The sequence below is a fragment of the Kitasatospora sp. NPDC058162 genome (genome assembly GCF_042884005.1).
Taxonomy (GTDB): Bacteria; Actinomycetota; Actinomycetes; order Streptomycetales; family Streptomycetaceae; genus Kitasatospora.
The window spans coordinates 1-57,671 of the sequence record NZ_JBHVUS010000011.1 but is presented as its reverse complement, the minus strand read 5'-3'; the positions used below and the strand labels follow the sequence as shown (position 1 = coordinate 57,671).

Below are 57,671 nucleotides of genomic sequence, written 5' to 3'. Positions count from 1 at the left end.
CTGCGCGCCGACGAGGTCGACGCGGTGGAGGCGCACGGCACGGGCACCAAGCTGGGCGACCCGATCGAGGCCCAGGCGCTGCTGGCCACCTACGGCCAGGACCGGTCGGAGGACCGGCCGTTGTGGCTGGGCTCGGTGAAGTCCAACATCGGGCACACCCAGGCGGCCGCCGGCCTCGCCGGGGTGATCAAGATGGTCCTCGCCCTGCGCAACGACCGGCTGCCCGCGACGCTGCACGTGGACGAGCCCACGCCGCACGTCGACTGGACGGAGGGCCGGGTCCGGCTGCTGACCGAGCCGGTGCAGTGGCCGGCCGGGGAGCGTCCGCGCCGGGCGGGCGTGTCCTCGTTCGGGATCAGCGGAACGAACGCGCACGTCATCATCGAGGAGGCCCCCGCGCCGGCCGCGACCCCCGCGACCCCCGCGGCCCCCGTGGCACCGCCGGCCGTGCTGCCGTGGGTGCTGTCCGGGCGGACCCCGGAGGCGCTGCGGGCGCAGGCCGGACGGCTGCGCGACTTCCTGCTCGAGCGGCCGGAGGCGGACCCGGTGGACATCGGGTTCTCGCTGGCCACGGCCCGTACGGTCTTCGACCACCGGACCGTCGTGCTGGGCGGGGACCGGGACGGCCTGCTGGCGGGCCTCGCCGTGGCCGCCGCGGGCGTGCCGACCAGGGACGTCCTGACCGGCACCGCGGCCGCGGGCCGCAAGCCGGTGTTCGTCTTCCCCGGCGAGTCCGACGGCGAGTCCGACGGCGAGTCCGACGGTGGGTCCGGGAGCGGGTCCGGGTGGCTCGGCTCCGCCGCCGCCCTGCTGGACGAGGCGCCGGTCTTCGCGGCCCGGATCGCCGACTGCGAGCGAGCCCTCGCCCCGTACGTGGACTGGAAGCTGACCGAGGTGCTGCGCGAAGGGCCGGACGGCCGCTCGCTCGAGCGGCCCGAGGTCCGGCGGCCGGTGCTCTGGGCGGTGCTGGTGTCGCTGGCCGCGCTGTGGCGCTCGGCGGGCGTGGACCCGGCCGGTGTCGCAGGGCACGCGGTGGGCGAGCTCGCCGCCGCGCACGTGGCGGGCGTGCTGTCGCTGGAGGACACGGCCAGGCTCGCGGCGCTGACCGGCCGTTCGACGGCCGGGGAGGCCGCGGACCTTCGGGAATCCGCCGCCGTCCGCCCGCGGGCCGGTGCGGTGCCGCTGTTCTCCACCCGGGCCGCGGCCTGGGTCGAGGGCACCGAGCTGGCCGCCGACCACTGGGCCGCCGACCCGCAGGACGCCCTGCCGGCCCAGGAGTTGGCGGACGCCCTGATCGACGCCGGGTACACCGCGTTCGTCGAGGTCAGCCCCGACCAGGTGCTCACCGCGGCGCTCTCCCGGGCCCTGGAAGACCGGGGCCTGCGAGCCGAGGCCGCCGTCACCGGGACGCTCCGGCGCGGCGACGGCGGGCTGCGGTCCTGGACGGCCGCCCTGGCCGCCCTCCACGTCCACGGGGTCCCCGTGGACTGGGCCGCCGTCCTGGGCGGCGGGAGCCGCGTGGACCTGCCCACGTACGCCTTCCAGCGGGACCACTACTGGCCGCAGCCGCCGGCCCGCCGGCCCGAGGCCGAGCCGGCCGCGGCCGCCACCGCCTCACCGGGCGAGGAGCGGCTCTGGGCCGCCCTGGAGGGCGGGGACCTGGGCGCCCTCGCCGAGGTGCTGGGCCTGGCCGAGCCGTTGCGGGAGGACATGCCGCTCGGCACGGTGCTGGCACAGCTGTCGACGTGGCGCCGACGGGAGCGCGAACACGCCCCGCAGGACGGCCCGCAGGGCGAGGAGGCCGCCGGCCCCGGGCCCCGGCACCTCGACTGGCTGCGGCAGTTGGCCGCCCTCCCGGAGGCCGGGCGGCAGGAGCTGCTGGTCGACCTGGTCCGCGCGGAGATCGCCGCGATGCTCGGCTATCCGACGGCCGATCCGGTGCGCCCGAACGGCGACGTGTTCGAGCTCGGGATGAACTCGATGACGGCCGTTCAACTGCGGGAAAGCATCGGCGAGCTGACCGGCCTTAGTCTGCCGGAGGGCTTCGTCTATGACCTCTACCGACCGGAAGCGATCGCGGAGTTCCTGCTCGGCGAGCTGACGGCGGCGCTCCGGGAAGGCGCCGTGGGCCAATGAGCGGGCCGATGAGCGGACCGGTGAGAGGTTCCTGGGAATCCGGAACCGCGCGAGCGTCCGACAGGTTTCTCGAAATTCAGTTCCGCGGGCCGAACCGCAGGAATACCAGCCATCCGATTCCGAAGACGGGATGAGAAAGTGCCGAACGAGAACGCCTGGAGCGTCATAACCGCCCCCACGTCGAAGTCCCTGATCCTCGGCGTCGACTTCCCGGCGGCCGGCCGCCGGGAGGCCGGGTTCGAGGACCTTGCGGCGAAGATGGGCCCGGCCTGGGCCGGTCACGGCTTCCTGCAGACCACGCCCCCGCCCGTGCGCCTGGCCGACCGGCCGGCCGGTGACTACTACACCGACTTCTGGCTGCGGGACGGCGACTGGGACTCCTACGAGGTGGTGGCCGTGCTCGGCTACTGCGTCGGCGGCGTCTACGCGGGGGAGATCGCCGAGCGCCTGGGGCAGCGGCAGGGCAAGGCGCCCAAGGTGATCCTCTTCGACCCGCAGGTCACCGACCTGCAGCTGCTGGAGTCGGAGATCCACAAGATGATCGGGCTGGCCGGCCCGGTCTTCACCGCCGACGAGGCGGAGCACGCCCGCAAGCGGGCCGCCGAGATCGTCGGGGTCCCGTCGATCGGCCTGCTCGACGCCGCCGTCGAGATCGTGGGCCTCTACCGCGAGATGGCCTCCATCGCCTTCCAGCGGATCGGGCTCGCCGAGGCCCGCCGGGACGAGGTCGTCCGGCTCTTCGAGTCGTACATGACCTGGCTCTCCGCCGCCTCCCAGATCGACCCGGCCCGGACTTGGGGGGACTCGCTCTCCGTCACCTCGTCCGACTACGCCGAACTGGAGCGCAGCGGCGCCGCGACGGTCGTCAACGCCACCAAGTCGCTGGGCCGGCGGATCGAGCTGGAGATCGGCCACGTCGACCTCCTGCGCGACCCCTCCGCCGTTCGCACCCTGCTCGACAGCGCCGAATTCTGAGTGAGATGAAGACCTCGAGCAAAGAGAAGGCCCTCTGGCTGCTGGAGCAGCTGGTCCCGGGGACCGGGGTCAACAACCTGGGGCTCGGCCTCCAGGTGAGCGGCCGGCTCCGGCCGGACGCGCTGAGGGCGGCCCTGGCCATCGTGGTCGGGCGGTTCGAGGTGCTGCGGACCGTGTACCGCGCGACCGGGGCGGACCTCGTCAAGGAGGTCCTCCCGGCGGGCGGGTTCGCGGTGGGCATCGAGCCGTTCGAGCTGTCGGGCGGCTCCCTGGAGGGCGACCTGACGGCGTTCACCGACCGGCCCTTCCGGCTCGACGGGCAGCCCCTGGTCAGGGTCGGACTCGCCGCCCACCCGGACGGCGACGTCCTCTGCGTGGCGGTGCACCACCTGGTGTTCGACATGGTCTCCGTCGCCCTCTTCCTCCAGGCGTTCATCCCGGTCTACGACGCGATCGCGGCGGGCCGCCCGGTGCCGGCGCAGGCCGTCGCGCCGGCCCCGGCGCTCGCCGAGCCCGAGCCCAGGCCGGCCGACCTGGCCTACTGGCGGGAGACCCTGGAGGGCTTCCGGCCCGAGGGGCTCGACCTGTGGTGCGGCACCCCGCGCGGCCGACAGCCCGAGCTGGCCGGGGCGACCGCGAGCCGGGCGCTCTCCGCCGAGGCGCAGCAGGCGGCGGCGCAGCTGCAGCGCACGCTGCGCGCACCCCTCGGCGCGGTGATGCTGGCCGCGTACGCCGCCCTGCTCGCCTCGCACGGCGCCGGACCGGACCTCGTCATCGGCTCCCCGGTCAACGTCCGCGGGGCGAACACCGCCGCCATCGGCTACCACGTCAACACGGTGCCGATCCGGATCCGGGTGGACCTCGCCGAGGGCTTCCGGGTCCTCGCGCGCCAGGCCCGCGACGCGTTCCTCGGGGCGATGGCGCACGCCGAGACCCCGGTCGACGAGCTGACCGGGGAGCTCCCCGGGATCGGCACGTCCTGGCGGACCCAGCTCTTCCGGCACCTGTTCAACTTCCTGCCCGAGGCACCGGCCGTCGAACTGTCGGTGGACGGCATGGCGGCCCGGGTGGTGCCGGTCGAGAACCCCCACAGCAAGTTCGACCTGGAGCTGGTCGGCTCGCCGTCCCGGGCGGAGGTCGTGTTCCGGTACTCCGAGACGCTGGCCCGCGCCGACGTCGAGGCGATGCTGGAGCGCTTCGACGCCCTGCTGGTCGCGGCGGCGCAGGACCCGGACCGGCCGCTCGCCGACACGGCGGGCTGGAGCGAGGCCGACCGCCTGGCCGTCGACGGCGCCGCCGGGACGGCCGTTCCGGCGGGGCACCCGACCGTTCCCGAGGCGTTCCGCGCCTGGGCACGGCGGACCCCCGACGCCCCGGCCGTCACCGACGGCGGACACACCGTCAGCTACCGGCAGGTGGACGAGGCCGCGGCCGCCGTCCGCACGCTGCTGGCCGACGGCGGCGTCCGGGCCGGCGACACGGTGGCGGTCGCCGTCCCCCGGGCCGAGACCGCCGCAGCGGTCCTCGGCGTCTGGCGGGCGGGCGCCGTCTGCCTGCCGCTCGACCCCGGGCACGAGCCGTCCTGGCTGACCCGGCAGCTCACCCACCCGCGGGTGAAGGCCGTCCTCACCGGGACCGGCGTGCGCCTGCCCGCCGACGGCGACCTGCCCCCCGTCCTGCCGCTCGCCGACGCGCCCGCGCCCGGCGGCGCGGAGCAGGACGGGCCGGACGAGGCCGGTGGAGCGCTCGGCGCCGCCTGCGTGATCCACACCTACGGGGACGCCGGGCAGCCGGTCGCCACCGTGTTCGGCCACGCGGGCCTCGGCGACGCGGTCGGCCACTTCACGGCCGAACTCGGCACCGGGCCCGGCACCGGCGTGCCGGCCCTGGCCGCGCCCGCCACCGTCGGCGCGCTCCTGGACGTCTTCCTGGCGCTGGCCTCGGGCGGCTGCTCGGTGGTCGTGCCCGACGCGGCCCGGACCGACGCCGTCGCGCTGCGCGACGCGCTCGCCCCCCACCGGGCGACCGTCGCCGTCGTCCCGCCCGGCACCCCGGCCCGCGTCCTCGCCGAGCTGGCCGAGCTGGCCGAGCCGGCCGACCCGGCCGGGCGGCCGTCCGGCCTGACCGTCCTGGCCGGGGACGGCGAACTGTCCGCCGAGACGGCCGGACGGCTCCTCGCGGCCGGCTGCCGACTGCACCGAGGCCACCACACCCCCGGGACCGTCGGCTGGGCGCTGACCGGCCCGGTGGACGGCGGGGTGGACGGCCCGGTGGACGACCCCGACGGGCCGCCCCGGGGACGGCCGGTCGCCGGCACCCGGGCCTTCGTCACCGCACCCGACGGGCGCGAGCTGCCGGTGGGCCTGCGCGGCGAACTCCGCCTCGCCGGAACCGGACCGGCCCTCGCCGACCCCGACGACTCAGCCGACCCCGACGACCCGGCGTTCCCGACCGACCCCCGGCACGGGCGCCACCACCGCACCGGGGAACTCGCCCGCCGCCGGCCCGACGGAACGCTCGAATGGCTCGGCCGGACCGACCGCAGGGTCGCCACCGGGGACGGCGAGGTCGACCTCGACCGCCTCCGGGCCACCGTGCTCGGCCTCCCCGGCGTGACCGCGGCCGCGGCCGTGGCCGTGCCCGGGCCCGACGGCGGGCACGCCGTCGTCGCCTTCGCCGAGACGCCCGCGGCCGCGGACCCGGACGGCCCCGCCGCACCCGGCGTCCCCGCCCCGGTCGTCCGCCTGGCCGCGCTGCCCAGGACCCCCGACGGCCGACCCGACCCCGAGGCCCTCCAGGCACTCGCCCGGAAGGCCCTCGACCAGGGCACCGGGCCGCAGCAGGAGGAGACGGACGACCCGCTCGTCCGCGACCTCGTCGGGATCTTCAGCCAACTGCTGCCCGTCGAGGCGACGGCCGGGACGCACTTCTTCGACACGGGCGGCCACTCGCTGCTCGCGGCCGTCCTGGCCCAGAAGGTCGAGGAACTCACCGGCACGTCCCTCGAACTCGGCGACGTGTTCAAGCACCCGACGCCCACCGCCCTCGCCGCGCTGCTGCGCGGGTGACGGGCGGCGACGGCACGCCGCGTCGCCACGACCGGGCCGGCCGTCAGGAACCGACTCACGAAACCGTAGGGAAGAATCCATGACCGCAATTGAGGAGCACCGCCTCGCCATCATCGGCGCGGGCGTGATGGGTACCAACATCTCGGCGCTCGCCCTCGGCCACGGCGTCTCCGTGGTCCTGGTCGACGTCGACGAGACCGTGCTGGAGACGGCGCGGCAGACCATCCGGCAGAAGCTGCGGCACGCCCAGCTGATGGGCGTCCTGCCGGCCGACCGCCCGCAGGGCACGCTGACCACCAGCGTCGCCCTCGAGGACATCGCCGAGGCCACCACCGTCATCGAGGCCGTCACCGAGGTCGACAAGGTCAAGAAGGAGGTCCTCTCCGCGGCCTCCCGCCTGGTGCTGCCCGGCACGACCCTGATCTCCAACACCTCGTGCATCCCGATCGACGAGATGGCCGAGTGGATCGTGCGCCCCGAGGACCTCGTGGGCGTCCACTTCATGAACCCCTCCTACATGATCAAGATGGTCGAGGTCATCCGCGGCCCGCGCACCGAGCCCGCCGTCCTGGAGCAGGCCGTCGAGCTGCTCGCCGTCCTCGGCCGCGAGGCCCTGGTCATCGAGGACTCGGCCGGCTTCGTGATCAACCGCCTGCTGCACCCGCTGATCAACACCGCGGCCATGCTCGTCCAGGAGGGCGTCGCCTCCGTCGAGGTCGTCGACGGCCTGCTGGAGGGCTGCCTCGGACACTCCACCGGCCCGCTGCGCACCGGCGACCTGATCGGCCTGGAGAACCTCGTCGACTCGCTCAACGTGCTCCACGAGCGCCGCGGCGACGACATCTACCGCCCCTGCGACCTGCTGCTCGAAAAGGTGCGGGACGGCCACCTCGGCCGGAAGACCGGCCGGGGCTTCTACGACTACGGAAAGGTCGCGTCATGACCGCGGACAACACCACCCTGACCACCGAGACCCTCCAGAAGGAGATCCTCGGCTTCCTCACCGAGCGCATCAAGACCGAGGTCCAGACCGACCAGGACCTCTTCGCGTCCGGCGTCGTCTCCTCCATGTTCGCGATGCAGCTCGTCGTCCACCTCGAGGACGCCTACGACATCGCCATTGTCGGCGGCGACCTCAAGCTCGACAACTTCCGCACCGTCGTCGGCATGGCCGACCTCGTGCTGCGCCTGAAGGGCGACCCGGAAGCGGCCGGCGATGCCTGACCGACTCGCCGACGAGCGCGCCCTCATCGGCGGGCTCGTCGGCGCCCGCGCGGCCGACTGGGACGTCACGGGCGAACTGCCCGTCGACCTGCTGCGCACCCTGGGGGCCAAGGGCCTGCTGTGCGCACAGGTCCCGGCGTCCCACGGCGGCCTCGGGCTGAGCAGCCGTGACAACGGCGAACTGACCGCCTACGTCGGGAGCCTGTGCAGCTCTCTGCGGTCCATCATGACCTCCCAGGGCATCGTCGCCTGGACCGTCCAGCGCTTCGGCGACCGGGACCAGCGGCGCGCCTTCCTCGCCGAACTGACCGGGGGCAAGCTCACCGCGGTCGGCTTCAGCGAGCCCGGCGCCGGCAGCGACCTGGCCGCCATGCAGACCAGGATCAAGGCCGACGGGGACGGTTTCGTCATCGACGGCGAGAAGAAGTGGGTCACCGGCACCCGCTACGCCGACTTCGTCCTGATCATCGGCCGCCACGGCGACGGCGAGGGCGCCGCCGCCGCGGTCGTCCCCGTGGACGCGCCGGGCGTGCACATCGAGCTGGTGCCGCACCCGATGGGCTGCCGGGCCGCCGGCCACGCCAACATCCGCCTCGACAACGTCCGGCTGCCGGCCACCCACGTGCTCGGCGGCGGCGGGCAGCCGCTGTCGATGCTGTTCACGACCGCGCTCTCGTACGGGCGGGTGTCGATCGCCTGGGGCTGCGTCGGCATCCTCCAGGCCTGCCTGAGCGCCGCCACCGCGCACGCCGGGAAGCGGTACCAGGGCGGCGTGGCGCTCGCCGAGCACCAGCTCGTCCGCCGGCACCTCGCGGAGCTGTTCATCGCCGAGCAGACCGCGCTGCGCGCGTGCGAGCACGCCAGCGGGCAATGGGACGCCGCCGCACCGGACATGGGCGTGGCAGCCGTCCTCGCCAAGCACGTCAGCGCGGGCAACGCCGCCCGGAGCGCCGCCACCGCGGTCCAGCTCCTCGGGTCGGCCGGCGCCGCGGACGGGCACGTGGTGGCCCGCGCGTTCCGGGACGCGAAGCTCATGGAGCTCATCGAAGGCAGCAACGAGATCTGCCAGTTGATCCTGGCGGACCACGCCCTCTCGCTTTCCGACTGACGTCCGGACGACCCGAGTCCGAACGACCGAAGTCCGACCGAAGTCCGACCGAAGCTGGTAGGAGAAACCCCGTGGCTGAGAAGCCAACCCTCGTGAAGTGCCTGGTCTGGGACCTGGACAACACCGTCTGGGACGGTACCTTGCTGGAGGACTCGAACGTCGAGCTGTTCCCCGGGATCCTCGACACCATCGTCGAGCTCGATTCCAGGGGAGTCCTGCACTCGGTGTCGAGCAAGAACGACCACGACCTCGCCTGGAAGCGCCTCGAAGAGCTGGGCCTGGCCGAGTACTTCGTGCACCCGCAGATCGGGTGGGGCCGCAAGTCCGACGCGGTCAAGCTGATCGCCGAGCGGCTGAACTTCGCCGAGAAGACCATCGCGTTCATCGACGACCTGCCCACCGAGCGCGCCGAGGTGACCTTCCACGCGCCCGAGGTCCGCTGCTACCCGGCCGACCTGGCGGGCGAGCTGACCGGCCTGCCCGAGTTCAGCCCCGAGACCGTCACCGTCGACTCCCGGCGCCGCCGCGAGATGTACCAGGCGAGCTTCCGCCGGGACGCCGAGAAGGACAACTTCAACGGTCCCGACGAGGACTTCCTCCGCACCCTCGACCTCGTCATGGAGATCAAGCGGGCCGACCAGGAGGACATCTCCCGGGTCGAGGAACTGACCCTGCGCACCAGCCAGATGAACGCGACCGGCGTCCACTACTCCGACGCCGCGCTGCGCGCCCTGCTGGTCGACCAGGACCACGAGGTCCTCACCGTCAACCTCGCCGACCGGTTCGGTCCGCACGGCGCCGTGGGCGTGCTCCTGCTGGAGCGCCACGCGGAGCTGTGGCACCTGAAGCTCCTCGCGACCTCGTGCCGCGTGGTGACCTTCGGTGCCGGCGCGGTCCTCCTCAACTGGCTGATCGACCAGGCGGCCCAGGCCGGCGTGCACCTCGTCGCCGACTTCAAGCGGACCGAGCGCAACCGCATGATGGACATCGCCTACCGGTTCGCCGGCTTCGCCGACGACCCGTGCGCCTGCGTGGCCGTCCTCGGCGAGCCCGGTGCCGAGGGCGTCAACCGCCTGCACCTGGTCGCCGACCGCCGCGAGGGCCCGACCACGATGCGGCTCACCTCGCCCGACCTGACCACGCCCGACCTGACCACGGCCGGGGAGGACGCCGTCGCCTGACGGTGAGGAACGCGGGGTCCCCCCGTCGTCCGGAAAGGCGCGCCGATCAACCGGCGCGCCTTTCTCGGTTGAACACGTGGTTCTCCGGACGGGCCGACTCATATCCTGACCGCCGGGGCTCCGGCGGTCTTTTGTTCCTTTCTCCTTGTACAGCCCTTCTCTTCAGCCCTTCTCAGCCCTTCCGATCAGCCTTTTCGCATTGCTGTTCCTCCTTGGCTGAAAGACCTCCGACCAGGTATCGAACTCCCGACCTCCCGAATGCCGAGGGAATTGTGAACGAGACTGATGGGCCGGCCCTGACGGAATTCGCCGCAGCCGGTACGGAGCCGTTGGCGATCGTCGGCATGAGCTGCCGATACCCCGGCGGAGTCCGTTCGCCCGAGGACCTGTGGGAACTGCTGGCCGAGCGGCGGGACGCCCTCTCCGACTTCCCCGCGGACCGGAACTGGAACCTCGACTCCCTGTACGACGCGGACCCGGAGACCGCCGGGAAGACCTACCTCACCCGGGGCGGCTTCCTCGACGACGCGGCCGGCTTCGACGCGTCCTTCTTCGGCATCCCGCCGCGCGAGGCGCTGGCGATGGACCCGCAGCAGCGCCTGCTGCTGGAGACCTCCTGGGAGGCCCTGGAACGGGCCGGCATCACCCCGTCCGCGATCCGGGGCACCCGGACCGGCGTCTTCGTGGGCGCCGAGCCGAGGGAGTACGGCCCCCGGCTGCAGGAAGCGCCGGAAGGCGTGAAGGGGTACCTGCTCACCGGCACGACGACCAGCGTGATGTCCGGCCGGATCTCGTACCTGCTCGGACTGCACGGCCCGTCGCTCACCGTCGACACCTCCGCCTCCAGCTCCCTGGTCGCCATCCACCTCGCCGTGCAGGCGCTGCGCTCCGGCGAGTGCTCGCTGGCGCTCGCCGGCGGCGTGTCCGTGATGTCCACCCCCGGGAACTTCGTCGCCTTCAGCGGGCTCCGGGGGCTGTCCGCCGACGGCGTGTGCCGACCGTTCTCGGCCGACGCCAACGGGACCGTGTGGTCGGAGGGCGTCGGCCTGGTCGTCCTGGAGCGGCTGTCCGACGCCGTGCGCAACGGCCACACCGTCCTGGCCGTGCTGCGCGGCTCGGCGATCAACTCCGACGGCCCCAGCGACGGCCTGACCGCCCCCAACGGCCGGGCCCAGCAGGCGGTCATCCGCCGCGCGCTGGCGAACGCGAACCTCTCGGCCGCCGACGTGGACGCCGTGGAGGCCCACGGCACCGGCACCCGGCTCGGCGACCCGATCGAGGCCCAGTCGCTGCTGGCGACGTACGGCCAGGAGCGGTCGGCCGATCGGCCGCTGCTGCTGGGGTCGCTGAAGTCGAACATCGGGCACACCCAGGCGGCCGCCGGTGTGGCCGGTGTGATCAAGATGGTGCTGGCGCTGCGGCACGGTGAGCTGCCCGCGATGCTGCACGCGGACGAGCCGTCGCCGCGGGTGGACTGGGCCTCGGGCGAGGTGCGGCTGCTGGCCGAGCCGGTGCCGTGGCCGTCGGGGGAGCGTCCGCGGCGTGCGGGTGTGTCGGCGTTCGGCATCAGCGGGACCAACGTCCACGTGATCGTGGAGGAGGCGCCGGCGGTCGAGGCCGCCGAGGTCGCCGAGGTCACTGAGCCGACGGCGGCGGCGCCGGTGGTGACCGGGGCCGGTGCGTGGGTGGTCTCGGGTCGTACCGCCGAGGGGCTGACGGCCCAGGCCGGCCGGCTGGGGGAGTGGGTCGCCGCGCGGCCGGAGCTGGAACCGCGGGACGTCGCACGCTCGCTGGTCGCGACGCGTTCGGTGTTCGAGCACCGGGCCGTGGTGGTCGGCGGCGAGCGGGCCGAACTGCTGGGCGCCGTCGAGAGCCTGGCCGCCGGTGTGCCGGCGGCGTCGGTGGTCTCGGGCGTGGCGCGGGCGAATGCCCGGGTGGGTCTGATCTTTGCGGGCCAGGGGTCGCAGTGGACCGGGATGGGCCGGGGGCTGTACGAGGGCAGCCCGGCCTTCGCCGAGGTCTTCGACCGGGCGTGCGGGCTCCTCGAAGGGGAGTTGGGGATTCCCGTCCGCGACGTCGTGCTCGGCGTCGAGGGTGTGGACGCTGATCTCGCGGACCAGACGCTGTACGCGCAGACGGGTCTGTTCGCGTTCGAGGTCGGTGTGGCCGCTCTGCTCCGGGCTGCGGGTGTGGTGCCGGATGCGGTGGTGGGTCATTCGGTGGGTGAGGTCGCGGCCGCGTATGTGGCCGGGGTGCTGTCGCTGCCGGATGCGGCGCGTCTGGTGGCGGCGCGGGCCCGGTTGATGCAGGCGCTGCCGAGTGGTGGTGCGATGGCGGCGGTCAATGCGCCGGAGGCGGAGGTCGTTGCGACGCTCGCCGAGGGTGCTGTGATCGCGGCGGTCAACGGTCCGGAGTCGGTCGTGGTTTCCGGTGAGGTCGAGGCCGTGGACCGGGTGGTGGAGCTGTGGCGGGAGCGGGGTCGTCGGGTGCGGAGGCTGCGGGTCTCGCACGCGTTCCACTCGCCGGCGATGGATCCGGTGATCGGCGAACTGACCGCTGTCGCGGCTGGGTTGGAGTACGGCCGTCCGCAGGTGATGTGGGCGGGCGCGCTGACCGGTGAGCTGGTGACGGAGTGCGAGGCGGGTTACTGGCCGGCGCAGACGCGTCAGGCCGTGCGCTTCGCCGATGCCGTCGCCGCGCTCGCCAAGCAGGGCGTCACGGTGTTCATCGAGGTCGGCCCCGACGGCTCCCTGTCGTCCCTGGGCTCGGACATCGTCGCGGGCACCGGGAACGAGGATGCCGTCTTCGTCCCGCTCCAGCGGCGCGACGAGCAGGGCGTCACCGGTCTGGTGACCGGCCTGGCCCGCGCGTACGTCAACGGCGTGCAGGTGAACTGGGGTTCGCTGCTGCCCTCCGGCAGGACGGTGGATCTTCCCACCTACGCCTTCCGGCACAAGCGCTTCTGGCTCGACAGCGGAACGTCCTCCCAGGTGACGGAACTGCCGCAGTCCATCGACGACCCGGCCGAGGCACCCCCGCTGGCCTCCGCCACCGGGCTGCTGGGGCAGCTCCTGGGCCGACCGGAGTTCGAACAGGAGCAGCTGCTCCTCGACCTGGTCAGGGCGCACGCCGCCGCCGTCCTCGGGCACGACTCCCCGCAGGCGCTCGACCTCGCGCACACCTTCAAGGAACTCGGCTTCGACTCGGTGACCGGCGTCGAGCTGCGCAACCGGCTGAGCGCCGAGGCGGCCACCCGGCTGCCCACCACCCTGATCTTCGACTACCCGACCCCCCTGGCCCTGTCCCAGTTCCTCCGGGCGGAGGCACTGGGACACGCGGACGAGCACACCGGACCGGGACGCTCGGCGGCCGGCGCCGACGAGCCGATCGCGATCGTGGCGATGAGCTGCCGCCTCCCCGGCGACGTCAGCGCCCCCGAGCAGCTGTGGGACCTGCTGGCCGCCGGCGGCGACGCCGTCGGCGACCTTCCCACCGACCGGGGCTGGGACCTGTCCCAGCTCTTCGACCCGGCCGCGGACCGGGCCGGCACCTTCTACACGCGCGGCGGCGGATTCATCACGGGAGCAGCCGAGTTCGACGCCGGCTTCTTCGGCATCAGCCCGCGTGAGGCGCTGGCGATGGACCCGCAGCAGCGGCTGCTCCTCGAACTCTCCTGGGAGGCCTTCGAACGGGCCGGCATCGACCCGCAGCACCTGCGCGGATCGGCGACCGGCGTCTTCGTGGGCGCGTCCTCGTCCGGATACGGCGCCAACGCGCCCGAGGAACTCGAAGGCCACCTGCAGTCCGGCATCGCCCCGAGCGTGATCTCGGGCCGGGTGTCCTACACGCTCGGGCTCGAAGGACCGGCCCTGACGGTCGACACCGCGTGCTCGTCCTCGCTGGTCGCCCTGCACCTCGCCGGTCAGGCCCTGCGGTCGGGCGAGTGCTCACTGGCGTTGGCGGGCGGTGTCACCGTGCACGCCACCACGTCCTGGCTCGCCTGGTTCAGCCGCCAGCAGGGCCTCGCGGCGGACGGCCGCTGCAAGGCGTACTCGGAGCAGGCCGACGGCATGGGCATGGCCGAAGGCGCCGGCATCGTCGTGCTGGAGCGGCTCTCGGACGCCCGGCGCAACGGGCACCAGGTGCTCGCCGTGCTGCGCGGCTCGGCGATCAACCAGGACGGTGCGTCCAACGGTCTGACCGCGCCCAACGGCCCCTCGCAGCAGCGGGTGATCCGTGCCGCCCTGGCCAACTCGGGCCTGTCCGCGGGTGATGTGGACGTGGTCGAGGGCCACGGGACGGGCACCCCGCTGGGCGACCCGATCGAGGCGCAGGCGCTGCTGGCGACCTACGGCCAGGGGCGGTCGGCCGACCGGCCGCTGCTGCTGGGGTCGCTGAAGTCGAACATCGGACACACCCAGTGGTCCTCGGGCGTCGCGGGCGTCATCAAGATGGTGCTGGCACTCCAGCACGGGCAGCTGCCGAGGACGCTGCACGCCGAGGAGCCGTCCTCGCACGTGGACTGGGACGCCGGCGCGGTGCGGCTGGCCACGTCGGCCGTGCCCTGGCCGCACTCGGAGGAGCGTCCGCGGCGTGCGGGTGTGTCCTCGTTCGGCATCAGCGGCACGAATGCGCATGTGATCATCGAGCAGGCTCCCGCAGAGGAGGCTGTCGAGCCTGGTGGTGCTGGCGTGGTCCTGCCGGTGGTGCCGTGGGTGGTCTCCGGGCGTTCGGTGGCTGGCCTTGCGGGGCAGGCCGAGCGGTTGGCGGAGGCTGTCCGGGAGGGTGCTGACGCTGTCGATGTGGGCTTGTCGTTGGCGGTGTCGCGTGCGGCGTTGGAACAGCGCGCGGTGGTGCTCGGATCCGACACTGACGAACTGGCTTCTGCCCTGGGGGCGTTGGCCGAGGGCCGCGAGGTTCCGGGTGTGGTGTCCGGTGCTGTGGGCGCTGTGGGCCGGGTCGGCTTCGTGTTCACGGGCCAGGGTGCGCAGCGCCTGGGGATGGGGCAGGGCCTGTATGGGGCGTTCCCGGTGTTCGCGGAGGCCTTCGACGAGGTGTGTGCGGGGTTTGCCGGGCATGTGGAGGGTTCGCTCGCTGCGGTGATTCGCGGCGAGGAGAACGCGGGCCGGATTGATGAGACGGGCTGGGCGCAGCCCGCGTTGTTCGCGGTCGAGGTGGCGTTGTTCCGGCTGCTGGAGTCGTGGGGTGTGCGGCCGCAGGTGGTGGCCGGGCATTCGATCGGTGAGCTGGCGGCCGCGCATGTCGCCGGTGTGTGGTCGTTGGCGGACGCGTGTGCGGTGGTGGCCGCACGTGGCCGTCTGATGCAGGCGCTGCCGACGGGCGGTGCGATGGTGGCGGTCGAGGCGGGCGAGGAGCAGGTTCTCGCGGTGATCGCCGGCCGTGACGGTGTCGGTGTCGCGGCGGTCAACGGCCCGCGTGCCGTGGTGATCTCCGGCATCGAGGACGAAGTCCTCGCGGCTGCCGATGAGTTGGCGAAGGGCGGGGCGCGGACCAGGCGTCTTCAGGTCTCGCACGCGTTCCATTCGCCGTTGATGGAGCCGATGCTGGAGGACTTCGCCCGCGTCGTCGGCGCCGTCTCGTACGGGACGCCGAAGCTGGCCATGGTCTCCGCCCTCACCGGGCAGCCGGTCACCGACGCGGTCACCGACCCCGCCTACTGGGTGAAGCACGTCCGCGAGGCCGTCCGCTTCTGCGACGCGGCGAACGCCCTGCGCGCGGCCGGCGTGCGGACGTTCATCGAGATCGGCCCCGACGGCGTCCTCGCCGGTATGGGCCCGCAGACCCGCACCGACACCGAGGAAGCCGACGAGCTCTGGCTGCCGCTGCTGCGGCGGGGCCGGGACGAGCCCCGCGCCCTGCTGACCGCACTCGCCAAGGCCTACGTCCGTGGCCTGCCCGTCGACTGGGCAGCCCTCTTCACGGACACCGGCGCCCAGCAGGTCGATCTCCCGACGTATGCCTTCCAGAGGCAGCGCTACTGGCTGACCCCGGCTCTGGGCAGCCGTGCCGAGGACCTCGGCCTGGAGACCCCGGGGCACCCGCTGCTGGGTGCGGCCGTCGAGCTGCCGGCCACCGGTGGTGTCGTCCTGACCGGTCGGTTGTCGCTGTCCGCACAGCCGTGGCTTGCGGATCATGTGGTCGCCGGGCAGGTGGTGGTTCCGGGTGCCGCGCTCGTCGAGATGGCGGTGCGAGCCGGTGACGAGGCCGGTTGCGGCCGGGTCGAGGAACTGGTCATCGAGTCGCCGCTGGTGCTCCCGGCCCAGGGTGGCGTGCGGGTGCAGGTGACGGTGGACGAGGCCGACGGGGCCGGACGTCGCGTGGTGGCCGTCTACGGGCAGGCCGAGGCGGCAGCGTCCGAGGGCGAGTGGACCCGGCATGCGAGCGGTTCGCTGACCGCGTCCGATGCCACTCCCGACGCCGTTCTGACCGAGTGGCCCCCGGCCGGCGCGACCGCCGTCGATCTGGACGGGTTCTACCCGGCACTGGCGGCCAGCGGCCTGGCTTACGGCCCCGCGTTCCAGGGGATCCGTGCGGCCTGGCGGCGCGGCGAGGAGCTGTTCGCCGAGGTTGCACTGCCGGAGGGTGTGAGCGCGGCCGGGTTCGGCCTGCACCCGGCCCTGCTGGACGCGGCCCTGCACGTGATCGTGGGCACGGGCGAACGGCGCGACCGGCTTGAGGTCCCGTTCTCCTGGGAGAGCGTGGACCTGCACGCCACGGGTGCCACCGAAGCCCGGGTCCGGGTCACTCCGGAGCTGACGGGCGACGGCGTGGGGCTGGTCCTGGCCGATGCCGAGGGCGGGCTGATCGCTTCCGTCGGCTCGCTCGTGCTGCGGCCGTTCGAGGCCGCCGCGGCGTCGGCTCGGGACGGCCTGTTCGGGGTGGAGTGGGTTCCGGCTCAGGCAGTGAACTCCGGTGGTTCGGCCGACCGTTGGGCCGTGCTCGGGGAGCAGCTGCCGGGCTTCGAGGCGCACGCCGACCTGGCGGCGCTGTCGGCGGCCGTCGAGGAGGGGGCGGCTGCTCCCGAGGTCGTGGTGGTGCGGGTCGTGCCCGAGTCGGGCGCCGAGGATGTCCCGGGCGTGGCACGTGCTGTCGCGGTCGGTGCGCTGGGGTTGGTGCAGGAGTTCTTGGCCGCGGACGCGTTGTCCGGGTCGCGGCTGGTGCTGGTGACCGAGCGGGCGGTGGACGCCGGGTCCGAGACGGCGACCGAGGTCGAGGCCTCGGCGGTGTGGGGCCTGGTCCGGGTGGCGCAGGCCGAGAACCCTGGCCGGCTGGTGCTGGCCGATGTCGATGACCTCGCGGCCGTCGAGGTCGTGGAGTGGTTGCGGGCGGGTGTCGGCTCCGGTGAGTCGCAGTTCGCGGTGCGAGCCGGTCTCGTACGGGTGCCGCGCCTGGCACGCGTCGCGAACGGCCTGCCCGTTCCGGCGGAGCGGGTGTGGAGCCTGGACTTCCGGGAGCGCGGCACGCTGGAGAACCTCGCCCTGTCGGGTGCCGACGAGGCGGGACCGCTGGGTGCCGGCCAGGTGCGGGTCTCGCTGCGCGCGGCGGGCGTGAACTTCCGTGACGTGCTGAACGTGCTCGGCATGTACCCGGGCGACGCGGGCCGGCTGGGCCTGGAGGGCGCCGGTGTCGTGCTGGAGGTCGGTCCGGGTGTGACCGGGTTCCGGCCGGGCGACGAGGTGATGGGCCTGTTCACGGGCGCGTTCACCACGGAGGCCGTGGCGGACCAGCGGCTGCTGGCCCCGGTGCCGTCCGGGTGGACGATGGCGGAGGCGGCCGGTGCACCGCTGGTGTTCCTGACCGCGTGGTACGCGCTGGTCGAGCTGGCCGGGCTGCGGCGGGACGAGCGGGTGCTGATCCACGCCGCCGCCGGCGGCGTGGGCATCGCCGCGGTGCAACTGGCCCGGCACCTGGGCGCCGAGGTGTTCGCGACCGCCTCGCCGGCCAAGTGGGCGGCGGTGCGCGGACTCGGTGTCGAGGCGTCGCACCTCTCCTCCTCCCGCACCACGGACTTCGAAGCGGCCTTCCGTGCCGAGTCCGGTGGCCGCGGAGTGGACGTGGTGCTGGACTCCCTGGCCGGGGAGTTCGTGGACGCCTCGCTGCGGCTGACCGCCGCCGGCGGCCGGTTCGTCGAGATGGGCAAGACCGATGTCCGCGACCCGGAGCAGGTGCGGCACGACCACGGGATCACCTACCGGGCGTTCGACCTGCTGGAACTGGACCCGGACCTGCTCGGCCGGATGCTGCGCGAGCTGACCGGCCTGTTCGCGGCCGGTGCGCTGCGCCCGCTGCCGGTGGCGTGCTGGGACGTCCGCCGTGCGGTGGACGCGTTCCGGTTCCTGAGCCAGGCACGCCACATCGGCAAGGTCGTCCTGACCCTGCCCGCAGCTGCCGACCGCGCGGGCACCGTGCTGCTGACGGGCGCCTCGGGTGCGCTGGGCAGCCTGGTGGCCCGGCACTTGGCGGCGACCGGGCGGGCGGAGCGGCTGCTGCTGGTCTCGCGTCGTGGCATCGACGCCGCCGGGATGCCGGAGCTGGTGGCCGAGCTGGAGGGCCTGGGCGTTGAGGTCACGGTGGCGGCGTGCGATGTCGCCGACCGTGCGGAGCTGGCCGGCGTGCTGGAGGGCGTGCCGCTCACCGGGGTCGTCCACGCGGCCGGGATCGTGGACGACGGGCTGGTCACGGCACTCTCGCCGGAGCGGCTGGAAACCGTGATGCGGCCGAAGGCCGACGCCGCGTGGAACCTGCATGAGCTGACCCGGGACCTGGACCTGGACACCTTCGTCCTGTTCTCCTCGATCGCGGGCGTCTGGGGCAACCCGGGCCAGGCCAACTACGCGGCGGGCAACACCTTCCTGGACGCCCTGGCCGCGCACCGTCGCCACCTCGGCCTGCCCGCGACCTCCCTGGTGTGGGGGCCGTGGGAGCACGGCATGACCGCGAAGCTGGACCGGGCCGACTGGCAGCGCATGTCCCGCCAGGGCCTGCGTCCGCTGCCCGGACCCGACGGCCTCGCCATGCTGGACACCGCTGGCCGGGCGCCCGCCCCCCTGGTGGTGACCGCCAAGCTGGACCTCGCCGCCCTGCGACGCACCGGAGAGGTCCTGCCACTGCTGTCCGGCCTGGTCCGCGCCGGGCAGTCGGGCGCGCCCACCCGGCGCACGGCAGGCGCTCCGGCGGCCGAGGGCCGCAACGCGCTGGGCACCCGACTGCTGGGGCTCGGCCCCGCCGAGCGAACAGAGACCGTCCTCGACCTGGTCGCGGCCCAAGCCGCCCTGGTGCTCGGCATGAACGGACCCGAGGGCATCGAGGCCGCCCGGGCGTTCCGCGACACCGGCTTCGACTCGCTCACCTCCGTCGAACTGCGCAACCGGCTGAACGCGGCGACCGGCCTCCGGCTCCCCGCCACCGCCGTCTTCGACTACCCGACGCCGGCCGCCCTGGCCGGATTCGTCCTCGGCGAGCTGATCGGCGGGCTGACCGGCGAGGCCGGGGCCGCAGCGGCGCAGACCGCGCTCCCGCTGACGGCGGGTGGCCCCGCCGCCGACGAGGACCGCGTGGTCATCGTCGGCATGGGGTGCCGCTTCCCGGGCGGGGTGTCCTCGCCGGAGGACTTCTGGGAGCTGGTCGCGGCCCGCAGGGACGCGGTCGGCCCCTTCCCGACGGACCGGGGCTGGTCGGAGGATGTCCACGACCCGGACCCGGAGGCAGTCGGCAAGAGCCTGTCCGACAAGGGTGGATTCCTGTACGACGCGGGGGAGTTCGACGCGGGCTTCTTCGGGATCAGTCCGCGTGAGGCCGTGGCGATGGACCCGCAGCAGCGGCTGCTGCTCGAGACCTCGTGGGAGGCGCTGGAGGATGCGGGGATCGATCCGACGGGGCTGCGGGGCAGCGCGACCGGCGTGTTCTCGGGGCTGATCTACCACGACTACCTGCCGTTCGGCGCGGTGTCCGAGCACGTCGAGGGCTACGTCGGCACCGGCGGATCGGGCGGTGTGGCCTCGGGCCGGGTGGCGTACGCGCTGGGGCTGGAGGGGCCGGCGGTGACGGTGGACACGGCGTGCTCGTCGTCGCTGGTGGCGCTGCACCTGGCGTGCCAGTCGCTGCGCTCGGGCGAGAGCTCGCTGGCGCTGGCGGGTGGCGTGAACGTGATGGCGACGCCGGGGACGTTCATCGACTTCACCAAGCAGGGCGGGCTGGCGGCGGACGGCCGCTGCAAGGCGTACGCGGAGTCCGCGGACGGGACGGGCTGGGGCGAGGGCGTCGGCGTCCTGGTCCTGGAGCGGCTCTCGGACGCGCGGCGGCTCGGGCACCAGGTGCTCGCGGTGGTCGCGGGGACCGCGGTCAACCAGGACGGTGCGTCGAATGGTCTGACGGCGCCGAACGGTCCGTCGCAGCAGCGGGTGATCCGGTCGGCTCTGGCCAGTGCCGGGGTGGGTGCGGACGGCGTCGACGTGGTCGAGGGCCATGGCACGGGCACCCGGCTGGGTGACCCGATCGAGGCGCAGGCGCTGTTGGCGACGTACGGCCAGGGGCGGTCGGCTGATCGGCCGCTGCTGCTGGGGTCGGTGAAGTCGAACATCGGGCATGCGCAGGCTGCTGCGGGTGTCGCGGGTGTCATCAAGATGGTGACGGCGATGCAGCGCGGTGTCGTTCCGGCGACGCTGCATGTGGATGCGCCGTCCTCGCATGTGGATTGGGAGGCCGGGTCTGTTCGGCTGGTGACGGAGGCGCAGCCGTGGCCGGATGCCGGGCATCCGCGTCGTGCGGGTGTGTCGTCGTTCGGGTTCTCCGGCACCAACGCGCACGTGATCATCGAGCAGGCTCCGGCCGAGGAGGCTGCCGAGCCGGCTGCGGACGGCGGTCGGGCGCTGCCGGTGGTGCCGTGGGTGCTCTCCGGGCGTTCGGTGGCTGGTCTTGCGGGGCAGGCGGAGCGGCTGGCGGAGGCTGTCCGGGAGGGTGCCGATGCCGTCGATGTGGGCTTGTCGTTGGCGGTGTCGCGTGCGGCGTTGGAGCAGCGCGCGGTGGTGCTCGGATCCGACACTGACGAACTGGCCTCTGCGCTGGGGGCGTTGGCTGCGGGTGTTGAGGTTCCGGGTGTGGTGTCCGGTGCTGTGGGCGGTGTGGGCCGGGTCGGGTTCGTGTTCACGGGCCAGGGCGCGCAGCGCCTCGGGATGGGCCAGGGCCTTTATGCGGCGTTCCCGGTGTTCGCCGAGGCCTTCGACGAGGTGTGTGCCGGGTTTGCCGGGCAGGTGGAGGGTTCGCTCGCTGCGGTGATCCGCGGCGAGGAGCGCGCGGGCCGGATCGATGAGACCGGCTGGGCGCAGCCCGCGTTGTTCGCGGTCGAGGTGGCGTTGTTCCGGCTGCTGGAGTCGTGGGGTGTGAGGCCGCAGGTGGTGGCCGGTCATTCGATCGGTGAGCTGGCGGCGGCGCATGTGGCGGGTGTGTGGTCGTTGGCGGATGCGTGTGCGGTGGTGGCCGCGCGCGGTCGTCTGATGCAGGCACTGCCGAGCGGTGGGGCGATGGTGGCGGTCGAGGCTGGCGAGGAGCAGGTCCTCGCGGTGATCGCCGGCCGTGCGGGCGTCGGTGTCGCGGCAGTGAACGGTCCGCGTGCTGTGGTGATCTCCGGTGTCGAGGGTGAAGTCCTGGCGGCGGCTGAGGAGTTGGCGCAGGGCGGGGCGCGGACCAGGCGTCTCCAGGTCTCGCACGCGTTCCACTCGCCGTTGATGGAGCCGATGCTGGAGGACTTCGCCCGCGTCGTCGGCGCCGTCGAGTACGCGACGCCGAAGCTGGCGATGGTCTCCGCCCTCACCGGGCAGCCGGTCACGGACGAGGTCACCGACCCGGCGTACTGGGTGAAGCACGTCCGCGAGGCCGTCCGCTTCGGTGACGCGGCGAACGCCCTGCGCGCGGCCGGTGTGCGGACGTTCATCGAGATCGGCCCTGACGGCGTCCTCGCCGGTATGGGCCCGCAGACCCGCACCGGCACCGACGCCGACGGCGAGTCGGCCGACGAGCTGTGGCTGCCGCTGCTGCGGCGGGGCCGGGACGAGCCCCGCGCCGTGCTGACCGCGCTCGCCAAGGCGTACGTCCGTGGCCTGCCGGTCGACTGGGCCGCGCTCTACACGGACACCGGCGCCCAGCGGATCGACCTCCCGACCTATGCCTTCCAACGGCAGCGCTACTGGCTGCCGGCCGGATCCCTCGGAGTGAACGCGGCCGGGTTGGGTCAGTCCTCGGCACGTCACCCGCTGCTGGGTGCGGCCGTCGAGCTGCCGGCCACCGGTGGTGTCGTCCTGACCGGTCGGTTGTCGCTGTCCGCACAGCCGTGGCTTGCGGATCACGTGGTCGCCGGGCAGGTGGTGGTTCCGGGTGCCGCGCTCGTCGAGATGGCGGTGCGGGCCGGTGACGAGGCCGGTTGCGGCCGGGTCGAGGAACTGGTCATCGAGTCGCCGCTGGTGCTCCCGGCCCGGGGCGGCGTGCGGGTGCAGGTGACGGTGGACGAGGCGGACGAGTCCGGCCGCCGCGCGGTGGCCGTCTACGCCCAGGCGGAGGACGCCGCGTCCGAGGGGGAGTGGACCCGGCACGCGACGGGTGTTCTGGCTTCTGCCGACGCCGACGGAACCGTCCAGGACGGTTGGGGGCAGTGGCCCCCGGCCGACGCGACCGCCGTCGATCTGGACGGGTTCTACCCGGCACTGGCGGCTAGCGGCCTGGCCTACGGCCCCGCGTTCCGGGGGGTCCGTGCGGCCTGGCGGCGTGGTGAGGAGCTGTTCGCCGAGGTCGCGCTGCCGGAGGGTGTGAGTGCGGCCGGGTTCGGTCTGCACCCGGCCCTGCTGGACGCGGCCCTGCACGTGATCGTGGGCGCGGACGGGCGTCAGGAGACCCCTGAAATCCCGTTCGCCTGGGGCGATGTGGTCGTCCATGCGGCGGATGCGGTGGTCGCACGGGTGGCGGTGACGCCGCTGGCCTCGGGTGAGGGCGTCTCGGTGACCTTGGCCGATGTCACCGGTGGGCTGATCGCTTCCGTCGGCTCGCTCGTCCTGCGACCGTTCAAGGCCGCCGAGGCGTCGGCTCGTGACGGCCTGTTCGGGGTGGAGTGGGTTCCGGCCCCTGTAGTGAACTCCGGTGAGGCGGACGGCCGTTGGGTCGCGCTCGGGGAGCAGCTGCCGGGCGTCGAGGCGCACGCCGACCTGGCGGCGCTGTCGGCGGCCGTCGAGGAGGATGCGGCTGCTCCCGAGGCCGTGGTGGTGCGGGTCGCGGCTGAATCAGGCGCCGATGTCCCGGGCGTGGCACGTGCTGTCGCGGTCGGAGCGCTGGAGCTGGTGCAGGAGTTCTTGGCCGCGGATGCATTGTCGGCGTCGCGGCTGGTGGTGGTGACGGAGCGGGCGGTGGACGCCGGGTCCGAGACGGCGACCGAGGTCGAGGCTTCGGCGGTGTGGGGCCTGGTCCGGGTGGCGCAGGCGGAGAACCCTGGCCGGCTGGTGCTGGCCGACGTGGATGACTTCGCGGCCGTCGAGGTCGTGGAGTGGTTGCGGGCGGGTGTCGGCTCCGGTGAGTCGCAGTTCGCGGTGCGGGCCGGTCTGGTGCGGGTGCCGCGCCTGGCGCGCGTCGCGGACGGCCTGCCGGTCCCGGCGGGTGCCGGGGAGCGTACGGGCACTGTGCTGCTGACGGGCGCCTCGGGTGCGCTGGGCGGCCTGGTCGCCCGGCACTTGGCGGCGACGGGGCGGGCGGAGCGTCTGCTGCTGGTCTCGCGTCGCGGCATCGATGCTGCGGGGATGCCGGAGCTGGTGGCCGAGCTGAAGGGCTTGGGCGTTGAGGTCACGGTGGCGGCGTGCGATGTCGCCGACCGTGCGGAGCTGGCCGGCGTGCTGGAGGGCGTGCCGTTGACCGGTGTCGTCCACGCGGCCGGGATCGTGGACGACGGGCTGGTCACGGCGCTCTCGCCGGAGCGGCTGGAAGCCGTGATGCGGCCGAAGGCCGAAGCGGCGTGGAACCTGCACGAGCTCACCCGGGACCTGGACCTGGACACCTTCGTCCTGTTCTCCTCGATCGCGGGTGTGATCGGCAATGCCGGTCAGGCCAACTACGCGGCGGGCAATGCCTTCCTGGACGCCCTGGCCGCTCACCGTCGTCATCTCGGCCTGCCCGCAGTGTCGTTGGCGTGGGGTCCGTGGGAGCACGGCATGGCCGACGGCCTCGGCGATGCCGACTGGCGGCGGCTGTCCCGGCTGGGTCTGAAGCCGGTGGCCACGTCGGACGGGCTCGCGATGCTGGACGCCGCCGTCCACGCTGCCGCCCCCCTGGTGGTGACGGCCACGTTGGACCTTGCCGCCCTGCAACGTTCCGGTGAGGTCCCGCCGTTGCTGTCCGGCCTGGTCCGTGCGACGCGGGCGGGCTCGCGCGCCCGCCGGACGGCGGGTCGGCCCGCCACCGACGGCCAGAATGCGCTGGCCGCACGGCTGGCGGCGCTGGGCGCTGCGGAACGAATGGACTCTGTACGGGAGTTGGTCCTGTCGCAGGCCGCCCTGGTGCTGGGCATGACCGGCCCCGAGGCCGTCGACCCCGGTCGCTCCTTCCGTGACGTCGGTTTCGACTCGCTCACCGCCGTCGAACTGCGGAGCCGACTGACCAACGTCACCGGTCTGCGCCTGCCGGCGACGGTGGTGTTCGACTACCCGACGCCGGCCGCCCTGGCCGACTTCGTGCTGGCCGAGCTGGTCGGTGAGGAGCCTGCCGTATCGGCCGAGCCCGTGGTCCGGACCGTTCCGGCCGATGAGGACCGCCTGGTGATCGTCGGGATGGCGTGCCGGTTCCCGGGCGGAGTGTCCTCGCCGGAGGAGCTCTGGGAGCTGGTCGCGGAGGGCAGGGATGCGATCGGCGTCTTCCCGACGGACCGGGGCTGGCCGGAGGATGTGGTGGATCCGGATCCGGAGGCGGTCGGCAAGAGCGTCTCGGGTGAGGGTGGATTCCTGTACGACGCGGGGGAGTTCGACGCGGAGTTCTTTGGGATCAGTCCGCGTGAGGCGGTGGCGATGGATCCGCAGCAGCGGTTGCTGTTGGAGACGTCGTGGGAGGCGTTGGAGGGTGCGGGGATCGATCCGACGGGGCTGCGGGGCAGTGCGACGGGTGTGTTCTCGGGGCTCTTCTACCACGATTACCTGCCCTCGCATTTCGTGCCGGAGGAGGTCGAGGGCTACCTCGGTACCGGTGGCACGGGGTCGGTGGCGTCGGGTCGGGTGGCGTACGCGCTGGGGTTGGAGGGTCCGGCGGTGACGGTGGACACGGCGTGTTCGTCGTCGCTGGTGGCGTTGCACTTGGCGTGCCAGTCGCTGCGTTCGGGTGAGAGCTCGTTGGCGTTGGCGGGTGGTGTGACGGTGATGTCGACGCCGGGGACGTTCATCGACTTCACGAAGCAGGGCGGGCTGGCGGCGGACGGTCGTTGCAAGGCTTATGGGGAGTCCGCGGACGGGACGGGCTGGGGCGAGGGTGTCGGCGTCCTGGTCCTGGAGCGCATGTCCGACGCCCTGCGCAATGGGCACAAGGTGCTTGCGGTGGTGACCGGTTCGGCGGTCAACCAGGACGGTGCGTCGAACGGTCTGACGGCGCCGAACGGTCCGTCGCAGCAGCGGGTGATCCGTGCTGCGCTGGCGAACTCGGGCCTGTCCGCGGGTGATGTGGACGTGGTCGAGGGCCACGGCACGGGGACCCGGCTGGGTGACCCGATCGAGGCGCAGGCGCTGCTGGCGACCTACGGCCAGGACCGCCCGGCCGATCGTCCGCTGCTGCTGGGTTCGCTGAAGTCGAACATCGGACATGCGCAGGCCGCTGCCGGTGTCGGCGGTGTCATCAAGATGGTGACCGCGATGCAGCACGGCACTGTGCCGGCGACGCTGCACGCGGACGAACCCTCGTCGCGCATCGACTGGGAATCGGGCTCGGTGCGCCTGGTGACCGAGGCGCAGCCCTGGCCGGAGACGGGTGATCGTCCCCGTCGTGCGGGGGTGTCGTCGTTCGGGTTCTCCGGCACCAATGCGCACGTGATCATCGAGCAGGCTCCGGAAGAGGATGTTCCTGCTTCCGGTGGTGCCGGCGTGGTTCTGCCGGTGGTGCCGTGGGTGGTCTCCGGGCGTTCGGTGGCTGGTCTTGTGGGGCAGGCGGAGCGGTTGGCGGAGGTGGTCCGGGAGGGTGCTGACGCCGTCGATGTGGGCTTGTCGTTGGCGGTGTCGCGTGCGGCGTTGGAGCAGCGCGCGGTGGTGCTCGGTTCCGACACTGACGAACTGGCTTCTGCGCTGGGGGCGTTGGCCGAGGGTCGTGAGGTTCCGGGTGTGGTGTCCGGTGCTGTGGGTGGCGTGGGCCGGGTCGGCTTCGTGTTCACGGGCCAGGGCGCGCAGCGCCTGGGGATGGGGCAGGGCCTTTATGCGGCGTTCCCGGTGTTCGCCGAGGCCTTCGACGAGGTGTGTGCCGGGTTCGCTGGCCATGTGGAGGGTTCGCTCGCGGCGGTGATCCGTGGCGAGGAGAACGCGGGCCGGATTGATGAGACCGGTTGGGCGCAGCCCGCGTTGTTCGCGGTCGAGGTGGCGTTGTTCCGGCTGCTGGAGTCGTGGGGTGTGCGGCCGCAGGTGGTGGCCGGGCATTCGATCGGTGAGCTGGCGGCGGCGCATGTGGCGGGTGTGTGGTCGTTGGCGGATGCGTGTGCGGTGGTGGCCGCGCGCGGTCGGTTGATGCAGGCGCTGCCGGCGGGTGGTGCGATGGTGGCGGTCGAGGCGGGCGAGGAGCAGGTTCTCGCGGTGATCGCCGGCCGTGCGGGTGTCGGTGTCGCGGCGGTCAATGGCCCGCGTGCCGTGGTGATCTCCGGTGTCGAGGGTGAAGTCCTCGCGGCTGCCGATGAGTTGGCGAAGGGCGGTGCGCGGACCAGGCGTCTCCAGGTCTCGCACGCGTTCCACTCGCCGTTGATGGAGCCGATGCTGGAGGAGTTCGCCCGCGTCGTCGGTGCGGTGGACTACCGGCAGCCCCGGATCACTGTCGTGTCGGCGTTGACCGGCGGCGTGGTGACAGACGAGGTCACCGACCCCGCCTACTGGGTGAAGCATGTCCGCGAGGCCGTCCGTTTCTGCGACGCGGCGAACGCCCTGCGCGCGGCCGGTGTGCGGACCTTCATCGAGATCGGCCCCGACGGCGTCCTCGCCGGGATGGGCCCCCAGACCCGCACCGACACCGACACCGAGTCGGCCGACGAGCTCTGGCTCCCCCTGCTGCGGCGGGGCCGTGACGAGCCCCGCGCCCTGCTGACCGCACTCGCCAAGGCGTACGTCCGCGGTGTGCCGGTCGACTGGGCAGCGCTCTACACGGACACCGGCGCCCAGCGGATCGACCTCCCGACCTATGCCTTCCAACGGCAGCGCTACTGGCTGAGCGTCACCGCCGGCAGCCGTGCCGAGGACCTCGGCCTGGGGACCCCGGGGCACCCGTTGCTGGGCGCGGCGGTGGCCTTGCCGGCCACCGGCGGTGTCGTCCTGACCGGGCGGTTGTCGCTGTCCGCACAGCCGTGGCTGACCGATCACGCGGTGGACGGCCAGGCGGTCGTACCGGGCGCCGTGTTGGTCGAGATGGCCGTGCGGGCCGGTGACGAGGCGGGCTGTGGCCGGGTCGAGGAACTGCTGATCGAGTCGCCGCTGGTGCTCCCGGCCCAGGGTGCCGTGCGGGTGCAGGTGACGGTGGACGGGCCGGATGAGTCCGGGCGTCGGGCGGTGGCCGTCTACGGCCAGGCCGAGGGCGCGCTGCCGGACGAGGAGTGGACCCGGCACGCCGCCGGTGTCCTCTCTCCGGCCGATGTCTCCGTCGACGGTGCAGCCGACCTCGCGCAGTGGCCTCCGGCCGACGCGACCGCCGTGGACCTGGACGGGTTCTACGCGGGGCTGGCCGAGAGCGGCCTGGCCTACGGCCCGGTGTTCCAGGGGACGCAGGCGGTGTGGCGGCGTGGTCAGGAGCTGTTCGCCGAGGTCGCACTGCCGGAGGGTGTGAGTGCGGCCGGGTTCGGTCTGCATCCCGCCCTGCTGGACGCCTCCCTGCACGTGATCGTGGGTGCGGGCGAACAGCGCGACCGGGCCGAAGTTCCGTTCGCCTGGGGCGATGTGGTCGTCCATGCGGCCGATGCGGTGGTCGCACGGGTGGCGGTGACGCCGCTGGCCTCGGGTGAGGGCGTCTCGGTGACCTTGGCCGATGTCGCCGGTGGGCTGATCGCGTCGGTGGGCTCGCTCGTGCTGCGGCCGTTCGAGGCCGCCGCGGTGCCGGCTCGTGACGACCTGTTCGGGGTGGAGTGGGTTCCGGCTCCGACGGTGAACTCCGTTGGCTCGGCCGACCGTTGGGCCGTGCTCGGGGAGGAACTGCCGGGCGTCGAGGCGCACGCCGACCTGGCGCAGCTGCTGGCGGTCGTGGCCGCCGGTGGGGCTGCTCCTGAGGTCGTAGTGGCGCGGGTCGCGGCTGAACCAGGCGCCGATGTCCCGGCCGTGGCGCGTGCTGTCGCGGTCGGTGCGCTGGGGCTGGTGCAGGAGTTCTTGGCCGCGGACGCGTTGTCCGGGTCGCGGCTGATGGTGGTGACGGAGCGGGCGGTGGACGCCGGGTCCGAGACGGCGACCGAGGTCGAGGCCTCGGCGGTGTGGGGTCTGGTTCGGGTGGCGCAGGCGGAGAACCCCGGGCGGGTCCTGCTGGCCGACGTGGACGATCTCGCGGCCCCCGGAGTCGTGGAGTGGCTGTGGGCGGGTGTCGGCTCCGGTGAGTCGCAGTTCGCGGTGCGGGCCGGTCTGGTGCGGGTGCCGCGCCTGGTGCGGGTGCCGTCCGCGCCCGAGGTCCCGGTGGGTACCGGGGACCACGCGGGCACTGTGCTGCTGACGGGCGCCTCGGGGGCGCTGGGCGGCCTGGTGGCCCGGCACCTGGCGGGGACCGGGCAGGCGGAGCGTCTGCTGCTGGTCTCGCGTCGTGGCATCGACGCGGCCGGGATGCCTGAACTGGTGGCCGAGTTGAAGGGCTTGGGCGTTGAGGTCACGGTGGCGGCGTGCGATGTCGCCGACCGTGCCGAGCTGGCCGGCGTGCTGGAGGGTGTGCCGCTCACCGGGGTTGTCCATGTGGCGGGTGTCCTCGATGACGGGGTCCTCGCTTCGATGACGGCCGAGCGGCTGGAAGCGGTGATGCGGCCGAAGGCCGACGCCGCGTGGAACCTGCACGAGCTCACCCAGGGCATGGAGCTGGACACCTTCGTCCTGTTCTCCTCGATCGCGGGTGTGATCGGCAATGCCGGTCAGGCCAACTACGCGGCGGGCAATGCCTTCCTGGACGCCCTGGCCGCTCACCGTCGTCATCTCGGCCTGCCCGGGGTGTCGTTGGCGTGGGGTCCGTGGGAGAGCGGGATGGCGGGTGGTCTGTCGGAGGCGGACCGTCGCCGGATGGCCCGGCAGGGTCTGCGTCCGCTGTCCGACGCGCGGGGCCTGGCGGTGCTGGACGGGGCGGTCGGCCGGTCCGAAGTGCTGCTCGTGGCAGCGGAGTTGGACCTGCCCGCCCTGCGGCGCTCCGGTGAGGTCCCGGCGCTCCTGTCCGGCCTGGTCCGCGGTTCGCGTGCCGGCGGGTTCGCGCGCCGATCGGTCGCGGAGCGCGGCGTCGACGGCCGGAACGCGCTGGCCGCGCGGCTGGCGGCGCTGAGTGTGGAGGAACGACTCGACGTCGTACGGGAGTTGGTCCTGTCACAGGCCGCCTTGGTGCTGGGCATGGCCGGGCCGGGCAGCCTGGATGCGGAGCGGTCCTTCCGTGACGTCGGCTTCGAGTCCCTGACGGCCGTCGAACTGCGCAACCGGCTGAACGAGGCCACGGGCCTGCGCCTGCCCGCCACCGCCGTCTTCGACTACCCGAGCCCGACCGCGCTGGCCGACTTCGTGGTCAAGGAGATGTCCGGATCGGTCGTCGAGGAGTCGGCCACGCTCTCGGCCTACTCCGGACTCGACCGGCTCGAAGCGTCGCTCACCGAGCTCCTGGGGGACGAGGCGGCCAGGCTGCGGGTCACGGCCCGGCTCAAGGACATCCTCTCCGTGCTGAGCGACACCGCCGGATCCGCCGAGGGCGAGGACGACGGCGAGTCGGTCGCCGACCGGATCCAGTCGGCCAGCGACGACGACATGTTCGACTTCATCGACAACCAGCTCGGGCTCTGAGTACGTCGCCGTACCACCGTGCGTAATGAGGAAGGCGTCCATTCGGATGGCGAACGAAGAGAAGCTCCGTGACTACCTCAAGCGGGTCACCACCGACCTCGCCCAGACGCGCGAGCGCCTGCGCGAAGTAGAGGGCCGGCAGCAGGAGCCTGTGGCCATCGTCGGGATGGCGTGCCGGTTCCCGGGTGGGGTGTCGTCGCCGGAGGAGCTCTGGGAGCTGGTCGCGGGCGGCAGGGACGCGATCGGCGTCTTCCCGACGGACCGGGGCTGGCCGGAGGATGTGGTGGATCCGGATCCTGAGGCGCCCGGCAAGAGCGTCTCGGGTGAGGGTGGATTCCTGTACGACGCGGGGGAGTTCGACGCGGAGTTCTTCGGGATCAGTCCGCGTGAGGCCGTGGCGATGGATCCGCAGCAGCGGTTGCTGCTGGAGACGTCGTGGGAGGCGTTGGAGGGCGCGGGGATCGATCCGACGGGGCTGCGGGGCAGTGCGACGGGTGTGTTCGCGGGGCTCTTCTACCATGACTACCTGCCGTTCCACCCGGTGCCGGAGGAGGTCGAAGGGTACCTCGGCACGGGCGGCATGGGGTCGGTGGCGTCGGGTCGGGTGGCGTACGCGCTGGGGCTGGAGGGCCCCGCCGTCACCGTCGACACCGCGTGTTCGTCCTCGCTGGTGGCGCTGCACCTGGCGTGCCAGTCGCTGCGCTCGGGCGAGAGCTCGCTGGCGCTGGCGGGTGGCGTGACGGTGATGTCGACGCCTGGGACGTTCATCGACTTCACCAAGCAGGGCGGGCTGGCGGCGGACGGTCGTTGCAAGGCGTATGGGGAGTCCGCGGACGGGACGGGCTGGGGCGAGGGCGTCGGCGTCCTGGTCCTGGAGCGGCTCTCGGATGCCCAGCGCAATGGGCACAAGGTGCTTGCGGTGGTAACCGGTTCGGCGGTCAACCAGGACGGTGCGTCCAACGGCCTGACGGCGCCGAACGGTCCGTCGCAGCAGCGGGTGATCCGGTCGGCGCTGGCCAGCGCCGGGGTGGGTGCGGACGGCGTCGACGTGGTCGAGGGTCACGGCACGGGTACCCGGCTCGGCGACCCGATCGAGGCGCAGGCTCTGCTCGCGACGTACGGCCAGGGGCGGTCGGCGGATCGGCCGCTGCTGCTGGGGTCGGTGAAGTCGAACATCGGGCATGCGCAGGCCGCTGCCGGTGTCGCGGGTGTCATCAAGATGGTGACCGCGATGCGGCACGGCACTGTGCCGGCGACGCTGCACGCGGACGAACCCTCGTCGCGCATCGACTGGGAGTCGGGCGCGGTGCGGCTGGCCACGTCGGCCGTGCCCTGGCCGGAGACGGGTGATCGTCCGCGGCGTGCGGGTGTGTCGTCGTTCGGGTTCTCCGGTACCAATGCGCACGTGATCATCGAGCAGGCTCCTGCCGAGGAGACCGCCGAGCCTCGTGCTGTCGGCGTGGTCCTGCCGGTGATGCCGTGGGTGGTCTCCGGGCGTTCCGTGGTGGGTCTTGCGGGTCAGGCGGAACGGCTGGCGGCCTTCGTGGGGCAGGGCAGCCGGGATGTGGACCTTGCCGGTATCGGCTGGTCGTTGGCGGTGTCGCGTGCGGCGTTGGAGCAGCGCGCGGTGGTGCTCGGATCCGACGCTGACGAACTCGCTGCGGGCCTGGGGGCGTTGGCTGAGGGTGTTGAGGTTCCGGGTGTGGTGTCCGGGGCTGTGGGTGGTGTGGGCCGGGTCGGCTTCGTGTTTACGGGCCAGGGCGCGCAGCGCCTCGGGATGGGCCAGGGGCTGTATGCGGCGTTCCCGGTGTTCGCCGAGGCCTTCGACGAGGTGTGTGCCGGGTTTGCCGGGCATGTGGACGGTTCGCTCGCTGCGGTGATCCGCGGCGAGGAGAACGCGGGCCGGATCGATGAAACAGGCTGGGCGCAGCCCGCGTTGTTCGCGGTCGAGGTCGCACTGTTCCGGCTGCTGGAGTCGTGGGGTGTGCGGCCGCAGGTGGTGGCCGGGCACTCGATCGGTGAGCTGGCGGCCGCGCACGTCGCCGGTGTGTGGTCGTTGGCGGACGCGTGTGCGGTGGTGGCCGCGCGTGGCCGTCTGATGCAGGCGCTGCCGAGCGGTGGTGCGATGGTGGCGGTCGAGGCCGGTGAGGAGCAGGTCCTCGCGGTGATCGCCGGCCGTGCGGGCGTCGGCATCGCGGCGGTCAACGGCCCGCGCGCTGTGGTGATCTCCGGTGCCGAGGCTGAAGTCCTCGCGGCTGCAGAGGAGTTGGCGAAGGGTGGGGCGCGGACCAGGCGTCTCCAGGTCTCGCACGCGTTCCACTCGCCGTTGATGGAGCCGATGCTGGAGGACTTCGCCCGCGTCGTCGGCGCCGTCTCGTACGGGACGCCGAAGCTGGCGATGGTCTCCGCCCTCACCGGGCAGCCGGTCACCGACGAGGTCACCGACCCCGCCTACTGGGTGAAGCACGTCCGAGAGGCCGTCCGCTTCTGCGACGCGGCGAACGCCCTTCGCGCGGCTGGCGTGCGGACGTTCATCGAGATCGGCCCCGACGGCGTCCTCGCCGGTATGGGCCCCCAGACCCGCACCGGCACCGACACCGACACCGAGTCGGCCGACGAGCTCTGGCTCCCCCTGCTGCGGCGGGGCCGGGACGAGCCCCGCGCCCTGCTGACCGCTCTCGCGAAGGCGTATGTCCGTGGCCTGCCCGTCGACTGGGCAGCCCTCTACACGGACACCGGCGCCCAGCAGGTCGATCTCCCGACGTATGCCTTCCAGCGGCAGCGCTACTGGCTGCCGGCCGGTTCGCACGGAGTGAACGCGACCGGGTTGGGTCAGTCTCCGGCACGTCACCCGCTGCTGGGCGCCGCGGTGGCCTTGCCGGCGAGTGGCGGTGTGGTGTTGACCGGGCGGTTGTCGCTGTCCGCACAGCCGTGGCTGGCCGATCATGCGGTCGCGGGGCAGGTGGTGGTTCCGGGTGCCGCGCTGGTGGAGATGGCGGTGCGGGCCGGTGACGAGGTGGGCTGCGGCCGGGTCGAGGAACTGCTGATCGAGTCGCCGCTGGTGCTCCCGGCCCGGGGTGGCGTGCGGGTGCAGGTGACGGTGGACGAGGCCGACGGGGCCGGTTGTCGTGCGGTGGCCGTGTACGCCCAGGCCGAGGATGCCGCGCCGGGGGAGGAGTGGACCCGGCACGCGAGCGGTTCGCTGACCGCTGCCGATTCCGCTCCCGACGCCGTTCTGACCGAGTGGCCCCCGGCCGACGCGACCGCCGTCGACCTGGACGGGTTCTACCCGGCACTCGCCGGGCGTGGTCTTGTCTACGGTCCCGCGTTCCAGGGGATCCGTGCGGCCTGGCGGCGCGGCGAGGAGCTGTTCGCCGAGGTCGCACTGCCGGACGGCGTGAGCGCGGTCGGATTCGGCCTGCACCCGGCCCTGCTGGACGCCTCCCTGCACGTGGCGGGCCTCGGCGCCGACGGGGACGGCCTGACGCTGCCGTTCGCGTGGAACGTCGTGACGGTGCACGCTTCGGGCGCGCTGGCCGTGCGGGTCCGGGTGGCGCCGTCGGCCTCGGGCGAGGGCGTCTCGGTGACGCTCGCCGACACTGCGGGCGAACCGGTGGCGTCCGTGGAGTCGTTGGTGCTGAGGGCTGCCTCGGCCGAGGACTTGGCGGGCGGCGCGGGTTCCGCGCGGGAGTCGATGTTCGGGGTGGAGTGGGTTCCGGCTCCGACGGTGAACTCCGTTGAGTCGGGCGAGCGTTGGGCCGTGCTCGGGGAGGGGCTGCCGGGCGTCGAGGCGCACGCCGACCTGGCGCAGTTGCTGGCGGCCGTGGTCGCCGGTGGGGCTGCTCCTGAGGTCGTGGTGGTGCGGGTGGTGCCCGAATCGGGCGCCGAGGATGTCCCGGGTTCGGCGCGTGCTGTCGCGGTCGGTGTGCTGGAGCTGGTGCAGGAGTTCTTTGCCGCGGACGCGTTGTCGGCGTCGCGGCTGGTGGTGGTGACCGAGCAGGCGGTGGACGCCGGCCCCGGAGCACTGGTGGACGTTACGGCGGCTCCGGTCTGGGGCCTGGTCCGCGCCGTTCAGGCGGAGAACCCCGGGCGGGTCCTGCTGGCCGACGTGGACGATCTCGCTGCCTCCGGTGTGGTGGAGTGGTTGCGGGCGGGTGTCGGCTCCGGTGAGTCGCAGTTCGCGGTGCGGGCCGGTCTGGTGCGGGTGCCGCGCCTGGTGCGGGTGCTGTCGGCGCCCGAGGTCCCGGTGGGTACCGGGGACCGCGCGGGCACTGTGCTGCTGACCGGAGCGTCGGGTGCGCTGGGCGGCCTGGTGGCCCGGCACTTGGCGGCGACGGGGCGGGCGGAGCGTCTGCTGCTGGTCTCGCGTCGTGGCATCGATGCCGCCGGGATGCCGGAGCTGGTGGCCGAGTTGAAGGGCTTGGGTGTTGAGGTTGCGGTGGCGGCGTGCGATGTCGCCGACCGTGCCGAGCTGGCTGGCGTCCTGGAGGGCGTGGCGCTCACCGGGGTTGTCCATGTGGCGGGTGTCCTCGATGACGGGGTCCTCGCTTCGATGACGGCCGAGCGGCTGGAAGCGGTGATGCGGCCGAAGGCCGACGCCGCCTGGAACCTGCACGAGCTCACCCAGGGCATGGGCCTGGACACCTTCGTCCTGTTCTCCTCGATCGCGGGTGTGATCGGCAATGCCGGTCAGGCCAACTACGCGGCGGGCAACAGCTTCCTGGACGCCCTGGCCGCTCACCGTCGTCATCTCGGCCTGCCCGCCGTGTCGTTGGCGTGGGGGCCCTGGGAGAGCGGGATGGCGGGCGGTCTGTCGGAGGCGGACCGTCGCCGGATGGCGCGGCAGGGTCTGCGTCCGCTGTCCGACGCGCGGGGCCTGGCGGTGCTGGACGGGGCGGTCGGCCGGTCCGAAGCGCTGCTCGTGGCAGCGGAGTTGGACCTGGGTGCCCTGCGGCGTTCCGGTGAGGTCCCGGCGCTCCTGTCCGGCCTGGTCCGCGCGACCAGGGCGGGGGCGAACACCCGTCGTACGGTCGGCCGGCCCACCGCCGACGGCCTGAACGCGCTGGCCGCACGGCTGGCGACGCTGGGTGCGGCGGAACGACTCGACGCTGTACGGGAGTTGGTCCTGTCGCAGGCCGCCCTGGTGCTGGGCATGGCCGGGCCGGGCAGCCTGGACGCGGAGCGGTCCTTCCGTGACGTCGGGTTCGAGTCCCTGACCGCCGTCGAACTGCGCAACCGGCTGAACGACGCTACTGGCCTGCGCCTGCCCGCCACCGCCGTCTTTGACTACCCGAGCCCGGCGGCCCTGGCCGACTTCGTGCTGGCCGAGCTGGTCGGTGCGGGCCCTGCCGCATCGGCGAGTGCCGTGGTCCCGGCGCCGGGCCGTGCACCGCTGGACGACGACCGCCTGGTGATCGTCGGGATGGCGTGCCGGTTCCCGGGCGGGGTGTCGTCCCCCAGCGAGTTCTGGGAGCTGCTCAGTTCGGGATCGGACGCCATCGGCGAGTTCCCGTCCGACCGCGGCTGGGCGACGGACGTCTACGACCCGGCCCCGGAGGCAGTAGGCAAGAGCGTCTCGCGGGAGGGTGGATTCCTTTACGACGCGGGGGAGTTCGACGCGGAGTTCTTCGGGATCAGTCCGCGTGAGGCGGTGGCGATGGATCCGCAGCAGCGGTTGCTGCTGGAGACGTCGTGGGAGGCGTTGGAGGGTGCGGGGATCGATCCGACGGGGCTGCGGGGCAGCGCGACCGGTGTGTTCTCGGGGCTCTTCTACCACGACTACCTGCCCTCGCACTTCGTGCCGGAGGAGGTCGAGGGCTACCTCGGAACGGGTGGCACGGGGTCGGTGGCGTCGGGTCGGGTGGCGTACGCGCTGGGGTTGGAGGGTCCGGCGGTGACGGTGGACACGGCGTGTTCGTCGTCGCTGGTGGCGTTGCACTTGGCGTGCCAGTCGCTGCGTTCGGGTGAGAGCTCGTTGGCGTTGGCGGGTGGTGTGACGGTGATGGCGACGCCGGGGACGTTCATCGACTTCACGAAGCAGGGCGGGCTGGCGGCGGACGGTCGTTGCAAGGCGTATGGGGAGTCCGCGGACGGGACGGGCTGGGGCGAGGGTGTCGGCGTCCTGGTCCTGGAGCGCATGTCCGACGCCCTGCGCAATGGGCACAAGGTGCTTGCGGTGGTGACCGGTTCGGCGGTCAACCAGGACGGTGCGTCGAACGGTCTGACGGCGCCGAACGGTCCGTCGCAGCAGCGGGTGATCCGTGCTGCCTTGGCCAACTCGGGCCTGTCCGCGGGTGATGTGGACGTGGTCGAGGGCCACGGAACCGGGACGAGGCTCGGCGACCCGATCGAGGCGCAGGCGCTGCTGGCGACGTACGGCCAGGACCGCCCTGCCGATCGGCCGCTGTTGCTGGGGTCGGTGAAGTCGAACATCGGGCATGCGCAGGCTGCTGCGGGTGTCGCGGGTGTCATCAAGATGGTGACCGCGATGCAGCGCGGTGTTGTTCCGGCGACGCTGCATGTGGATGCGCCGTCCTCGCATGTGGATTGGGAGGCCGGGGCTGTTCGGCTGGTGACGGAGGCGCAGCCGTGGCCGGATGCCGGGCATCCGCGTCGTGCGGGTGTGTCGTCGTTCGGGTTCTCCGGTACGAATGCGCACGTGATCATCGAGCAGGCTCCTGCCGAGGAGGCTGCCGAGCCGGCTGCGGACGGCGGTCGGGCACTGCCGGTGGTGCCGTGGGTGGTCTCCGGGCGTTCGGTGGCTGGTCTTGCGGGGCAGGCGGAGCGGTTGGCGGAGGTGGTCCGGGAGGGTGCCGACGCTGTCGATGTGGGCTTGTCGTTGGCGGTGTCGCGTGCGGCGTTGGAGCAGCGCGCGGTGGTGCTCGGTGCGGATGCCGATGAACTCGCCGCAGGCCTGGCGGCGTTGGCTGCGGGTGTCGAGGTTCCGGGTGTGGTGTCCGGTGCTGTGGGTGGTGTGGGCCGGGTCGGGTTCGTGTTCACGGGCCAGGGTGCGCAGCGTCTCGGGATGGGGCAGGGCCTGTATGCGGCGTTCCCGGTGTTCGCCGAGGCCTTCGACGAGGTGTGTGCCGGGTTTGCCGGGCACGTGGACGGTTCGCTCGCTTCGGTGATCCGCGGCGAGGAGAACGCGGGCCGGATCGATGAGACCGGCTGGGCGCAGCCCGCGCTGTTCGCGGTCGAGGTCGCACTGTTCCGGCTCCTGGAGTCGTGGGGTGTGCGGCCGCAGGTGGTGGCCGGTCATTCGATCGGTGAGCTGGCGGCCGCGCACGTCGCCGGCGTGTGGTCGTTGACGGACGCGTGTGCGGTGGTGGCCGCACGCGGCCGCCTGATGCAGGCGCTGCCGGCGGGCGGTGCGATGGTGGCGGTCGAGGCGGGCGAGGAGCAGGTCCTCGCGGTGATCGCCGGCCGTGCGGGTGTCGGTGTCGCGGCGGTGAACGGCCCGCGCGCCGTGGTGATCTCCGGCATCGAGGACGAAGTCATCGCGGCTGCCGATGAGTTGGCGAAGGGCGGTGCGCGGACCAGGCGTCTCCAGGTCTCGCACGCGTTCCACTCGCCGTTGATGGAGCCGATGCTGGAGGACTTCGCCCGCGTCGTCGGCGCCGTCGAGTACGGGACGCCGAAGCTGGCGATGGTCTCCGCCCTCACCGGACAGTCGGTCACCGACGAGGTCACCGAGCCCGCCTACTGGGTGAAGCACGTCCGCGAGGCCGTCCGCTTCTGCGACGCGGCGAACGCCCTGCGCGCCGCCGGCGTGCGGACGTTCATCGAGATCGGCCCCGACGGCGTCCTCGCCGGCATGGGCCCTCAGACCCGCACCGGCACCGACACCGAGGAAGCCGACGAGCTCTGGCTCCCCCTGCTGCGGCGGGGCCGTGACGAGCACCGCGCCCTGCTGACCGCACTCGCCAAGGCCTACGTCCGCGGCGTGCCCGTCGACTGGGCAGCCCTCTACGCGGACACCGGCGCCCAGCGGATCGACCTCCCGACCTATGCCTTCCAACGGCAGCGCTACTGGCTGAGCGTCACCGCCGGCACCCGCGCCGAGGACCTCGGTCTCGGCACACCCACCCACCCGCTCCTGGGCGCGGCCGTCGAGCTGCCGGCCACCGGTGGTGTCGTTCTGACCGGTCAGCTGTCGCTGTCCGCACAGCCGTGGCTGGCCCAGTCGCAGGTGACCGGTAGGGCGGTGGTTCCCGCCTCGGCGCTGGTCGACATCGTGGTGCGAGCCGGTGACGAGGCGGGCTGCGGCCGGGTCGAGGAACTGACCGTCGAGTTGCCGGTGGTGCTGCCCGAGCGCGGAGCGGTGCGGATCCAGGTGGCCGTGGGGGAGGCCGACCCCGCGGGGCTGCGAGAGGTCGCGCTGTTCGCCCGGGCGGCCGAGGGGGAGTGGGTGCGGCATGCGTCCGGCACCCTGGCCCCGGAGGACACGGACGGTGGCGCCGACGCGAGCACGGAGACGTGGGCGGTGCAGTGGCCGCCGACGGGGGCCGAGCCGGTCGACGTGGACGGGCTGTACGAGCGGCTGGCGGTCGTCGGGCAGGCGTACGGGCCGGCGTTCCGTGCGGTGCGGACGGCGTGGCGGCACGGGGACGAGGTGTTCGCGGAGGTGGCGCTGGCCGCGGGGACGGAGGTGTCCGGGTTCGGGGTGCACCCCGTCCTGCTGGACGCGGCCCTGCACCCGGCGGGCCCCGGCACCCAAGGCGAGGGCGAGGCCGACGGCGCCGGCCTGAGGCTGCCGTTCGCGTGGAGCGACGTGACGGTGCACGCGTCGGGCGCGCTGGTGGCGCGCGTGCGGGTGGCGCCGTCGGCCTCGGGCGAGGGCCTGTCGGTGGCCCTGGCCGACGAGGGCGGCCGGGCGGTCGCCTCGGTGGGGTCGGTGGTGTTCGGACCGCTGGCCGAGGGCGCTCTGGACCGGGCCGCGGGGGTGGTCCGTGACGGGCTCTTCCGGGTGGACTGGGTGCCGGTCGAGGCGCAGCAGGCGGCCGGGGGAACGGCTCGTCCGTGGGCGGTGCTCGGTGACGACGGCGGACTGGCCGTGCCCGGTGCCGTGGCGTACGCGGACGTGCCGGCGCTGGTCGCGGCGGTGGAGGCGGGTGCCGCGGTACCCGAGACCGTGCTGGTCTGCTGCGTCCCCACCGCCATTGCCACCACCGACGGCGGGAACGACGCGGACGTCCCGGCGGCCGCCCGGGCCGCCGTGCTGAGGATGCTGGGCGCGGTCCGCGACTGCCTGTCCGCGGCCGCACTCGACGGTTCGCGCCTGGTCGTGGTGACCGAGCGCGGTGTGGACGCCGGCGGCGGCGCGGACGTGCGGTTGGAGAGCGCGGGCGTCGTCGGGCTGGTGCGTGCCGCGGCCGGTGAGCACCCGGAGCGGGTCGTGCTGGCGGATGTGGAGGCGCTGGCCGGCGCCGGGCCCCTGGTCGTGTCCGGTACGGCTCTGGAGGAGCGCGAGTTCGCGGTCCGCGACGGGGTCGTGCGGGTGCCGAGGTTGGCGCGTGCGGCCGGCCCGGACGACGGCTGGGCTCCGGCCGCCGCCGGCCCGGACGACGGCGGGGCTCCGGCCGCCGCCCGCCCGGGCGAGGTCCTGGTGACCGGGGCCTCGGGGGCGCTGGGCGGCCTGGTCGCCCGGCACCTGGCGGCGACCGGGCAGGCGGAGCGGCTGCTGCTGCTCTCGCGCCGTGGCGCGGCCGCGGCCGGATTGCCCGCCCTGGCCGCCGAGTTGGCGGGTGCGGGGACGGCTGTGCGGGTTGTGGCGTGCGATGCGGCCGACCGCGGGCAGCTGGCGGGTGTCCTGGACGGCGTGCCGCTCGCCGGGGTGGTCCACACCGCGGGTGTGCTGGACGACGGCCTCATCGGGTCGCTCACCGCCGAGCGGGTCGAGCAGGTGGTGCGGCCGAAGGTGGATGCCGCCTGGCACCTGCACGAGCTGACCCGCCACCTGGAGCTGGACACCTTCACGCTGTTCTCGTCGGTGGCCGGTGTCTGGGGCACCCCGGGGCAGGCCAACTACGCGGCGGGCAACACCTTCCTGGACGCCCTGGCCGCCCACCGTCGTCATCTCGGCCTGCCCGCAGTGTCGTTGGCGTGGGGGCCCTGGGAGCAGGGGATGGCGGGCGAGCTGGTCGAGGCCGACCGCCGACGGATGGCCCGGCAGGGTCTGAAGCCGCTGCCCGCTGCCGAGGGGCTCGCCCTGCTCGACGCGTCCGCCCGGGCCGCCGATGCGCTGCTGGTGGCGGCGAAGCTGGACCTCACCACCCTGCGGCGCCCCGGGAGCGTGCTGCCCGACCTGCTGGCCGGACTCGTCCGTCCCGGCCGGCGTACGGCGGGGGGCTCCGGTCCGGAGGCCGGGAGGAACCTGCTGAACCAGCTGGCCGCGCTCCCGCCCGAGCAGTTGGAGGACGCGGTCCTGAAGCTGGTTCTGAGCCAGGCGGCCCTGGTGCTCAACCGGCCCGGCGCCGAGTCCATCGAGGCCGGCCGCTACTTCCGCCAGCTCGGCTTCGACTCGCTGACCGCGCTGGAGTTCCGCAACCGGATCACGGGCGCCCTCGGGCTGCGGCTGCCCGCGGCGATCGTCTTCGACTACCCCACGCCCGTGGAGCTCGCCCGGTACCTCCGGGACCGGATCGCCGAGCAGGAGATCGACTACGAGCCGGTGCTGAACGAACTCGACCGGCTCAGGTCGCTGCTGACCGGGATCGTCCGGCGGGGCGGGCAGAAGGGCAAGATCACGAGCCGTCTCGAACACCTGCTGGAGGAGTTCCGGGGGGCGGACGCGAGCGGTGCGTCCACCGACACGGACGTCTCCTCGGACGAGGACATCCTCGGGGCGACGGACGACGAGATGTTCGACCTGATCGAGAAAGAGCTGGGGATCTGAGGTCGGGCGGCAGCGGGACCACCGGCGGACCCAACGGACTGGCAACTGGTAGTAGAGGAGCGACGTGATGATTTCCGCGGATGGGCGCAAGCCGGCGGATCCGGGCGGCGACGCGGGAGTCTCCCCCCGGGAGGAAGCGCTGTGGCTGTTCGAGTCGATGGTGCCGGGAACTCCCGTGAACAACCTGTCCGTGGCGTTCGCCGTCGCGGGCCGGCTCGACCCGCTGCGGCTGGAGACCGCGCTGGGCGCGGTGCTGCGGCGCCATGCGGCCCTGCGCACGGTCTACCGGGCCGAGGGAGCCCGGCTGACCAGGCGGGTGGTCGGCACGGAGGAGTTCCGGCTGGACCTGGTGCAGGTCGAGACGGCGGGCGAGCCCACCGAGGCCGACCTCGCGTCGGTGACGGCGGTGCCGTTCGCCCTGGACGGCGGTCCGATGCTGCGGGCGGCGCTCTTCCGCTCGCCGGACACGGACGTCCTCTGCGTCACGGCGCACCACCTGGTCTTCGACGAGGAGTCCGCCCCCGTCCTCCTGGCGGACCTGGCGTCCGCGTACGAGGGCACCCGTGACGGCACGGGCCCCGACACGGACCCCGACCCCGTCACAGAGCCCGCCCCCGACTCCGCCCCGAGCCGGGAGAGCCTCGCGTACTGGCGCGAGGAGCTGGCGGGCGCGACCACCGACGGCATGGAACTGTCCTGCACCGAGCCCGAGCCGGACCGGCCGACGCTCGCCGCGGCGCGGGTCGACCACACCCTGCGGCCCCGGACGGTGGCCGGGGTCCGCCGCCTCGCCGCGGACCTCGGCGTCCCGGAGTCGGCGGTCCTGCTGGCCGCCTTCTACGTGCTGCTGGAGGCCTCCGGTGCCGGGCCGGACCTGCTGGTCGGCCTCCCGGTCGACGTCCGGCCGGAGCAGGCCGGCCGCGCGATCGGGTACCACGTCAACCACGTGCCGCTGCGGCTGCGGCTGGACCGGCAGCAGAGCGTCCGCGATCTGGTGCTGTGCAGCCGCGAGCGCTTGGACGCGGCGGTGGCGCACGCCGACGTGGCCGTGGACGCCCAGCCGGACCTGATGTCCGCCGCCCACTCCGGCCGGCGGTCCCTGCCGTTCCGGCACGTGTTCGAGCACCGGAGCGGGGGCGGCCCCGCTGCGTTCACCCTCGGCGGGCTGACGGCGACCCCGTTCCCGGCCCCGAGCGGCTTCGGCAAGTTCGACCTCCGGCTCTGCGCCACCTCGACGGACGACGCGGTGCTGCTGCACGCCGTCCACCGGACCGAGCTCTTCGAACGGGCCCACGTGGAACTGCTGTTGGCGCGGTTCGAGGCGGTGCTGGACTCGTTCGCGGACGGCCCGGACCGCACGGTCGCCGAGGTCGAACGGTGGAGCGAGCGGGACCGCGAGATCGTCGGGGCGGCGAACGACACCACCCGGCCGGTCGAGCCCGCCTCGGTACTCGAAGCCGTCCATGCGCAGGTCCTGCGTTCACCGGACGCCGTGGCCGTCGTCGAGGGCGGCCGTACGGTCGGCTACCGGCGGCTCTGGAACGCGGCCCACGCCGTGGGCGCCCTGCTCCGGGGCGCCGGTGTCGGCACCGGCGATGTGGTGGCGGTGGCCCTGCCGCGCGGGCCCGAGCTGGTCGCGGCCGTCCTCGGGACGTGGCTGGCGGGCGCGGCGTACCTGCCCGTCGACACCGCCCATCCCGAGGAGCGGATCCGCTACCAGCTCTCCGACTCGGCCGCGCGGGTGCTCCTGGCGACGGCGGACACGGCCGACGACCTGGCGTACGTCGCGGAGGACGGCACTCTCGTGCTGGCCGTGCCGCCGGTCGAGCAGCTCCCGGAGCCGGGAACGGCCGACACGGACGCCGATCCCGTGGCCGTGACCGCGGACCCGAAGGCCTGCGCGTACCTGATGTACACCTCGGGCTCGACCGGCCGGCCCAAGGGGACCCTGATCGACCACGCGGCCCTGGGCAACGCGGTCGCGCACTTCGCCGAGCAGTTCGGGGCGACGGCCGGCGACACCACGCTGTGGACGACGACGTTCGCGTTCGACATCTCCGGCCTCGAACTGTTCGTGCCGATGGTCACCGGCGGCCGCCTGGTGGCCGCCCCCGACCAGGCACGCAGCGACGGCCGGCTGCTACGGGAGTTGATCGAGGAGCACGGGGCGCGGTTCGTCCAGGCGACGCCGACCACCTGGCGGCTCGTCATCGACCGGGTGGCGGACTGCCTGCGCGGCCGGGCGGTCATCGTGGGCGGGGAGCCGGTGCCGCTGTCCCTGGCCCGGCGGCTGGTCGCCGCGGGCTGCGTGCTGCACCACGTGTACGGGCCGACCGAGACGACCATCTGGTCGACGTCGCGCGTCCTCGTGGCGGAGCCGAAGGGCCGCCTCGACGTGGGCAGCCCGATCCGCAACACCAAGGTCCACGTGGTCGACGGGCACGGTCGCGAGCTGCCGGTCGGGGTCCGCGGCGAGCTCTGCATCTCGGGCGCCGGCGTGGCGATCGGCTACCACGGCCGTCCGGACCTCAACGCGCAGCGCTTCGGTGAGCACCCCGAGTACGGCCGGTTCTACCGGACCGGCGACGTGGCCTGCTGGCGCGCGGACGGCAGGCTCGACCTGTTCGGCCGCAGCGACCGCCAGGTCAAGCTGCGCGGCAACCGGATCGAACTCGGCGAGATCGAGGAGACCCTGCTGGCCCACCCCGGGGTCGGCGGCGCCGCGGTGATCATGGTCGGCGACCCGAGCGCGGACGCCGTGCTGATCGGCTGCCTGGAGCCGGCCGACGGCCCGATCGACATGGCGGGCGTCTGGGCCCACGCCCGCGCCCGGCTGTCCCGGTCCATGCTGCCCGGGGACTTGGTGGCGGTCGACGCCATGCCGCTCAACGGCAGCGGGAAGGTCGATCACCCCGCACTGCAGCGGATGGTGGAGGCCCGGCGCAAGGCCGCGGCCCGGCCGGGCCACCAGGGCCACCAGGACCACCAGGGCGACCTGGACCACCGGAACCATCCGGACCACGCGCAGCGCCCGGACTCGGACGACCTGGACCACCTGACGGCCGAGCTGACCGGCCTGTGGCGGACCATCCTGCGGGACGAGGCCCTCGACGCCGACGCGGACTTCTTCGCCTCCGGCGGCAACTCCATGCTCGCCGCACTCGCGATGCAGGAGTTCCAGAACAGCAGCGGAGTGTCGATCAGCCTCGCCGAGGTGTTCGAGCGCCGCACCCCCCGGGCGCTGGCCGCCGTCGCCCATGAGGCGGCGCGCGGGACGGAGGAGGTGGCAGCGGCGGCCGGCTGACGGGAGCGGGACCGGGAATTCGGAGCCCGATCCGCGCGAAGGCCCTGCGGGATGTCCCGCAGGGCCTTCAGCACGTTGCCGTGACCAGGGCGGCTCTCACTGGTCCTCCTGCTCGTCGGCGCCGAGGTAGGCGAGGACGGCCCGGACCCTGCGGTTGGTGTCGTCGTCGTTGGCCAGCCCGAGCTTCGAGAAGATCATGGTCGTGTACTTGCTGATGGAGCCTTCGCTGAGGAACAGCTGGTTGGCGATCGCGGTGTTGGAGAGCCCCTCGGCCATCAGCGCGAGGACCGAGCGCTCCCGCTCGGTGAGGGTGGCGAGCGGGTCGGCCCGGTTGGGCCGGCCCAGCAGCTTGGCGACGACCGTGGGGTCGAGGGCGGTGCCGCCCTCGGCGATGCGGTGGACGGCGTCCATGAACTGGTCGGCGTCCAGGACGCGGTCCTTCAGCTGGTAGCCGATGCCACCGTGCCCGTCCGCGAGCAACTCCCGTGCGTACAGCTGCTCCACGTGCTGGGAGAGGATCAGCACCGGCAGGCCCGGGACGGCCCGGCGCGCGGTGAGCGCGGCCTGGAGCCCCTCGTCGGAGAAGGTGGGCGGGAGCCGGACGTCCACGATCGCCGCGTCCGGCCGGAGGTCGACCAGGGCGTTGAGCGCGGCCGGCCCCGAGTCGACGGCTGCGACGACGGTGTGGCCGTACGCCTCGACGAGGCGCACCAGCCCGTCGCGGAGGAGGAACAGGTCTTCGGCTACGACAATTCGCACGGTACCGCCACGGTGATGTGAGTGGGTCCTCCGGCGGGGCTGTCGATCTCCAGGCGTCCGCCGAAGGCGGCCATCCGTCGTTCGATGCCGCTCAGTCCGGAGCCTGTGGATGCGGCGGCTCCGCCGATTCCGTCGTCGCTCACGGTAGCAGTGAGCGTTCGTGCCGCGTACGTGAGCTCCACCTTCACCCGTTCGGCGCGGGAGTGCTTGGCCACGTTCGCCAGCAGTTCGGCGACGGAGAAGTAGACGGCCGACTCCAGCGGGCGTTCGGGTCGCGAGGGCACCTGGCTGAAGACGTCGATCGACACGGAGGAGTCGAGGGCGAGGGCCCGCAGGGCGTCGACCAGGCCGCGTTCGGCGAGGACGGGCGGGTTGATGCCGCGGACGAGCGAGCGCAGTTCGGCGAGCGCGGTGGCCGAGGTGGCCCGGGCCTCGGCGAGTATCGCCTTCGCGGCCTCGGGGTTGGTGTCGACGAGCCGCTCGGCGGCGCCCATCGACATGCCCATGGCCACCAGTCGGGCCTGGGCCCCGTCGTGCAGGCCCCGCTCGATGCGCTCCAGCTCGACGGCCTGGGTGTGGGTCAGGTCGGCGCGGATGGCCTCCAGTTCCTCCACCCGCCGGCCGAGCCGGGTGCTGGGGACCGGCCCGAGGAAGCGGCGGCCGATGGGGAGCAGGACCCGCCAGGCGAAGGGGGCGCCGGCCAGGCCGGCCACGATGACGGCGATGCCGTAGCCGGTGAGCTCGGGGGTCAGCGCCATGTAGCAGCCGTAGCCGACCGCGAGCAGGGGCAGGGCCGCGACGGGCAGCACGGTGACGGTGGCGACCAGGGCCCACAGGCCGTCCCAGTGCAGCTGGGGGTCGTGGAAGCGGGCCTGCATCTTGGCCTTCCGGCGGGCCTCCCGCTCGGACTTGTGGTACTCGTGGCCGTCCCACCAGAAGCCGGTGGCCATCCTGGTGACCGGCGGGACCTGGCGGTAGGTCACCTCGTAGTCCAGGCCGAGCCAGGACGCCGCGCACCGGCGCGCGGCCTTGGCGAGCGCCCGGCTGGTCAGCGGGTGCACCACCCACAGCGACACGGTGACCCAGAGGATCACCATCAGGGTCTCCCCGAGGGTCGCCAGCGCGCTCACGGCGAAGGGGGCCGACAGCCCGTCCGACCAGGAGTAGGCGAGCGCCGATCCCCCCACCCCGACGGGAACGGCGACCAGGGCCATCACGCAGGTGAGTGCGGTCAGCACGGCGGACCGGTACAGACCGCGTCCGATCTCGACGCCCCATCGCAGGGGATCGACTCCCTGATGTCTCCTCATCGGCCACTTCCTTTCGCAGGGATGATCATTGTGTCAGCCGGGACCGGGGCCGGGGCCGGAAGCCGCCCGGAACGACGGACGCCCGGAACGACGGATGGCCGGAACCCGAGAACGGTCCGGCCATCAGAAGCGTGGAGCTGGTCCCCGGGGCGTCACTTCTTGTTGGGGGCCGGGAAGACGCCGCTCAGCGCGGAGCCGCGGGTGATGACCGCGACGGCGATGATGGAGAGCGCGGACAGGCCCTGGAGCACGGCGTACCAGGCCGGGCAGAGGCCGGGGATCAGGTCCACCGCGATGATCGCGATCGGCATGATGGTGGCGACGGTGCGCAGCCGGTCGAAGGCCTTGTACTCGCCCTGGGCGGCGCGGGCGGTGAACCGGTGGAGCAGGAAGGTGATCAGGAAGAGGATCGCCCCCCGGATCCACATGAACGGGCTGGCCTCGTGGCCGGTGAACGCCATCACGGCGACGGTGCCGAGGACGATCGCGCCGACCGCGCCGAAGAGGGTGATGCACTTCGAGATGTTCCCGAAAGCGTCCTGGACGCGGGAGCTGCCGAGTGCGGTGGTGCCGGTGATGTTGTCGGTGTTGGCCATGGTTCCTTCTCCTCCGAGTCGTTGTGTCTACGACAATAGGGATCCGCGGGTCGGCCCGACATGGGTCTGTCCGCACGGACGGGTGGGTCTAGGCCCACTCCTGGGCCGACCTCCCGAAATCGGTGTTCACGCTGTTCAACTGCGGTGCGCCGGGCGGGACATCGGTCCCGTCACGAGCACCTGGAATCCGCCCGCGCGCCGCCCGGCGCGGACGGCGACGGCCCCGCGACCGCCCAGACTCGCTGGGCCGCCGCGGGGCCGTCGGGGGGCGGGAGGCAGCGCCGGCGCCTCCCTGGTTCAGGCGGACCGTCAGCCGGCGGTCCGGGCGAGCTCCTGCCGGAAGTGCTCGACGAGGACCGCCATCACGTCCTTGCTCCGCTCGCTGATGAAGAAGTGCCCACCGGGGAACACCCGCAGGTCGAGCGGCGACGTCGTGTGGATGGCCCAGGCGTTCGCCTCGCCGAGGGTCGTCTTGGGGTCCTTGTCGCCGGTCAGCACGGTGATCGGGCAGTCCACGACGGCCTCGGGCTCGCAGCGGTACGCCTCGATCGCCTTGTAGTCGGCCCGCAGCGCGGGCAGCGCCGCCCGCATCATCTCCTCGTCCCCGAGCAGGGCCGAGGCGGTGCCGCTCAGCCGGCGCACCTCGGCCAGGATCGCGTCGTCGCTGCGGAAGGTGTCCTCCTGCCGGAACGTCGAGGGCGCGCGGCGGCCGGAGGCGAACAGCCGTACCGGGGTGATCCCGTCGGCCTCGAAGCGGCGGGTCAGCTCGAAGCCGATGGCGGCCCCCATGCTGTGGCCGAGGAAGGTGACCGGCAGTTCAGGCTGTCGCCGGAGCACCTCGTAGAGGCGGTCGACGAGGACCGTCAGGTCGTCGATGGGCTGTTCCATCCGACGGTCCTGCCGGCCGGGGTACTGGATGGCGAGGACGTCGACACCGGGGCCCATCGCCGCCGAGACCGGAAGGTAGAAGGATGCCGAACCGCCTGCGTGCGGGAGGCACACCAGTCGGGCGGTCGGACGGTCGGCGGGATGAAAGCGTCGCAACCACAGTTCATCTCCGGGCGAAGGCCGAGACATGCCACTCCAGAAGGTAGTCACACCGGATCGTCAAATCGAAGTCCGAACATAGCAAGGGCCACCGCCCGCGGTTCCCGCTCAACTGTGGAGAACAAGGCAGTTGAACGGTGACCGGGCGGACGGCCCGGCTGGTATCAATTTGGAGCGAGGGAACGTGGCTGCCTGTTGCGTTGTCCCGATGATCCCGGGCTTTTTCCGAAATACGCGGCGACATTGAGAGGTGACGTACATGGGGCACAAGTTCTCCCTGGTCCTCAGCCGGGAGATCACCGACGAGGAGTCGGCGGTCCTGGGCGATGGTTTCGAGGGGGCGGTCTTCTCGACCGACGCGCTCCCGACCGATGCCGAGACCACGGTCACGAGGATCGACTTCGACGACGAGGTCTCGCCCTCCCTGGCCGAGGCGATCGAGTCGGCCCTTGAGTCGGTCAAGACGGTTCCGGACCTCACCGTTCCCGGCCTCAGCGTCCCGGCCGTGCCGCAGGCACCGGCCGAGGAGCAGGCCGACGAGGAGGCGTAGCCGATCGGCGTGGAGTGATGCCCGCCGAGACGGCGGAGGGTGTGAACGCGCTGGAGCCCCGGTCCAGGGGTGGACTTTCGAGTCGACCCGGGCCGGGGCTCCGTCGCGTTCGCGCTGGTCGAACGGGGTGCGGCGGCCCGGGGGAGGGGGCCGGCCGGGCAGGGGTGGGGCAGGGGTCCCTTAAGTCGCGTGAGGGGACCCCTAAGTCCCCTGGTGGCGGGCTTCAGGGGGCAGTAGGGGCTGCTAGCGTGTGAATCGAGTTAATTCGATAACAATCGGACCGTCAATTGACCAGTTTCTGTGTTTCGCTGCTGCGATTGATACGCGTGAGTAGCCCCGGGGGTGCGGTATGAGCATGCTTGCTCAGAGTGTAATGCCGATAGCAATTGACGGGAACTGGGCCGACGGTCCGGAAATCGTAGCGGTGCCCATTATGGACGTCCTGCCCGGGGATTCCCCCCGACTGGAGGGCGAGGACAGGGTCCACGTCCTGCGGTTGGCGGCCCTCGAGATCCCGCTGCCGCCGATCCTGGTCGACCGGCGGACGATGCGGGTGATCGACGGGATCCACCGCCTGATGGCGGCCTCCCTCAAGGGCCGGAAGACCATCGACGTCAGGTACTTCGACGGCAGCCGCGAGGAGGCCTTCCTCCGGGCCGTCGAGGCGAACGTCGAGCACGGACTGCCGCTGTCGCAGGCCGACCGCAACGCGGCCGCGCTGCGCATCCTCAAGTCGCACCCCACCATGTCGGACCGCGCCGTCGCGAAGTCGACCGGGCTGGGGGCCAGGGCGGTGGCGGAGCTGCGCCGTTCCTCCGACGCGGTGCCGCCGTCGAACTTCCGGGTCGGGCGGGACGGCAAGGTCCGCCCGCTGAACGGGGCGACGGGGCGGCTGCGGGTGGCGGAGCTGATCCGGGAGAACCCCGAGGCCTCACTGCGCCAGGTGGCGCGGTCGGCCGGCGTCTCGCCCGCGACCGCGCTCGACGTGCGACGGCGGCTGGAGCGCGGCGAGGGCCCGCTCCCGTGCCCGCGGAACGCCCCGGGTGCCGCGGGCGGGTCCCGGAAGGAGAAGGAGGCGACGCCGGCCCCGTTGGTGGAGGAGCCGCCGTCGACCGTCACGCTGGAGAAGCTCATGCGCGATCCGTCGCTGCGCCAGAGCGAGCTGGGCCGGCGGTTGCTGCGCATGTTCAGGGAGAACGTGCTGGGCGCGCGGGAGATGACGGACATCTGTGCGTCCGTGCCCTCGCACTGCATCGAGCTGATCATTCAGCTTTCCCGGCAGAACTCGCAGATCTGGGAGGAATTCGCCCAGGAGCTGAACCGGCGGGCCCGGATCGTCAGCCCGGAATAGCATGCCCCGGAATAGCACGCCCCGGAATAGTGCGCCCGGAACAGCGTGCCTGGAACAGCGAACCCGGAACAGCGCGCCCGGATTCAGGGGGCGGCGCGCTTGCTGATCAGGGCGAGGAACGCGTCGAGCGCGGCCTGGTCGACGCGCAGGTTCTCGGGCGTGACGCGGAGCTCCGCCAGCAGGGCGGTGACCTCGCCCAGGGCGTCGTCGTTGCCGGTCACCACGACGTGGTCGCCCTGGCGGTTGACGCCGCTGACGTCGGGAAGGCGGGCCAGGAGCCCGTGGTCCAAGGGAGCGGAGGGGCGGAACTGGATCCGCTGCCCGCTCCGGACGCGTTCGAGCAGCTTGGCCGGGGTGTCGGTGAGGGTGAGGCGGCCCTTGTCCATCAGGGCGATCCGGTCGCACAGCCGCTCGGCCTCCTCCCAGTGCTCGGTGACCAGCAGGATGGTGACGCCGTCGGCGCGGACGCTCTCGATCAGGTCCCAGGTGGCCTCGCGGTCCCACCGCTTCAGCCCGGTGGTCAGCTCGTCGAACACCGCCACCTGCGGGTTCCCGGCCCGGGTCAGGGCGGCCGCGAACTGCTCGTCGGGCTGCGCGGAGGGTGCGTCGTCCGCGGGCCGGCCCGCGGGCCCGGTGTCGCGCCCGAGCGTGTCCATGAGCCGTCGCCAGTCGGCGGGATCGCGGTAGAAGGAGCTGTAGAGCGACAGTGCCTCGGCGACCCGGGTGCGTTCGCACTCCCGGCCGTCCCGCAGCCGGGCGTCGAGTCGTCGGGTGATGCCGGACCGCTCCGAGCGGGGATCGTGGCCGAGCACCTCGATCCGGCCGTCGTCCCGGTCCCGCAGCCCCTCGAGGCATTCCACGATCGTGGTCTTTCCCGCGCCGCGGGGCCCGAGAATCCCGAAGATCTCCCCCTCTTCGACCGAGAAGGACACATCGTCGACCGCTGGGATTCCGTCGAACGCCTTGAACAGATTCCGCACGTCGATCACCGCGGACATGGTCGTCCTTTCGCCTGTCTCCCGGCCGCCGCCGATTTGTCGGCCGGGTCTGAGAACTTACGCGCTTCCCATCCGCCCGGCCACCCCTGTTACGCCCCGGTTACGGTGGGGCTATCCCCACCGATTCCTGGATCGTTCGTTCGATTCGGACGCCGAGGAACACAGGAGTGAATCCGCGGGCAGGCCGGACGCCGGGCCGGAAATGCATTCGGAATTCCGCCCGCCGTTTCCGGGGCGGCGGAAGGGGGGAATCCGCCGCCGGGCCGTCGGCGGACCCGACGGTCGACCGGTGCGGGTGCCGTGGAACGCGAAGAGCGGGCGTCGGGGCACGATATGCCCTGACGCCCGCTCGGTGCTACGGCCGCGGCGGTTCCGGTTGATCCCACTCGGTGGCCGAGGCCGCCGGCCCCGTTCCGAGCAGGCCCGCCATCGCCACGTTGTACCCGGCCTGGAACCGGCTGGTCGCCTCCAACTCCTCGGTGATCTCCGATATGTGACGGCGACAGGTGCGCACCGACATGCCCAGGCGGCGGGCCACCATCTCGTCCTTGTACCCCTGGGCCATCAGCCGGAGGATCGACTGCTTGAGCTCGTCGGTGGCCGGCGTGGCCTTCGCGGTGTCGCAGGCGAACGGGGTCGCGCTGTCCCACAGGTGCTGGAACACCGCGCACAGGTAGGCCACCAGGGTCGGCTCGCGGACGATGGCGGCCCCCGCCGACTCCCCGCCCTCGGGCGTGCGCACCGGCAGGAACACCGTCTCCCGGTCGTAGATCAGCATCCGGTCGATCACCTCGTCCGCGGTGCGGATCTCCGCGCCCAGCGCGGTGACGTCGCGGACGTACGCCTTGGTGGCGAGGTCCCCGCGGGCGGAGTGCTGATAGATGGTGTGCAGCCGCACCCCGCGCTCCAGCATGCCCTCGGCGGACTCGCGCGCGGCCGGCAGCAGCGAGGAGGGGCGGGCACCGCCGGGCTGGACGGTGAGCACCTCCTTGCGGCAGGTCTGCCCCAGGCGGTTGAGCACGTTCTGGATCGCGTCGACGTCGGTGACCACGTCGAAGGCCTCGAACCGGTTGCGCCGTCGGCGGCCCTCGAAGTACAGCGGCGTGAGCGACAGCAACTTGCCGCGCACGTCGGTGACCGTCTGCATGAGGTCACGGATCTGATGCTCCGCCGGACCGACCAGGTCGGCGGCGGCCACGTCCGGACTGACCGGGGCCAGGACGTTCGGATCACCGGGTCTGGGCTGCAGCAGGTGCATCCGCAGCAGGACCTGCTCGATGCGGTCGACCTCGGGCTCGTCCAGCTTCAGTGCCGAGGCGATGGCGGCCCGGTCGAAACGCCCTAATTCGACGGCGTGTCCATAGGCGCTGGCAGTCAGATCGTCGAGTTCGGTGCAGCCGTGCTGCAACTGTGGGTGTCCGAACACTCAGAAGCCCCCGGTGGAGTGCGAAGTTCCTGCCATGCAACTTTACGCCATCGAGATCCGCTCGATCTTGTGATCTACGACCGGCAGAGTGGGCCGCAGGGCAAGCCGTCCGGCGGAGAGCCGGGCTTGCCGGGGGTTATCCGACTGATCCGACCGCTTGGGGATGCGATGAAGGCCACGATCAGCAGGTTTCCGGTGGCTACCAAGGGTGCGCTGCTCACTGTGGGGATTGCGGCCGTGCTCGCGCTCGGCCCCGCGTCGACGTCCGGTTCCGCCGTCAGCAACGTCGGCGACGACCGCTGGGGCGTCAGCCTGCTGCAGCCGACCCTCCCCGGTGACCACTTCGGCCTCCGTGCCGGTGCCGTCGTGAACCCGCAGGTCGGCTCCGCACCCTCCACCGCGGGGCTCGACGACGACCGCTGGGGCTGAGCCTCCGAAAGACTGTGGGACGGACCGGCCCGGGGCGCGAACAGCGACTGCCCGCGGCCGGCTCCGGCGTTTCGGCCGGAACGGGCGGCACCCGGCTGCCATCACTGACGAACCGTCACATCACCTGGGGGTACGGGCGGCAGCGGGCGGGCCCGCCCGGTCGGCCCCCCGCCGTGCGGACCGGCGGACCGCTGCGCACCCACCCCCGTGCCGGCGCTGCCGCCCGGCGCGCGCTCCGTCCTCCTCCGGCCCGTCCGACGCGACCGGGGTCGCCCGACGCGACCGGGGTCGCCCGACGGGGCTTCGCGGCCTGAACCCCCGGCCCCGTGGAGCGTGGACCGCCCCGGCCGGCCGCTCCCCTCGTAACCGGGCCCGCCGGACTCCCGGGCGGCCACCGCCGTCCCCTTCTCCGCGCCTCCCTTCCCGGCCCGGCCGCCCCTGCCTGCGGCGCTCCAGGGCCGGCCCGCCGAGGCGTTCCACCAGGTCTTCCGGGGTCGCCGGGCCCGGTCCGGCGGGAATGACGGCACGACTGCGAAGCGGGGAGAAGTTGTTGTCTTGCAGGTTCTGGTCGGCATTTTGTCCGAGGTCAGTCCGGTCGGTGCTCCCTAGACTCAAGATCGCCGCCGGAGCGATTTCCGGGCGGCAAACCTCTACTGCGCCCGCGACTTTTTCCGGGGCTCGCCGTGCGGCGGCGGGCGCGCTGACCGCGACGCGGACGAATCCGGGGGCAGAAACGTGCTGATCGATCGTGAACGAGAGCTTGCCGTACTGGAAACCGCGCTCGCCGACGCCATCCAGGGGACTACCGGGATCGTCCTGATCGAGGGCGCGGTCGGCTGCGGGAAGAGCGAACTCGTCGAGACCGTCGCCGAGTCCGCCGCCGCCTCCGGCGCCGTGGTGCTGCGGGCCATCGGCACCGCCGTCGAGCGGGACCTCCCGCTCGGCGTGCTCGGCCAGTTGCTGGCCGCCGCCCCGGCCGGGGCCCTGCCGGATCCGGCAGGGGCGCCGGAGCCGGCCCGGGTCGACGTGATGCAGGCCCTGTGCGCGGCCGTGCACCGGCTCGCCGAGCGCGCACCCGTGGTCATCTGTGTCGACGACCTGCACCACGTCGACGACCTGTCCTGCCAGTACCTGCTCCACCTGGTCCGCCGCACCCGTGCCGCCCGGGTGCTGCTGGTGTTCACCGAGTCGCTCCACGAGCGGCGCGACGACCCCGTCTACCGGACCGAGCTGCTGCGCCAGCGCGGCTTCGTCCGGATCCGGGCCGGACGGCTGTGTCCCGAGGCGGTCGACGGGCTGGTCGCCGCCGAATCCGCCTCCGCGATCGCCGCCTCCCCGGCCGACGGCCGGACCCCGCCGGCGGTCGACGCCGCCGCCGGCAACCCGCTGCTGCTGCGCGCCCTGCTCGAGGAGCACCGGGCCGGCGGCCGCGCCCCCGAACCCGGCGGCGCCTTCGCCCAGGCCGTCCTCGCCTGCCTGCACCGCTGCGGCCCCGCGGCGCGCCGCCTGGCCGAGGTGCTGGCGGTGCTCGGCGACCTCGGCTCGCACGAACTCGCCGTCCGGCTGCTCCGCAGCAACGACGCCGCGGTCGTCCGGGGCACCGCCGCCCTCGATGCCGCCGGCATCCTGCTGGGCTACCGCTTCCGCCACGCCGTCGCCCGCCAGGCCGTGCTCGACCGGATGCACCCGGACGACCGGACCGCCCTGCACCGCCGCGCCGCCGTACTCGCCCACCGGGCCGGCGCCCCGAGCACCGCCGTGGCCGCCCAACTGCTCGCCGCGGACAGCACCGACCTGCCGTGGGCGGCGACGGTGCTCGCCAACGCGGCCGAGCAACTGCTCGCCGACGGCGCGACCCACCAGGCCGCCGCCTGCCTCGAACTCGCCCACCGCAGCCCGGCCGACGACGGGCAGCGCGCCCAGTTCCGGATCAAGCTCGCCGCCATCACCTGGCGGACCAACCCCAGCGCCGCCGAGCGCGCCCTCGCCGGTCCGCTGGAGAACCTGCGGGCCGGCCGGCTCGGCCCGGCCCGGCTCGGACCGCTCGCCCGGCTGCTCACCGAGCAGGGCCGGATCGACGAGGCCGGCCAGGCCCTGGAGCAGCTGGCCGACGGCCGCGCGGCCGAACCCGGCAGTCGGCCCGTCGGCGCCTTCGGCCGCGGCACCGACCCGCTGGACGGGCTCTCGGCCTTCCGGTGGGCCGGCCCGGCGAAGCCCGGAGCGGGCGCCCGGCCCGGCGAGACGCGGCCCGCCCGGGTCCCGGCGCCCGCCACCCTGTGGGCGATCCCCGAGTACACGGCGGACGGTTCGGCCGGCGCCGAAGCCGAGACCTTCCTGCGCGGCGCCACCCTCGGCGCCGGCACCGCCGCCCCGATCGTGCAGGCCATCCGGGCCCTGATCGCCACCGACAGCCCGTCCCGGGCCCTGTCCTGGTGCCAGGTGTTCGCGGAGGAGGCGGTGCGGCGCGGCGCACCCGGCTGGCAGACCGCCTTCACCGCCCTGCGCGCCGAGGTGCTGCTCCGGCAGGGCGACCTGACCGGCGCGCAGCAGACCGCCGAGGCCGCCCTGGACCTGCTGCCGGAGCGCGGCGGCAGCGCCTTCGCGGGGGGTGTGGCGGCCACCCTGATCCGCGCCGCCACCGCGGCGGGCCGGCACGACATCGCCGCCCGCGAACTCAGCCGCCCGCTGCCCGAGGGCCTGGTCGGCAGCATCCACGGCCTCGCCTACCTGCGGGCCCGCGGCCGGTACCACCTCGCCACCCACCGCTACCACGCGGCGCTCGTCGACTACCTCGACATCGGCCGCAGCCTCACGCGGTGGGGCCTGGACCGGCCGCTGCTGCTGCCCTGGCGGCTCGGCGCTGCCGAGGCGCTGATCCGGCTCGGCGAGATCCAGCACGCCGGCCGCTTCATCGCCGAACAGCGCGCCCACCGGGACTCCACCCACCCGTGGGTCTCCGGCCTCACCCTGCGGGTGCGCGCCGCCATGTGCGAACCCCGGGAGCGGCACGCCCTGCTCGCCCGCGCGGTGGACGAACTGCACGACTCCGAGGACCGCTACGAACTGGCCCGGACCCTGGCCGACTTCGCCGGGGCGCTGCGGGACCTCGGCGACGGCAACCGCGCCGACCTGGTCGACCGGCTGGTCTGGAAGCTCGCCAAGGAGTGCGGCGCGCAGGCGCTGTGCGAGCAGACGGCACCCGCCGCCGCCTCTGCCTCTGCCTCCTCCGCTTCCGTCTCCGCTTCCGTCTCCGCTTCCGTCTCCGCCTCCGGCGAACCCCGCGGCACCCGGGGAACCGGCGGCCTGTCCGAGGCCACCCGGTCCGACAGCATCGACATCGCCGACCTCCAGGCCAGGCTCAGCGACTCGGAGAAGCGGGTGGCGATGCTCGCGGTGGACGGCCACACCAACCGTGAGATCGGGATGAAGCTCTGCATCACCGTGAGCACCGTCGAGCAGCACCTCACCCGGGTCTACCGCAAGCTCGGCATCACCTGTCGCCGGGACCTCCCCGCCGAACTCCACCTGCTCGGCTCGGGCAGCCGGGCGTGACGGTTCGGCAATCCGGACGGCGGGGGTCCGGCGACGCGCGGAACACACCGTGCCGGGGATGAGCGGAACAGGACAGCCCCGGTGTGCCGACCGGGGGTGGCCGCCGGCCCGTGCCTGTGCCCGTGCCCGCGGCCGTCGCCGGACCGGCCGTCCGCCGACGGGGCTCGGTGCGGCGCCGCGCCTATATATGGAGACGCCATGACGCCGCAGTCCATGCCGCCGGAAGCGGCCCTGCCCGAGCTGCTGCGCACCGGCATGGCGGCCCTGGTCGAGGAGCGGATGCGTGTCCTGCTGCACGCCGAGCAGGCGCGGTGCCAGGCCACCGACCCCGGGGCCGTCGGCATGATGGAGGGCCTGGCGGAGCTGCTGACCGCCGGCGGGGAGCGGATCCGTCCCACCGTCCTGCTCACCGGCTACCTCGCGGCGGGCGGCGACTCGGCGGCCGAGCCCGTCCTGGACGCGGCGGTGGCCCTCGAGCTCCTCGACACCTGCTACCTGATCCGCCGCGACACCTGGGAGAATTCCCTGCTGCGGCACGGCGCCCCCACCCTGCACGTCCGGCACAGCGCCGAGCACGAGCGCAACGGCTGGGGCGGCGACGCCCGGTACTTCGGCATCGGGATGGCCTCCCTGGTCGGAGACCTGGCGATGGCCCTCGCCGACCGCCTCGCCGCCAACCTGCCGGACGCCGTCCGGCAGGTCTGGTACGACCTGCGGATCGGTCGGCTGGGCGGCAGCTACGTGGACTCCGTGTTGTCCAGCAGCTATCTGGCGGACCCGTGGCCGGCCGACTGCCTCACCGGCTGCGCCCGGGGCTGCGGCAGCGGCTGGTACGCGCTCCTGCACCCGCTGCTGATGGGCGCGGCCCTGGCGGGTCGCGGCGACCTGGCGGTGGTCTACCAGGACTACGCGCGCCCGGTGCACGCCGCCTGGCGGATGCGGGGCTTCCTCAGCGGCGGCGGGGACCGTGACTGGTACGGCGATCTGCTGCGGGGGGCACTGCTCGACGGCGAGGACCGCGACCGGGTCGAGCGCACCATCGCCCACCTGCTCGACCGCAGCAGCCGGGTCCTCGCCGCCACGTCGTTCTCCCCGGTCTGGCACGCCGAGCTCGCCGGTCTGGCCGCCCGTCTGACGGCCCCGCGGTAGCCGGCCGGGCCGGGGATTTGTTCTGGGCGCCGAGCGGGGGTACTGTCTCCCAGTCGCTCGGCAGGGAGCACCGGACACGCGTTTGCGCGGACGGTCCCGGAGCGGCCAATCCCTTGGAACACCACTTCCGGTCCGTACCGGTCGTTTCGCCTTGCGCGTCTCGGCCCGGTGCTGATTCGGCGTGTGCCGTTTATCGGATTGCGGCCGGATTCGCTTTTCGGAGCGGGGGTCGGCTAGAGTTTGAAACGTCGGACAGGGTGTCAAGCCCCGGAAGACACCGGCGAGTTGGATGACGAAGCCCCGGAAAACGGAGCGGAAAACATCTGATAAGCTGGAAACACGAAAGAACGAAGCGCCCGGAGGGCCCGCTGGAAGGCGGTCCGAAGGAAGCGTCC

Annotated in this window: 21 protein-coding genes (1 of these 21 running past the window's edge); 15 read left to right on the top strand and 6 right to left on the bottom strand. The window is 73.2% G+C overall.

The window, feature by feature from the left end; all coding sequences use genetic code 11:
- The 10 genes from ACFVXG_RS22040 to ACFVXG_RS21995 all read left to right on the top strand — a co-directional run.
- Window positions 1-2,136 carry the 3' end of an SDR family NAD(P)-dependent oxidoreductase gene (locus tag ACFVXG_RS22040; protein ID WP_387929891.1) on the top strand. It extends 12,678 nt beyond the left edge of the window, so only the last 2,136 of its 14,814 coding nucleotides appear in the window; its start codon lies off the left edge, out of view; its stop codon occupies window positions 2,134-2,136.
- Between the two features lie 138 nt (window positions 2,137-2,274).
- The gene (locus ACFVXG_RS22035; RefSeq protein ID WP_387929889.1) at window positions 2,275-3,111 is read left to right on the top strand and encodes a hypothetical protein; all 837 of its coding nucleotides are present in this window, start codon (window positions 2,275-2,277) and stop codon (window positions 3,109-3,111) included.
- Window positions 3,112-3,116: 5 nt separating this feature from the next.
- Window positions 3,117-6,179 (top strand): condensation domain-containing protein, encoded by a 3,063-nt coding sequence (locus tag ACFVXG_RS22030; protein ID WP_387929888.1) that lies wholly within the window; start codon window positions 3,117-3,119, stop codon window positions 6,177-6,179.
- A gap of 79 nt (window positions 6,180-6,258) precedes the next feature.
- Window positions 6,259-7,122, top strand: a complete 864-nt coding sequence (locus ACFVXG_RS22025; protein ID WP_387929886.1) for a 3-hydroxyacyl-CoA dehydrogenase family protein — start codon at window positions 6,259-6,261, stop codon at window positions 7,120-7,122.
- Window positions 7,119-7,403: an acyl carrier protein gene (locus tag ACFVXG_RS22020; protein WP_387929884.1), complete on the top strand. Its 285-nt coding sequence runs from the start codon at window positions 7,119-7,121 to the stop codon at window positions 7,401-7,403. Before ACFVXG_RS22025 ends, ACFVXG_RS22020 begins: the two co-directional genes overlap by 4 nt.
- Window positions 7,396-8,511 carry an acyl-CoA dehydrogenase family protein gene (locus tag ACFVXG_RS22015; RefSeq protein WP_387929882.1) on the top strand — a complete coding sequence of 372 codons (1,116 nt, stop codon included), beginning with the start codon at window positions 7,396-7,398 and terminating at the stop codon, window positions 8,509-8,511. The genes ACFVXG_RS22020 and ACFVXG_RS22015 overlap by 8 nt, the downstream gene beginning before the upstream one ends.
- Before the next feature lie 71 nt (window positions 8,512-8,582).
- Entirely contained in the window at window positions 8,583-9,692 is a 1,110-nt protein-coding gene (locus ACFVXG_RS22010) for an HAD-IIIC family phosphatase (RefSeq protein WP_387929880.1), read from the top strand.
- 2 nt (window positions 9,693-9,694) lie between these two features.
- Window positions 9,695-29,911 (top strand): SDR family NAD(P)-dependent oxidoreductase, encoded by a 20,217-nt coding sequence (locus ACFVXG_RS22005; RefSeq protein ID WP_387929878.1) that lies wholly within the window; start codon window positions 9,695-9,697, stop codon window positions 29,909-29,911.
- Window positions 29,912-29,957: 46 nt separating this feature from the next.
- Window positions 29,958-40,805: an SDR family NAD(P)-dependent oxidoreductase gene (locus tag ACFVXG_RS22000; protein WP_387929877.1), complete on the top strand. Its 10,848-nt coding sequence runs from the start codon at window positions 29,958-29,960 to the stop codon at window positions 40,803-40,805.
- A gap of 67 nt (window positions 40,806-40,872) precedes the next feature.
- Complete coding sequence (locus ACFVXG_RS21995; RefSeq protein WP_387929875.1) at window positions 40,873-44,109, top strand: amino acid adenylation domain-containing protein; 3,237 nt, start codon at window positions 40,873-40,875, stop codon at window positions 44,107-44,109.
- A gap of 96 nt (window positions 44,110-44,205) precedes the next feature.
- Here the strand turns inward: ACFVXG_RS21995 and ACFVXG_RS21990 are convergent, their stop codons facing one another.
- From ACFVXG_RS21990 to ACFVXG_RS21975, 4 genes are all read right to left on the bottom strand, one after another.
- Window positions 44,206-44,868, bottom strand: coding sequence for a LuxR C-terminal-related transcriptional regulator (locus ACFVXG_RS21990; protein WP_387929873.1), 663 nt, complete (start codon window positions 44,866-44,868; stop codon window positions 44,206-44,208).
- Complete coding sequence (locus ACFVXG_RS21985) at window positions 44,853-46,178, bottom strand: sensor histidine kinase (protein WP_387929871.1); 1,326 nt, start codon at window positions 46,176-46,178, stop codon at window positions 44,853-44,855. Before ACFVXG_RS21985 ends, ACFVXG_RS21990 begins: the two co-directional genes overlap by 16 nt.
- A 152-nt stretch (window positions 46,179-46,330) precedes the next feature.
- On the bottom strand, window positions 46,331-46,774 hold the full coding sequence (locus ACFVXG_RS21980) for a hypothetical protein (RefSeq protein WP_387929869.1): 444 nt from the start codon (window positions 46,772-46,774) through the stop codon (window positions 46,331-46,333).
- A gap of 309 nt (window positions 46,775-47,083) precedes the next feature.
- On the bottom strand, window positions 47,084-47,851 hold the full coding sequence (locus tag ACFVXG_RS21975) for a thioesterase II family protein (protein ID WP_387929867.1): 768 nt from the start codon (window positions 47,849-47,851) through the stop codon (window positions 47,084-47,086).
- Between the two features lie 229 nt (window positions 47,852-48,080).
- On the opposite strand from ACFVXG_RS21975, the gene ACFVXG_RS21970 reads away from it, so the two are divergent.
- On the top strand, window positions 48,081-48,371 hold the full coding sequence (locus ACFVXG_RS21970) for a hypothetical protein (RefSeq protein ID WP_387929865.1): 291 nt from the start codon (window positions 48,081-48,083) through the stop codon (window positions 48,369-48,371).
- 433 nt (window positions 48,372-48,804) lie between these two features.
- Complete coding sequence (locus tag ACFVXG_RS21965; RefSeq protein ID WP_387929863.1) at window positions 48,805-49,722, top strand: ParB N-terminal domain-containing protein; 918 nt, start codon at window positions 48,805-48,807, stop codon at window positions 49,720-49,722.
- An 83-nt stretch (window positions 49,723-49,805) separates the two neighbouring features.
- Here ACFVXG_RS21965 and ACFVXG_RS21960 read toward each other — a convergent pair whose 3' ends face one another.
- Window positions 49,806-50,720 carry an ATP-binding cassette domain-containing protein gene (locus ACFVXG_RS21960; RefSeq protein ID WP_387929861.1) on the bottom strand — a complete coding sequence of 305 codons (915 nt, stop codon included), beginning with the start codon at window positions 50,718-50,720 and terminating at the stop codon, window positions 49,806-49,808.
- A gap of 355 nt (window positions 50,721-51,075) precedes the next feature.
- The gene (locus ACFVXG_RS21955) at window positions 51,076-52,146 is read right to left on the bottom strand and encodes a LuxR C-terminal-related transcriptional regulator (RefSeq protein WP_387929859.1); all 1,071 of its coding nucleotides are present in this window, start codon (window positions 52,144-52,146) and stop codon (window positions 51,076-51,078) included.
- A gap of 195 nt (window positions 52,147-52,341) precedes the next feature.
- Here ACFVXG_RS21955 and ACFVXG_RS21950 point away from each other — a divergent pair, with 195 nt between their 5' ends.
- The 3 genes from ACFVXG_RS21950 to ACFVXG_RS21940 all read left to right on the top strand — a co-directional run bounded on the left by ACFVXG_RS21950 (window position 52,342) and on the right by ACFVXG_RS21940 (window position 57,276).
- Window positions 52,342-52,575, top strand: coding sequence for a hypothetical protein (locus tag ACFVXG_RS21950; protein ID WP_387929858.1), 234 nt, complete (start codon window positions 52,342-52,344; stop codon window positions 52,573-52,575).
- A 735-nt stretch (window positions 52,576-53,310) separates the two neighbouring features.
- The gene (locus tag ACFVXG_RS21945; protein ID WP_387929856.1) at window positions 53,311-56,127 is read left to right on the top strand and encodes an AAA family ATPase; all 2,817 of its coding nucleotides are present in this window, start codon (window positions 53,311-53,313) and stop codon (window positions 56,125-56,127) included.
- 198 nt (window positions 56,128-56,325) lie between these two features.
- Window positions 56,326-57,276 (top strand): polyprenyl synthetase family protein, encoded by a 951-nt coding sequence (locus tag ACFVXG_RS21940; RefSeq protein ID WP_387929855.1) that lies wholly within the window; start codon window positions 56,326-56,328, stop codon window positions 57,274-57,276.
- The last annotated feature ends 395 nt before the right edge of the window (window positions 57,277-57,671 follow it).

Excerpts from the sequence above, each read along its gene's own strand:
- ACFVXG_RS22030 (WP_387929888.1), top strand. The coding sequence starts at position 3,117 with ATGAAGACCTCGAGCAAAGAGAAGGCCCTCTGGCTGCTGGAGCAGCTG.
- ACFVXG_RS22025 (WP_387929886.1), top strand. The coding sequence starts at position 6,259 with ATGACCGCAATTGAGGAGCACCGCCTCGCCATCATCGGCGCGGGCGTG.
- ACFVXG_RS22020 (WP_387929884.1), top strand. The coding sequence starts at position 7,119 with ATGACCGCGGACAACACCACCCTGACCACCGAGACCCTCCAGAAGGAG.
- ACFVXG_RS22015 (WP_387929882.1), top strand. The coding sequence starts at position 7,396 with ATGCCTGACCGACTCGCCGACGAGCGCGCCCTCATCGGCGGGCTCGTC.
- ACFVXG_RS22000 (WP_387929877.1), top strand. The coding sequence starts at position 29,958 with ATGGCGAACGAAGAGAAGCTCCGTGACTACCTCAAGCGGGTCACCACC.
- ACFVXG_RS21995 (WP_387929875.1), top strand. The coding sequence starts at position 40,873 with ATGATTTCCGCGGATGGGCGCAAGCCGGCGGATCCGGGCGGCGACGCG.
- ACFVXG_RS21985 (WP_387929871.1), bottom strand. The coding sequence starts at position 46,178 with ATGAGGAGACATCAGGGAGTCGATCCCCTGCGATGGGGCGTCGAGATC.
- ACFVXG_RS21980 (WP_387929869.1), bottom strand. The coding sequence starts at position 46,774 with ATGGCCAACACCGACAACATCACCGGCACCACCGCACTCGGCAGCTCC.
- ACFVXG_RS21975 (WP_387929867.1), bottom strand. The coding sequence starts at position 47,851 with ATGTCTCGGCCTTCGCCCGGAGATGAACTGTGGTTGCGACGCTTTCAT.
- ACFVXG_RS21970 (WP_387929865.1), top strand. The coding sequence starts at position 48,081 with ATGGGGCACAAGTTCTCCCTGGTCCTCAGCCGGGAGATCACCGACGAG.
- ACFVXG_RS21965 (WP_387929863.1), top strand. The coding sequence starts at position 48,805 with ATGGACGTCCTGCCCGGGGATTCCCCCCGACTGGAGGGCGAGGACAGG.
- ACFVXG_RS21960 (WP_387929861.1), bottom strand. The coding sequence starts at position 50,720 with ATGTCCGCGGTGATCGACGTGCGGAATCTGTTCAAGGCGTTCGACGGA.
- ACFVXG_RS21940 (WP_387929855.1), top strand. The coding sequence starts at position 56,326 with ATGACGCCGCAGTCCATGCCGCCGGAAGCGGCCCTGCCCGAGCTGCTG.